This is a genomic window from Sulfitobacter sp. (assembly GCF_039977885.1).
Lineage (GTDB): Bacteria > Pseudomonadota > Alphaproteobacteria > Rhodobacterales > Rhodobacteraceae > Sulfitobacter.
Genome location: NZ_JBDWCI010000007.1, coordinates 164,804 through 222,474, shown reverse-complemented (window position 1 = coordinate 222,474; position 57,671 = coordinate 164,804). Strand labels below are relative to the sequence as shown.

Genomic DNA, 57,671 nt, shown 5'->3' with positions numbered 1-57,671 from the left:
AGGGCGCAAGCCTTTATCGGTAAGAAAATGGTCCAAATGTGCAGTTATTCTTGTTCGCCAATTTTTCGGAGCAGGTCAGGGGCTTCTACTACCCGTTCAAGTTCTATGGTTTTGGTCTGATGCTTGCTTTCCAGCGCCTACACGGCGCGCGCGGGTGCTGGAGTGTGTGCAGATATGTCGGCTGCGTCATAGGCTGCTTGCACCAGCCGCCTCAAAGGTAAAGCGCTGCTAGGCATTGTGCGAGAAGTTAGGGATTCGGATGTGGTGGCCATCAAAGCAGAGCAGAGTCGTTGCGCGCGAGGTCAAGCGGACGACCTTTCCGGTGTGCTCTTTAAACTGTTATGCGGCAGGGTTGAGGTGCTGCACCGCATCGATTGTCGTTGTGGCTTCGTTTTCGATTGCCACGACACCCTCGACGCGACTGCCCAATTCACCGAGCTATTCGCCGATGGTAACGTCGTCGTAGCTCTCCGGTTGCGTTAAGATAACGCGGAGCCGTGTGGCGATATCTTTATCCTGTGTTGCGTTGCCGGCAATGGTGTTTGCGGGCTGTTCTGGGGTTTGTGCCTGCGTGCTGAATGGCAGCAGGCCCAAAAAATACCTTGAAGGCCCTAGCTGCAATCAAGCAAGATAGCCCCAGTTCGTTGGCCTGCCAGCACCGCATCATGCGCTTTTGCGCAGTCGGCCAACGGATAGACCTGCACGACAGGGCATTTGAGCGCTCCTGCGGCAAAAGCGTCATGCAGGCGAGTGATCCGTTCGTGCCGTTCAAGCAGGGGCAGGAGGTAGATCAGGATAATGTCGATTGTTGCGGCTTTGAATAACAGCGGTCCAAAGGGCAGGGTAGGGGTCATGTCAATTTGCGATCCGTAGGCGGCGATCGTGCCATAGGGTTTGATGATGTCGGCATTGGTGCCGATGTTCACGCCAAATTCGACCTCCAGAATACGGTCCACGGGAGCCCCGTCATTCGCTGTAATGATGTCATCGGCCAGCGTATCTGAGCGGTAGTCGAACACGTGATGCGCACCGGCCGCGCTGACGCGGTCCATGTCGCGGGGACTACAGGTGGCAATCACCTTGGCACCTGCCCAGACGGCCAGTTGCACGGCCAGAAACCCGACTGTGCCACCGCCGCCCGAGATCATCAGCGTCTGGCCGGACACATCCCCCGCACCAAAAACGGCCTCGGCGGCGGTTAGGCCGGGGATGCCAAGAATGGCACCGGTCTCAAAGCTCATGGAGGCAGGCATTCTTACAGCTTGCTCCGCGGGCAGGGTAATATGGGTGGCCGCGGTGCCAAAGGCGCGCTGCCATTGACCGTTCCAGATCCAGACGCGCTCTCCGATCCGGGCGGGGTCCACATTCGCGCCGACCGCTTCGATCACGCCTGCACCATCGCTGTGGGGGATCACATGGGGGAAGGCGGGTTTGAGCACCCCCGGTCTGCTGCCTGCGCGGGCCTTGATGTCAGAGGGGTTCACGCCCGAGACGGCAAGGCGCACAGTGACCTCACCCTGCTGAGGGGCGGGAGCGGGGATGTTGCCAAGGGTCAGTACTTTGGCAGCGGGGCCAAAGTGATCGTAATAAACGCAAGTCATGGGAATATCCTTTGGATCAGCTGTTATGAGGCAGCATGATCTAACGGGCATTCAGGTGCAATCAATCAAACACTTCCGACGTTTTCACGCCCCAAAGCCGCGCCTTGGGGGCCCAGCCCTTAAAGCCGCCCGAACGTAGCAGGCACCATTCCTCATTGCATTCGCTGACACGTGCAACCACGCCCAACTCCAGCGCGGCGGTCACAGGTGCATCCGTTTGGGGGCGCGAATGCAGTCTCAGCATATCTTTTTCGACCAGCACAGTCCGAGTGCCGGACAGAAGCGAGTAATGCACCCATCCGCCCATGCCGTCGCGGTCTTCGACGCGGCGCCAATGGCCGTGCTCTGCGGTGATGCGCAGCGGCATATCGCGGCGCTTGAATACCCAGTCAATGCGGTGGGACAGAGAAGGACCGCGGCGTACGTTGCCCTCGGCGGCCTTTAGCGAAACGAAGCGCGGGATGGGCCTGTTGGTGACCTTGCCGACTTCCTCTGCCCCCGCAGCAAACGCGGATGTGGCAAAGCTGGTGGTAACGATCATGGCGCAAACGCCAAGGAAACAGGCACCCCAAAGGCGCAATTTCGATTTGTTCATGATGTGCTGCCTGCACTGATTATTATTTTCTATTGCTCTGGAGCAGCGCGTGGTTCTTGTGACTCGTCGCTGCTTGGGTCACCATGCCAGCAATCGATGGATCACGCCAAGTACGGAGATTGAAATATGCCGAAACAACAGCTGAGTGTTGTAGTCACGCGACGGTTGCCCGAGGCAGTCGAGACGCGGATGGCAGAACTTTTTGACGTGCGGTTGCGCGATTCGGATGCGCCGATGACCCGTGGCGAGCTGCAAGAAGCCATAAAAACATGTGATGTCCTTGTGCCGACAATCACGGACACGATTGACAATGCACTGATCTCTCAGGCGGGGGACAAGCTAAAGCTGATCGCAAATTATGGCGCTGGCGTTGATCACATTGATGTGTCTACCGCGCGGCAGCAGGGTGTGCTCGTTTCTAATACGCCCGGTGTGCTGACGGATGACACGGCGGACATGACGATGGCGCTGATGTTGGCGGTCACGCGCCGGATGCCCGAAGGCATGGCCAAGATGCAAAAGGGCGAATGGGACGGTTGGGCACCGACCGCGCTTTTGGGTGGGCGCATTGCAGGGCGGCGTTTGGGTATCCTCGGCATGGGTCAGATCGGTCAGGCCGTGGCGCGGCGCGCACAGGCTTTTGGAATGCAAATCCATTATCACAACCGCCGCCGCCTGCGTCCCGAGATAGAGGAGGCATTGCAGGCCACCTATTGGGAAAGTCTTGATCAGATGGTGGCGCGGATGGATGTGGTATCGGTTAACTGTCCACATACGCCATCCACATTCCATTTGATGAATGCGCGGCGCCTCAAGCTGATGAAGCCCGACGCGGTAATCGTGAACACCTCCCGCGGTGAAGTGATCGACGGGAATGCGCTGACACGGATGCTGCGCGCCGGAGAACTCAAAGGCGCGGGCCTTGATGTTTACGAGAACGGGGTCGAGATCAATCCGCGGTTGCGCGAACTCGATAGCGTTGTTTTGTTACCCCATATGGGATCGGCGACGTTGGAAGGGCGGATCGAGATGGGAGAGAAAGTTCTCATCAATATCAAGACATTTCAGGATGGGCATCGGCCACCGGATCAGGTGGTCCCGGCGATGCTGTAACGCGGGTTGCGGATTTGGACGATGCCAAGGGTGAATACAACAAAGATGGAGCAAGTAATGCGTGCAGTTTTGACAGGGTTTCTTTTGGTCACATGCGGTGCCGCGGCGGCTCAGCAGGCGGCGGATGCTGTCGCCCCCGAAGCGGCGAGTGCAGGTGTATTCGAGGTACTGTCCCCCGAGGCTTCGGTCGCCATGGCGGCCAAGGATGCTGGCACGGCCGTTGAAGCGCAAAACTGGATGGTTGCTGCGGCCAATCCCCATGCTGTGCAAGCGGGTGCAGACGTGCTTGCAGCAGGGGGTACGGCCGCTGATGCGCTGGTCGCGGTCCAAACAATGCTGGGATTGGTAGAACCACAAAGTTCGGGCCTTGGCGGTGGTGCGTTTCTGGTCTGGTATGACGCCGCAAGCGGGCAATTGACCACGTTTGACGGCCGCGAAACTGCGCCTTTGGCCGTTACTCCGCAACTGTTTCAGGACGAATCGGGCGAGCCGTTGCAGTTCTTTGATGCCGTTGTGGGTGGGCGTTCCGTCGGGACGCCGGGTACACCTGCATTGCTGGCCGAAGTGCACAAACGTTATGGCACGCAGGACTGGGCCAGCTTGCTGACCCCCGCGATGAAACTGGCAGGGCAGGGTTTTACCGTCAGCCCGCGCTTGGCACAGCTTGTTGCTGAGGATGCCGAACGGCTGTCCAGCTCCGAAATCACGGCGAATTATTTTCTGCCCGGTGGCAAGCCTATCGAGGCAGGGGATAAGCTGGTGAATATGCCCTACGCCCAAACGCTCAAGACCCTCGGCGAGGAAGGCGTTGGTGCCTTTTATGCTGGCGATCTGGCCAAGACGATTGTGGCAACAGTGCAGGGTGCAAAGGGCAATCCGGGCGTGCTTTCGGAGGTTGATCTGGCAATCTACCGTGTGAAAGAGCGCCCTACCGTTTGCGCCTCTTACCGCGGGCATGAGGTCTGTGGCATGGGGCCGCCTTCTTCGGGTGCTATTGCGGTGGGCCAGATGCTGGGCATGCTGGAAGGCTATGATCTGAGCGCGGGGCCAGAGGATATCAACGTGCGCAGGCTCATCGGTGATGCCAGCCGGCTGGCCTTTGCCGACCGTGGCCGGTACGTGGCCGATAGCGACTATGTGCCGGTGCCGGTGGAGGGGTTGTTGGATCCTGCCTATCTGGCAGAACGTGGCGAACTGTTGGCAGGGGAGGTTGCGTTGCCCGAGGTGACAGCGGGCAATCCTGCGTTTGACCATGCGCTCAACTGGGCTGATGATATCGCGATCGAGCTGCCTTCGACCTCGCATATCTCGATTGTGGACGGCGCGGGCAATGTCGCCTCGATGACCACAACCATCGAAAACAGCTTTGGCAGTCGTTTGATGGTTGGTGGCTTTTTGCTCAATAACGAGCTGACCGATTTTTCCTTCCGCAGCCACACGGACGGCGTGCCGATTGCCAACCGCGTCGAGCCCGGCAAGCGGCCGCGGTCGTCTATGGCACCGACAATTGTGACGAAAGACGGCGCGCCGGTGATCGTTGCAGGCTCCCCCGGTGGCAGCCGGATTATTGGCTACACGGCGCAAGCTATCATTGCGATGATCGACTGGGGTATGGATCCGCAACAGGCCGCTGCCTTGCCCCATGCTGTCAACCGGTTCGGCACCTATGATCTGGAGGCAGGCACCTCCACCGAGGCGTTGGGAAGCGGTCTTTCAGCTCTTGGATATGAGACAAATGCGCGTGCGTTGACCTCGGGTCTGCATCTGATCGCCATCGGGGATACCCTGCGTGGCGGTGCGGATCCGCGCCGCGAAGGCATCGCATTGGGAGAGTAGAAGATGGCACAACCAGAGGCGCTGACGCGCAACGAAGACGGAATTGCAGCGGCGCTGGGCGTTCTGAAACAACAATTCGGGGAGCGGTTCAGCACCGGTGCCTCGATCTGTGAGCAGCACGCGCATACCACCACATGGATACCCAACCAGCCGCCCGATGGCGTGGTGTTTGCCCATAGCGCCCAAGAGGTTGCGGATGTTGTGAAGGTCTGCGCGGCCCATAAGGTGCCGGTCATCCCCTTTGGCACGGGCACGTCGCTGGAGGGGCACACGAACGCCCCCGCAGGCGGCATCAGCATAGACGTAAGCCACATGGATAAGGTTGTCGAAGTCAACGCAAGCGATCTGGATTGCCGTGTGCAGCCGGGCGTGACGCGTATGGCGTTGAACACCCATCTGCGTGATCAGGGGTTGTTCTTTCCGATTGATCCGGGAGCCGATGCAAGCATCGGTGGCATGGCCGCCACGCGCGCTTCGGGCACCAATGCGGTGCGCTATGGCACGATGAAAGACAACGTGATCAGCGTCGAGGTCGTTACGGCCAATGGCGAGATCATCCGCACAGCCAGCCGTGCGCGCAAATCCTCTGCCGGATATGATTTGACGCGGCTCATGGTCGGCTCCGAGGGAACGCTGGGCATCATCACCGAGGTCACCCTGCGCTTGCAAGGCATCCCCGAGGCGATCTCGGCGGCGAGCTGTTCCTTCCCGACCATCGAGGCCGCCTGCGAGACAGTCATGGCGGTGATCCAATATGGCCTGCCTGTGGCGCGGATCGAATTGCTGGACGCGCTGGTGGTCAAGGCGGTGAATGGCTATTCCAAGCTAACATTGCCCGAGACACCCTTGCTGCTGCTGGAATTTCACGGCTCTGATGCCGGTGTGGTCGAGCAGGCCGAGACCTTTGGCGCGCTGGCTGAAGAATTCGGCGGCACAGGTTATGCGGCCACCACTACCGCAGAAGAACGTACGAAGCTGTGGCAGGCGCGCCATGATGCCTATTGGGCAATGCTCGCGCTGCGACCGGGGTGCAAAGCCGTTGCAACGGATGTCTGTGTTCCGATTTCGAAGCTGGCCGAGGCAGTGGGCGCCGCTGCGGCCAAAGCGCTCGAGATGGATTTGATCGCGCCAATCGTGGGGCATGCGGGGGATGGCAATTTCCACGCATCGGTTTTGGTGGACATGCAGGATGTGGCAGAAGTCGCGCGGGCAGAGGCCTTTGTAAGCTGGCTGAACGATATGGCAATTGCGCTGGGCGGGACGTGCACGGGCGAGCACGGTATCGGGCAGGGCAAACGGCCCTATCTGCGGCGTGAGCTTGGCGGTGCTGTTGATATGATGATGGCGGTCAAGCAGGCACTGGACCCCGACGGCATTTTGAATCCCGGCAAAATCTTTATCTAAATATAGCGGAACAGGCGAGAGGTCGGTTTTCTACCCTGTCCGGTCGCGGTCTGTCGTGGCGATTTATGCTGTGTGCGTAAAACAAACCCAAAGCGAATAAAGGGAATCGAGACATGAAAACGCAAGTCAAAGCATTGGTTGTCGGTGGCGGCGCGGTCGGCACCTCGATTGCCTATCATCTGGCGCGTGCGGGCTGGGATGATGTTGTCCTGCTTGAGCGGGACGAGCTGACGTCCGGCTCTACATGGCACGCGGCAGGTTTGCTGCCTTATTTCAACATGTCCTATGCGACCACGCACATCCATGATTATTCGATCAAGTTCTATAAAACGCTTGAAGAAGAGACGGGATTGAACGCGGGTTTTGCGGTGGTTGGTAACCTGCGCATGGCCCAGACGGATGAGCGGATGGAAGAGTATATGCTCTATGCTTCCACCGCCGAGACCTGCGGCGTGCCCTATGAGTGGATGACGCCGGATGAGATCAAAGCCAAATGGCCACTGATCCGCACCGACGACCTGAAAGGTGCAATTTACCACCAGACGGATGGCTATATTAACCCCGCGGACGTGACCATGGCCATGGCCAAAGGCGCGCGGCAGCGCGGCGTCGTGATCGAGCGTAAATGGCAGGCTGATGCGTTCCATTGGAACGGGGAGGCTTGGGAAGTTACCGTGACCAAGATGGTCGAGAAGGGGGGCAACCTTGTCCCCTCTGACGAGCAGGTTGTGATCACCGCCGAGCATGTTGTGACGGCCTCGGGCAACCACGCACAGCGCACGGCACAAATGCTGGGCATCAAAATGCCTGCCATCCCTGTTGAACATACATTCATCGTGATGGATCAAGACCCCGAACTGGTCAAATGGCGTGCAGAGGGCAATCCTGAACATCCAGTTATCCGCGATGCGGATAATGAATCCTACGCCCGCGAAGAACGCGGTGGCTGGATTTTGGGCATTTATGAACGCGGCGCTCCTGCGCGGTTTGAGCATGGTGTGCCGGACAGTTTCCGCGCCGATCTCTTCCCGCTCGATCTGGACCGTATCGCAGAGCAGTATATGGCGATGACAGAACGCGTGCCGTCCTGTGCGGATTCCGGTCTCAAGGATGATTTCAACGGGCCGATCTGTTACACGCCTGACGGCAACCCGCTGGTGGGACCAGCGCCCGGCCTGCGCAACATGTGGCTGGCCGAGGGCTTTAGCTTTGGCATCACGGCGGCGGGTGGCACCGGCTATTACCTTGCCCAGATGATGGTAGATGGCGAGGCCGAGATCGACATGGCATCGCTTGATCCCAAACGCTATGGCGACTGGATGACCACCGAATTTGCAGCGCGCAAAAACGAAGAGGCGTATGAGCACGTCTACATCACCCACCACCCAGACGAAGAACGCCCCGCCTGCCGTCCGCTGCGCACATCCCCCGCCTATGACCGCCAAGCGGCACGCGGCGCGCAATTCGGTTGGGTGAACGGGTGGGAGCGCCCTAACTACTACGCGCCAATGGGGTTTAGCGACCACGATAGCCGCTCCTTCCGCCGAGGTGCTTGGTGGCAATATGCGGTCGAGGAAGCCAAAGCCATTCGCGAAGGTGTCGGCCTGATCGACGCGACAGCCTTTACCAAACATGTGGTCAAAGGACCGGGCGCGACAGCTTTCCTTGATTGGTTCACCTGTAACAAACTGCCCAGCGTCGGCCGTATCAACCTGACCTATGCGCTTACGGGCGCAGGCACCACGCGCACGGAATATACCATCGTGCGTATCGCGCAGGACGAATATTATCTGGTGAGTGCGGGCGCTTGGACAGCTTACGACAGCGATTACCTGCGCAAGGCGATCGAGGATAAAGCACCTGAATTCGGCTATATCGAATGCCATGATGTGACCACGCAATGGGGTGTCTTTGCCATCGCGGGCCCCAAATCGCGCGATGTGCTGAATGAGGTGATCAAAGACGCCAATCCAGACACGGCGCTCAGCAACAAGCGCTTCCCATGGTTGACCATGCGCAACATCGAGCTGGGCATGGTTCCTGTGCGCGCCATCCGCGTGGCCTATACTGGTGAGCTGGGTTGGGAATTGCACCACCCCATCGAGATGCAGAACCATCTGTTTGATCTGCTGGAGAAAGCCGGTGAGAAACACGGGATGAAGCTGGTGGGCGCACGTGCGCAAAACTGGCTGCGTCAGGAAAAATCCTATCGCGCCTTCGGCACCGAGCTGGGCCGCGATGCGACCCCGCTTGAAGCCGACCTGCCGCGCTTTGTGGATATGAACAAGGACTTTCACGGCAAACAGGCCATGGCGGATCACGGGATCAACGTGAAATGTGTGACGCTGCTGATTGACGGGCCAGAGGACGCTGACCCATGGGGCCGCGAGGTGCTGTATCACGGGGATACCCGTGTGGGGCGTCTGACCTCGGGTGGATATTCGGTCGCTTTCGGGAAATCCATCGGCATGGGCTATGTCACCCCTGACGTGGCTGTGGTCGGCACGAAACTGAAGGTCAAAATGTTTGACCAGCTGTGGGATGCCGAGATTGTCGAAGACAGCCCTTATGATCCGAAAAACACCACCATTCGTGTGGATGGCTAAAAGCGCAAAAGACCATCGCGGCGTGATCTGCCGCGGTGGTCTGGCTGGCTGTTGCAGTTGATTAGCGGTGGCTGCGTGTGTTTAACCAAACCGACCATTCCGCCGCGCTACCATTGAAGGTGTTCAGGTCTACTTCCCCCGCGATCCCGTCAATCAGACCGGTCATGGAATATTGCCAGAACCGCCAGCTTTGGCGCGGATAGGCCTCACGCGGGGATTTGGCGGTGGTGCGCAGCCAGTATTCATAACCTCTGAAACCCGCCAACTCGTTTTCCTTGTAGAACCGCGGCGTGGTATAGATGATGGGGCGTTGGCCATAATGCGCCTCGACGATACGCAGCCAGCGGCGCATTTCATCTTGGACCACCCGTGCGTCGGGGCGGCGGTGCGCGCAGGTGGGCGAAAAGGGGTTCCATTCCATATCAAGCACAGGCGGCATCATACCCTTGGTACGCGGTACGTTTTTGATGAACCAACGGGCCTGATCTTCGGGTGAGGTGCAGAAATAATAGAAATGATAAGCCCCGCGTGCGACGCCTGCATGGCCCGCGCCGCGCCAGTGATCTTTGAATGACGGATCCAGCAGGTCACCGCCTTCGGTGGCCTTGATAAAGGCAAAGTTCACACCGCTATTGCGGGCTTGTTTCCAGTTGATGCTGGTCTGGAACCGCGCGGCATCAATACCGTGCACGGGAAAACGCGCGGGGCGCTCGGCCTTGAAAGCGACCGGATCGGTATCGCGGAAATTGGCTGGAACAGCTTGGCCGACAGGGACCGTTCTGCCGTCCCCCCCGCCACAGGCCGCAAGCAAGGCGATCAATATGGCGCATAGGGGGGAGGCAAATTTCATATTCAATCCCGTCTGGCGATAAAGGCGATGTTATTGGCTGGCATGGCCTCTACCGTAACGCTCAGGCCGCATCCTGTCAGTACATCATTTACCCATTGGTCGTCCTTGTAGCCGATATCAGGGTCCGCTTCGCGCAGTTGTGCATCAAAACGGGCGTCGCCCTCGGATGTCAGCACGCCGCAACGCATGAAGGGGCCATAGAATATGGCAGTGCCAGAAGGGGCCAGAGCCTGGGCCGTTTCCGTCAGAATAGTTTGTGCGGCGCCCAGCGGGATTAGGTGCAACAGATTGCCAAGATAGATTAGATCAAAGGGGGAATTCTGCGCTGCCCAACCGCTCTGTGCTGCGTCAAGCATCTGTGCCGGCTGTAAATTCGGAACCGATGCCTCGGTGGCATAGGCGTCAATACTCGCAATGCGCTCGGATGAAATTTCGGTGGGAAACCAGTCGATGTTCGGAAAGGTTTTGGCAAGAGCCGTGACATGTTGCCCCGTGCCGGAAGCGATCTCAAGCGCGCGGCCTTGCGCGGGTGCATGGGACTGCATCAGCTCAAGGATAACAGGCAGATTGCGCAGGGCCGAGGGCGCCGAAAGCTTGGCCCCTTCAACGGGGGTGGCGACGCTGGCACTGGTGGGGAGCTTGCTCATACTTGTAACCTTTCGGGGCGCAGGGCGTTCACGGTCTCTGCGTCCAATGCGGGCCTGCGCCCGTTTGCGAGATCCGCCAGTAGCGCAGAGGCAGCGGGCGATGTTTGAAAACCATAGCCGCCTTGGCCCGCGCACCAGATGAATTCGGGCGTATGAGCATCACGGCCCAGCACAAGCGTGCGGTCGGGGGCAAAGCTGCGCAAACCGCCCCATGTGGCGATCGGGCGGGTGACCTGTTCGGTCACCATCTGCTGATATCTATCAAGCCCCTCGGCTAGCACCATATCATCGGCAAAAGCATCGTGAGGATAGGTCGCGGCTTCTTCTGCGGGAGAGACCAGCAGCGCGCCTGCGTCAGGCTTGGCGTACCAGCTTTCATTTGTGCCGAAAAACATAGGCCAGTTGCGAGTGTCGTGGTCCCCAGGAGCAGCAAGCCGCGCCATGGAGCGGCGGTGCGGCACGATGCCCAGCGGCGTGACACCGGCGATGCCAGCGATAAGATCGGCCCATGCGCCGGCGGCATTCACCAGCGTCGGAGCGCTATAATCGGCACCGGCACTGATGTGCCAGCCGTGGACGTCCTGCCGGATGGCTGTGACGGTGGCATCGGTGATCACCTGCCCACCATTGTCGCGCAGCGTCCGAACAAAATCCTGCATCAGCCGGTCTGTATCAATGTCAAAAGCTTCGGCGTGGTATCCGGCAAAGCCGACCTTGGCAGGGTCGAGGATGGGCACATGGCCGCAGGCCTCGCTTGGGGAAATCTCAGCGACCCCCATATGGTCTAGATCCGCGCGAAAGGCGTCTTCGTCATCGCCTGTGGCCACGATCATCAGGCCGCGCTGGCTCAGGTAGTTGCCCTCCTGAAAATACGCCATACTTGCGCGGTTGAGGGCTTGGACCGATGGTGCGCCATAGTTTTCCTCGATGAGGGCGGCAGAGCGGCCGGAGGCGTGATAGCCTGTGGCACTTTCCATTTCGAGGACGGTTACCTTTGCATCTGCCGACAGGCGTGCCGCAGCAGAAAGGCCAGCGATGCCGCCACCGATGACAATGATATCGGTCATGCTTCCTCCGCGCGATCTGTGGCGGGGGGCGGGGCAGGGACCAATGCGGCGATTTCGTTATAAAGCGCGGGTACCATTTTATAATCCATTGCTGCCAGAGAAGGGGTGAGCTGCGCGGCAGAGCGTGCAGAGATGATCGGCATTGGCGCCGTTGCATGGGCCGCAGCCCAAGCCACAGCGAGCGTCGCGGGATGCACGCCTTCGCGCTCTGCGATCTTGGGGAGCTCTTTGGCGGCATTGTGCATATGGGCAAAGTTATAGCGCGCGGCATAGCGGTCATCTTCGGTCAACCGTCCCTCACCGCTGCTGGCGTATTTGCCGGTCAACAATCCGCCGCCAAGCGGTGAATAGGGGGCGCAGTTCATTCCCAAATCCTGTGCCATTGGCAGGATCTCGACCTCTGCCTGCCGTTTGACCAAACTATACATCGGTTGGATCAATGTGATGGGAAGGTCGAATGTCGCGGCGATGCCGGTTGCTTTTACAGCCTGCCAAGCCGCAAAGTTCGAGATGCCGACATACCGGATGATGCCCTGATCGCGCAGCGCTGCCAGTGCCTCGAAACTCTCGTGCATATCGGTGTCGGGATCAAAACGGTGCAGGTATAGCACGTCCAATATATCCAGCCCCATCCGCTGACGGGATGTCTCTGCCGAGGCAAGGATATTGGCGCGGCCTGCACCGCCCGTATAGGCCGCTTTGGTGGCGATGATCAGCCGGTCCCGTTGTGTTTTGACCATACTGCCCAGCAGCGTCTCAGAGGCACCCCCCGTATAGACATGAGCCGTGTCAAAATGGGTGATGCCAGCGTCAATCGCTGCATCAAACATCGCTTGGGAGGCTGCGGCATCGGCATTGCCGCCAAATTGCATGGTGCCAAAGGCAAGGCGGCTGGCAGCGGTGCCATCAAGGCTGGTGAGTGCGTGTTTCATCCGCTTTTGGTGACATTGTTGCGCAGCTTGATCAATGGGCGCTGTGTTTTGAATGGAGTCTTTTTGCGTGCTGGCGTGAAGGCAATAGACCGACGCCGCGAAGCTGCACCATAAAAAAGGCCCCGCCAGATGGCAGGGCCTCTCAAAGTTTAAGATTGCGCAGGCTTATTGCGGGATTTCACCCTCAATGCCTTCGACATAGAAGTTCATGCCAGCCAATGTGCCGTCGTCGGCTGTTTCGCCTTCGGCCAGAAACACAGAGCCGTCCTGCTTGTTCAGTGGGCCGGTAAAGGCATGGTAGGAACCGTCTGCCAGCGACGCCTTGAGCGCCAGTGCTTCTTCTTTCACGTCCGCAGGCACAGCGTCAGAGATCTCGCCGATGCCGACCATGCCAGCACCGATGCCGTCCCATGTGTCCGTGCTTTCCCATGTGCCGTCCATCACGGCCTTCGTGCGCGCGATGTAGTAAGGTGCCCAGTCATCAATGATGGATGAGACGCGTGGCATGGGGCCGTATTGCGCCATGTCAGAGGCTTGGCCAAAGGTGATCACATTGCCCGCTTCCTGTGCTGCCGCTTGCGGAGCTGTGGAATCGGTATGTTGCAGAACGACATCCGCGCCTTGGTCGATCAGGGTTTTGGCGGCGTCTGCTTCCTTGGCCGGATCAAACCATGTGTAGGCCCAGATGATTTTGAACTCGACGTCCGGGTTCACTTTCTTGGCGTGAATATAGGCCGAGTTGATGCCACGGATGACTTCGGGGATCGGGTAGGACGCGATATAGCCGATGATGTTGGATTTGGTCATCTTGCCCGCGATGTGGCCCTGAATGGCACGGCCTTCATAGAAGCGCGCGGAATAGGTCGAGACGTTGTCGGCCCGTTTGTAGCCTGTCGCGTGCTCAAACTTTACGTTCGGGAACTTGGAGGCGACACTGATGGTCGGGTCCATATAACCAAAGGAGGTGGTGAAAATCAGATCGGCACCGTCCAGCGCCATCTGGGTCATTACACGCTCGGAATCGGGGCCCTCGGCCACGCTTTCGACGAATACGGTTTCGACCTTATCGCCGAATTCCGCTTCAACCGCTTCGCGGCCTTTGTTGTGCTCATAGGTCCAGCCGCCGTCGCCGATCGGGCCTACGTAGACAAATCCTACTTTGGTTTTCTCGTGGTCGTCAGCGGCAGCGCCGGTGGCAAGGCCCGCTGCCAGTGCAGCGCCGGCCAACAGTTTTGTAACGGCCCGTTTGGTGAATGTCATATCAGGTTTCTCCCAGTTGGTCTTTTTTCCGCTTTTGCGGTGTGGCCTCATGATGAGGCATGGAAAATGCGCCCTAGTGATCCTGGTGCGGCGGTTTTTGAGCGCGACAACAGGACAAGGACGACGATGGTGATAACGTAAGGCGACATTGCCAGATATTCGACAGGAATGGCAACGCCCGCGCCTTGCAGATTGAGCTGCAATTGCACAAGGCCGCCAAAAAGATAGGCACCCAGCAAAACGCGCAATGGCCGCCACGAGGCGAATACCACAAGGGCAAGTGCGATCCAGCCGACACCGGCGGTCATGCCTTCGGTCCATTGGGGCACGCGGATGAGCGATATGTAAGCACCGCCCACTCCCGCACAGGCACCGCCAAACAAAATGGCAAACATGCGCACGCGCTTGACCTTGAAACCCAATGCATGGGCGGCATCGTGGTTTTCCCCAACAGCGCGCAGCACCAGACCGGTACGGGTGAATTTCAAGGTTGCCCAAACAGCGACCACCAAGGCAAGGCCAAGGTAGACGATGATGTCATGGCTCAGGAAAACGGGGCCGATGACGGGAATATCGGCCAAGGGGCCAAAATTGACATCCCCAAGGCGGGGCGGTTTGACCCCGACATAGCTTTGGCCGAGCAGGGCAGAGAACCCAAGCCCGAAGAGCGTCAGCGCCAACCCCGAGGCGACCTGATTGGCCAGCATGACCTGCGTGAGAAAGGCAAACAGCAGGCTCAGCGCGGCACCGCCCAAGGCTGCGGCCACAAACCCCAGCAGGGGAGAGCCGGTTTCGACGGCGGTTGCAAAGCCGCAGATGGCTCCGATGATCATCATGCCTTCCACACCAAGGTTCAGAACGCCTGTGCGTTCGACCACCAGCTCGCCGATAGCGGCAAAGATCAGCGGGGTCGCGGCGACAAAGAAGCCCGCGATGAAGAGGATGGGATTGATGGCAGATAAATCCATTACGCGACCTCCGTCCGGCCAAATTGCAGCCGGTAATTTGTGAACAAGTCAAAGGCCAGCAAGAAGAACAGCAACATGCCTTGGAACACCTGAATGGCCGCTGCGGGCAGGCCCAGTTTGGATTGCGCAATATCGCCGCCAATATAGGTGAGCGCCATTAATCCGCCCGCCAGCAGAATACCGACAGGATGCAACCGGCCCAGAAATGCCACGATAATCGCGGTGAACCCGTAACCGACGTTGAAATCAATGGTGACCTGTCCCGCGGGGCCGGTGACCTCGAACATGCCAGCAAGCCCTGCAAGCATGCCGGAAAGGCCCAGACAAAACAGCACCAGCCGTGCGGGGTTTACACCTGAAAATGCTGCTGCACGCGGGGCATTGCCAGTGACCCGAATGGCAAACCCAAGCCGGTGACGCGCGAGAAGGACATAGGCAAAAATCACGGCGATGAATGCTGCGACAACCCCCCAATGCATACCAGATCCGGCGATTAGCTCTGCGTTATGGGCCGCCGGGTATTGTTGCAGATTGCGGCTCCCCGGAAATCCGAAGCCTTCGGGGTTTTTCAGCAGACCCAAAGACATAGAGGCGAGGAACTGTTCGGCCACATAGACCAGCATGAGCGAGACAAGAATTTCATTGGTGCCGAATTTTACCCGCAGCACTGCGGGGATCATGGCCCAAATCCAGCCGCCAAAGGCTCCAGCCAATACCATCAACGGGAAGATCAGCGCGCTCTCTGTCGGGTAAAATGCCAGTCCCGTACCCGCGCCAAACAATGCACCCATGATATACTGACCCTCAGCACCAATGTTCCAGATACCTGCCTTGAACCCGAGGCTAAGGCCGATGGCGATCAACACCAAAGGCGCACCTTTGATCAAAAGCTGGGGGCGATAGAAAAAGGCGAATTCACCAAAAAGCGGCTCCCAGAAAATCGTGCGGATGGCCTCAAACGGGTCTTTGCCCAGCAAGGCAAACAGCAGCCCGCCAAAAAACATAGTCGCCAGGACGGCCAGCAAGGGTGTCGCAAGCGAAAAGGCACGGCTCGGCTCGGGACGTTTTACAAGGGCGATCATTTTCGGTCCCACATCAATAGTACAATCATAAACTCGAAGGACGGAAGGTCACGCATGCGCCACCTCCATGCCGTGGGCACCGCCCATCATCAGACCGATTTCTTCGACTGTAATGCCCAAGGCGGGGCGTGGCTCAGTCAGGCGGCCTTCGTTGAGCGCGGCAAAACGGTCGGAGATCTCCATCAGCTCGTCCAGATCCTGACTGATCACAATCAGGGCAGCGCCGGCTTGGGAAAGGTCCAGCAGCGCCTGACGGATCGCCGCCGCAGCAGAGGCATCCACACCCCATGTGGGTTGGTTGACGACAAATACCTCGGGCTGTTGCATTACTTCGCGGCCGATCACGAATTTCTGCAAATTCCCGCCCGACAAAGATCGCGCAGCGGCCTGTGGCCCCGGTGTGCGCACGTCAAATCGTTCGATGATCGCATGTGCAAATTGTGTCGCCGCAGGCCAGCTTAGAAAACCGTGCTGCTCTAGCCCTTGGCGCTGGGCACCGGTAAGCATCGCGTTTTCCACAAGTGACATATCAGGCGCAGCGGCATGGCCCATGCGCTCTTCGGGGGCGGCAAGTACGCCGCGCATCCGTCGTGCCGTCGGAGAAAGCGGGCCGATGTCCTCTCCCTTATATTCAATCATACCGCGCGGCACGGGGCGTTCACCTGAAAGGGCGGCCAATAGTTCGTCCTGCCCGTTGCCCGCAACTCCACCAATCCCAAGCACCTCACCCGCCCGCAGATCAAGGCTGATACCTTTGAGCGCTATACCAAAGGCATTGGGGGCAGGTGCCTTTAGTTCGGTCAGGCGCAAAATAACCTCACCAGCGGTTTGGGGGGCGCGTGTGGGGGTCTGCAATAACTTGCCCACCATCATTTCTGCCATGTCGCGCGCGGTCGTCTCGCGCGGGGTGCAATGGCCCACAACCTTGCCCAGCCGTAGAATTGTAGCGCTGTCACATAGGCTGCGAATTTCTTCGAGCTTATGTGAGATATACAGGATCGCGGTGCCCTCTGCGCTGAGTTTGCGCAGGGTTTTAAACAGGATTTCAACCTCTTGCGGCGTCAGCACCGAGGTCGGTTCATCCATGATGAGCAGCTTGGGGTCTTGTAGCAGGCAACGGATGATCTCGACCCGTTGCCGCTCACCAGCAGAGAGGTTACCCACGATCCGGTCGGGAGAGAGCGGTAGGCCGTAGGCTTCGGAGACGGCGGTGATTTTATCGCTAAGCAAGCTAAGCTTGGGGGCGTCCTCCATGCCAAGGGCGATGTTTTCCGCAACGCTCATCGCATCAAAAAGCGAGAAATGCTGGAACACCATGCCGACACCTGCGGCCCGTGCGGCGCGCGGTTCGGACGGGGTAAAGGGGGTGCCGTTGATTTCCATCTGGCCGCTGTCCGGCTTTACCAACCCGTAGATCATTTTGACCAACGTCGATTTGCCCGCACCGTTTTCGCCCAGCAATGCGTGGACCTCACCGGGGGCAATGCTTAGCGATACGTCGTCGTTGGCGACAACGCCGGGGTAGGCTTTGGTCAAAGCGCTGAGGGACAGCAGTGGTTGGGTCATAGAAGGGCCTCGATTTGCGTATCCGACAGTAGTGCGCGCACCACCCCTTGTGCAATCCGGTCGGGGTGTTTGCCAAGGGATTTATCCCCGATGGGGCAGGTGATCGGCGCAGGATCAAGGCCCATGGCGCGCAGACGTTTGGAAAACCGCGCCCATTTCGTGTCTGACCCGATGACGCCGATGCTGGCTGCGCCGCGCTTCAGCAATGCAGCGCAAAGGGCCAGATCAATCTCGTGGGAGTAGGTAAAGATCAGATGATGCGCATAATCCGGCGCGCGTGTTGCCAGCAGGGGCATGTCGGTCGCAGGGGTTTGGGTGACGTGGCTTGGGATGCGCGCAGGAAAGCGATCGGTGGCATCGTCTACCCATGTGATCTTGAACGCTTGGGGTGGCGCGGCTGTGACGACTGCGCGGCCGAGGTGCCCCGCCCCCCAAAGCCAAAGGTGTTTGGGATGTGGGGGTTTCGTGATGATCCGGTGGACGGTAAACTGATCCAGCTCGCGCGCGAAAACAGGAGGCGTGTAGGTATAGCGCAGCGTGACCGCGCCACCACAACACTGTCCAAGGCTTGGACCAAGGGGGATCGTCTCGCTGTACTCTTCACTGCCTTGCGCAAGGATTTTGCGGGCCGTTTTGATCGCCCGAAGCTCAAGGGCGCCGCCACCGATGGTCTGCTTTGTGGTCTGCGCGCCTACGATCATCACCGTGCCGGTATCACGCGGTGTAGAGCCGCGTGTGCCGGTGATCTCGACATAAATAAGGGCTTGTCGGTCATCCATCGCTTTTGGCTCGTGTAACCGCAGTAAGTACCGCTTCTGCCGTTGCGGGGGCCTGTAGGTCTGCATAGGTCGATCCGCAAGCCTGTACAGCATCGGCCAATGCGCTCCACGCTGAAATGCCCAACATGAACGGCGGCTCACCCACTGCCTTGGAGCGATAGACCGTGCGTGCAGGGTTGGGTTGGTCCCATAACGCTACATTGAAGATATCAGGTCGATCTGAGCAGGCAGGAATTTTATAGGTCGCAGGCGCGTGGGTCTTGAGCGCGCCGCGCTCGTCCCACACCAGCTCTTCGGTGGTGAGCCAACCCGCGCCCTGCACATAGCCCCCTTCAATCTGGCCGATATCCAGCGCCGGGTTCAGCGATTGGCCAGCGTCATGCAGGATATCCGCGCGTAGAATGCGGTTTTCGCCGGTAAGCGTATCAATGACCACTTCGGTGACCGCCGCGCCATAAGCAAAGTAGAAAAACGGGCGGCCCTTGCCTGCGATCCGGTCCCATTTGATGTCGGGGGTTTTGTAAAACCCCGTGGCCGAGAGGCTGATCCGCGCTTCATAGCTGCTTTGGGCCGCTTGGGCGAAGGTGCGGCTGGTTGTGCCGGCGATGACCTGCCCGTCCTTGAACCTTATGTCGCTTTCATCAATTCCTGAAAGGCCGGCGATATGCGTTGCCATACGGCTGCGTATTGTTCGGCATGCATCCAATACCGCCATCCCGTTCAGATCTGTGCCAGAGCTTGCAGCAGTGGCAGAGGTGTTGGGCACTTTTGCGGTGTCCGTGGCTGTGATCTTGACCTGTGCCAAAGGCACGCCAAACTCCGCTGCGGCGATCTGTGCGACCTTCTGAAAAAGACCCTGTCCCATCTCGGTTCCGCCGTGGTTCAGATGGATCGAGCCGTCCTGATAGACATGCACCAGCGCGCCAGCCTGATTGAGGTGGGTCAGCGTAAAGGAAATCCCGAATTTGACAGGGGTGAGGGCGATACCCCGTTTGAGGACAGGCTGGGTTGCGTTCCAATCGGCAATTGTCTGGCGGCGGGCGGTGTATTCCGCGCTTTCCTCAAGCCGGTCCACCAATGCGTGAATGATGCAATCCTCAACGGGTTGGTCATAGGGGGTCGTTTGTACTGCGGTCGCTTTGAGACTGTCGCGGTACAGATTGGCGCGGCGCACGGCCAGCGGGTCAAGACCCAGATGCGCAGCGATATGGTCCATCACCCGCTCAATCCCCACGATGCCTTGCGGGCCGCCGAACCCCCGAAAGGCGGTAGCGCTTTGGGTGTTTGTCCTCAGGCGGTGCGAAGTGATGCGCACATGCTCAAGGTTATAGGCATTGTCAGCATGCAGCATGGCACGGTCTGCGACAGGCAGGCTTAGATCCATGGCCCATCCGCAGCGCGCATAATGGGTAAAGTCGATCGCCGTCAGCAGCCCGTCCTTTTCGAACCCGACCGTATATTCGATGCGGAAATCATGCCGTTTGCCGGTGATGATCATATCGTCGTCACGGTCATAGCGCATCTTGCAAGGGTGCCCCGTGGCGCGTGCGGCAATGGCACAGGCCACGGCAAGCGCGTTTCCCTGACTTTCCTTACCGCCGAACCCGCCGCCCATGCGCCGTGTTTCGACCCGCACGGCGTGCATGGGCAGGCCAATGGCCTCGGCCACTTTGTGCTGTATTTCGGTGGGGTGCTGGGTTGAGCTGTGAACCAGCATGTCGCCATCTTCCCCCGGTAGGGCAAGGGCGCATTGCCCTTCGAGATAGAAATGCTCCTGCCCGCCGATTTCGATCTTTCCGCTTAGGCTATGAGTTGCACCGGTCAGCGCCTTGGCGGCATCGCCTTTTGCATAGATGCGCGGGCCTTCCTCGAAGCGGCTATTGGCGGCGAGAGCCTGGTCTATTGTAAGAATAGGGGGCTGTTCTTTGACCGCTACATTGGCCAAGCGCGCCGCCTTGCGGGCGGCGAGGTGACTGGTGGCAACAACCAGAAACAAGGGCTGGCCAAGATAATGGATCGTCTCGTCCGACAGCAACGGCTCATCGTGGTTGGAGGGAGACACATCATTGGCAAAGGGCAGATCATCGGCGGTCAGCACAGCGATAACATCAGGGGCGGATCGCACCGCCTCAAGGTCCATCGCGGTGATTGTGCCGCAGGCTTGGCTGCTTAGGCCAAAGGCGAGGTGCAAAGTACCGGCAGGGGTCGGGATATCATCCACATAGCGTGCAGTGCCCGCGACATGCAGCGCGGCCGCGTCATGGGGGAGGGGCTTTGCGGTGCTCATGGCTGCACCGCGTGCAGGTCGGTCTGCGTACCAGTGATGTCGAGATAGGCGCGCAGCAGCATATTCTGCGCGGCCTTCATACGGTAGCTGGCAGAGGCCCGCATATCTGACATGGGGTCAAAGTCTTGGGCAAGTGCTGCAATTGCCGCGTCGATTGTTGCACGGGAAACACTTTGCCCGTTCAGCGCCGCTTCGGCTTTGGGTGCGCGGGCCGGGGTGCCGGCCATGCCTCCAAACGCCAATCGGGTGCAGTGAAATTTCCCGTCCAGTACGGGCAGATTCAAGCAGCCACACACGGCAGAGATGTCCTGATCAAATCGTTTGGACAGCTTGTAGCAGTGTAATGTATCTGCCTGCGCGGGGATTGAGATCGCTTCGACAAATTCACCCACGCGGCGGTCCTGTTTGCCGTAAGAGACAAAGAAATCCTCAACCGGCATCATGCGGCGCGTATCACCGCAGCGCAGATGCAGCGTGGCACCAAGCGCGATCATCGCGGGGCTGCCATCTCCGATAGGCGAACCATTGGCGATATTACCGCCCAACGTGGCCACCGCCCGTACCTGAGCAGAGCCATAGCGGCGCAGCATTCGCCCAAGGCTCGGGAAATGCGGCGCGAGGCTGTGTTCAACTTGGGCAATCGTGGTCATTGCGCCAATGCGCCAGCCCTCGGCGTTGTGCGTGATGCCGCGCAGATCGGCGCAGGCGTTAAGAAAAATCACCTTGTCCAAAGCGCGCAGTTGTTTGGTGATCCAAAGTCCCACATCCGTTGCCCCCGCGATTAAGGTCGCGTCGGGATGAGCAGTATACAACGCGGCCAACGCATCAGCGTTTGGGGGCTGAAAACTTTCCTGAGGGGATGCTTGGGGCAAGGGCAGGGATTTCAGGTGGGCGGGGACAGCTGCATTTCGCGCGGCTTTTGCTGCGCGGATGATCGGTGCATAGCCGGTGCAACGGCACAGATTACCTGCAAGGGCCGTGTCATGGTCTGTCTCACCGTTCAGATGGGCGGTGGCCATGCTCATCACAAAGCCGGGGGTGCAGAAACCGCATTGGCTGCCGTGGTGTGTCACCATCGCCTGCTGCACGGGGTGCAGTTCCCCGTCGCCAGAGGCCAAACCTTCCACAGTGGTCACGTGCTTGCCGTTGATCTGGGGCAGCAGCAGGATGCAAGCATTCAGCGGCTTGCTGCCGTCCCTATCGCTGACCATGACGGTGCAAGCCCCGCAGTCGCCTTCATTGCAGCCTTCTTTTGTGCCGCATAGACCACGTTCTTCGCGTAGCCAATCCAAAAGGGTCGTTGTCAGGGGCGCGTCTGTCAGAGTGACAGGCGTGTGGTTGAGCATAAAAGAGATGTGCATGGGGAAAACCCCGCCGCGGTACCAATATCCTGCAAGACCCTGTTCGATGCGGCGTAGAACACGGGGGCAGCGTTAGGCTACGGTGGAGCCGGATGCTTTTGCAAGTCCTTTGGCGGGGTGACGTGGCGCTGCGAGGCCAGAGCGGAATTTCTTTGCACATCGGAACGGGCCGCGACGTTTTCACGCTAGAGGCCATGGGCGAGAAGGACTAAGCTTGCGGCATGAGCAATTCCCCCCGATTCATTCACCTGCGCACCCATTCCGAATACTCACTTTTGGAAGGGGCGATGCGGCTAAAAAAGCTGCCGGATTTCTGTAAGCAGGCTGGTATGCCCGCACTGGCGCTGACCGATACGAACAATATGTTCGCCGCGCTGGAATTTTCGGTGGCAATGTCCGGGGCAGGTGTGCAGCCCATTGTCGGCTGTCAGGTTGATCTTGAGTACGTAAAAGCAGGCCCCGGTGAGAAACCGCGTGCGCCTGCGCCCGTTGTGCTGCTGGCACAAAGCGAGCGGGGCTATGAAAACCTGATGAAGCTCAATTCATGCCTGTATCTGGATAAAGGCGGGGCACTGCCGCAGGTCACGATGGAAGAGTTGGCGACCAATGCCTCTGATGTGATCTGCCTTACGGGGGGGGCCATGGGGCCGGTGGGAATGTTGCTGCAAAATGGGCAACGCCCAGCCGCTCAGGCCTTGATGGATACGCTCAAAGAAGCCTTTGGCGACCGCCTTTATGTGGAGCTTCAGCGCCATCCGGGCGAGAATGGTGCGCCAGAGCCTGAGCGCCTGACAGAACGCGGTTTTGTTGAGATGGCCTATGCGATGGAGCTGCCGTTGGTGGCGACCAATGACGTCTATTTTCCCAAGGCAGATATGTATGAAGCCCATGATGCGCTGATTTGTATTTCTGAGGGGGCCTATGTCGATCAGCAAGACGGCCGTCGCCGGTTGACCACGCAGCATTACTTCAAGTCGCAGGCCGAGATGATCACCCTGTTTGCGGATCTGCCGGAAGCGATCGAAAACACGGTTGAAATCGCCAAGCGCTGCGCCTTTCAGGCTTATCGCCGCGACCCGATCTTGCCGAAATTTGCCGACGACGAGGTGGCCGAGCTGCGCCGTCAGGCACAAGAGGGGCTCAAGGCGCGATTGGCCATTATCCCCCATGCCGCGGAAGTGTCAGAATATGAGGAGCGGCTCGAGTTCGAGCTGGGGATCATTGAGGGCATGGGGTTCCCCGGCTATTTTCTGATCGTTGCCGATTTTATCAAATGGTCCAAGGATATGGGTATCCCCGTGGGGCCGGGGCGTGGGTCTGGTGCGGGTAGCCTTGTGGCTTATGCGCTGTTGATCACGGATCTTGACCCGCTACGCTATTCCTTGCTGTTCGAGCGGTTCCTGAACCCCGAACGGGTTTCCATGCCCGACTTTGACATCGACTTTTGCATGGACCGCCGCGAAGAGGTCATCCGTTATGTGCAAGAGAAGTACGGCCGCGACCGTGTGGGCCAGATCATTACCTTTGGTGCGCTGCTGTCCAAGGCTGCTGTGCGCGATATTGGCCGCGTGCTGCAGATGCCTTACGGGCAGGTGGACCGCCTGTCCAAGATGATCCCTGTGGAGGGGGTGAAACCCGTCTCTATTGAAAAAGCGCTGGCGGATGAACCGCGGTTGCGCGAAGAGGCAAAGAACGAAGAGGTTGTCGCGCGCTTGCTTGACTACGGCCAGCAGGTCGAAGGGCTGTTGCGCAATGCCTCGACCCACGCGGCGGGTGTTGTGATCGGAGACCGCCCGCTGGATGCGCTGGTCCCGCTCTATCAGGATCCGCGATCGGATATGCCAGCGACCCAGTTCAATATGAAATGGGTGGAACAGGCGGGGCTGGTCAAATTCGACTTTTTGGGCCTGAAAACCCTGACCGTAATCCAGAACGCGGTGGACCAGATTAAATCATCGGGCCGCCATCTGCACCAAAGCGCCGATGGCGCGCAATTATTCGAGCCGCCGCAGGGGTTGCTGGATGATATTTCGACCATCCCGCTGGACGACGAGGTATCCTACAAACTGTATGCCTCGGCTAAAACCGTGGCGGTGTTTCAGGTGGAAAGCTCGGGCATGATGGATGCGCTCAAGCGCATGAAACCCACCTGTATTGAGGACATCGTGGCGCTTGTGGCTTTGTACCGTCCCGGCCCGATGGAAAACATTCCGACCTATTGTGAAGTCAAAAACGGGATGAAAGAGCGCGAATCCGTGCACCCGTCTATTGATCATATTCTGGAAGAAACCCAAGGTATTATTGTTTACCAAGAACAGGTTATGCAGATTGCGCAGGTCATGGCGGGCTACAGCCTTGGCGGTGCTGACCTGCTGCGCCGTGCGATGGGTAAAAAGATCGCCGAAGAAATGGCCAAGGAACGGCCCAAATTCGAAAAGGGCGCCATGGCCAATGGCGTCGACAAGAAGAAAGCCAGTGAGGTTTTTGACCTTCTGGAGAAATTCGCCAACTACGGCTTCAACAAATCCCACGCCGCCGCCTATGCAGTGGTGAGCTATCAGACGGCATGGCTCAAGGCGAACCATCCGGTCGAATTTATGGCCGGTGTGATGAACTGCGATATCCACCTGACCGATAAGCTGGCCGTGTATTTCGAAGAAGTGCGCAAGCGGTTGGAGCTGCCTTGGGTGCCGCCCTGCGTGAACCGCTCGGATGCGACGTTCAAAGTGGTGGATGGCGCGCTGGTTTATGCGCTGGGCGCGCTGAAAAACGTAGGCGTCGAAGCGATGAAGCTCATCACCGAAGGCCGCAAGGTTGAGGGTGTGGATAAGCCTTTTGCCACGTTGTTTGACCTTGCACGCCGCGTCGACCTCAAGCGCGTGGGTAAACGTCCGCTTGAAATGTTGGCCCGTTCGGGGGCGTTTGACGTATTGGATTCCAACCGCCGTCGTGTGTTTGGCGCGTTAGACCCGTTGGTGGCCTATTCCGCGGCGATCCACGAACAAAAAGCCTCTAATCAGGTGTCGTTGTTTGGCGAAGCAGGTGATGACCTGCCCGAGCCGCGCATGGTGCCTTGTGATGACTGGGAAGCACCCGAACGCCTGACCGAAGAGTTCAAGGCCGTTGGCTTCTACCTGTCGGGCCATCCGTTGGATGACTATATGGGGCCGCTGAAACGCAAATGGGGTAATGACCGTGGCGTGCCTTTCCTGACGCTGGACGAGCTGACAGAGAAAGTGGCCGACCGTGGCGCGATGAATGCGCGTTTGGCTGGTGTCGTCGCTGGACGGCAGGAGCGAAAATCTGCACGCGGCAACCGCTTTGCATTTGCACAGCTGTCTGATCCGGCGGGGGGATATGAGGTCACGCTGTTCTCGGATACGCTTGAGGCGTGTCGCGACCATCTTGAGACGGGATCGAAGGTGGTGCTGACCGTCGAGGCCACAATGGAGAGCGACCAGCTCAAGCTGTTGGGGCGCAGTGTGGTCCCTATCGAGATGGCTGTGGCGGATGTCGGCGGTATGGGGTTGCGCATTTTTGTGGAAAACCCCTCAGCGATTGCAGCGGTTTCCGAGGTGCTTGAAGGTGCGCGTGCGGCAGCAAGGGCGGCAGGTAAGGGGCCGGTGCATCTATGTTTGATGGATCCCGCACTGCCCGGTGAGGTCGAGGTCGATCTGGGGGCCGAATTCCCTGTGACGCCACAGATCAAAGGTGCCATTCGTTCACTGGGTGGTGTGGTCGAAGTCGAAGAGATCTAGTCGAAAAACCGCCCAAAGAGATCGTCTTACTGGACGCTATGGCCCTGCGACGTTAATACAATGTTAGGATTGTCGTGGGGGGAACACAGTGCGTCTTGTACCAGTTTTATCGGTTGTTGTTTTGCTTGGCGCTTGTGGTGATCCGCTTGCCGGTGTCGGGCGGGTGAGTGAGGCTGATATTGTCGATACCGATCCTGCCGCCGCTGCTTTGGCAACAGCAGATGAGGTCGAGCGTGAAGCTTTTTTCGGGACTGACGCAGCCAAGGCAGGGCCGCAGGTCACAGCCGCTCCGGCCCCTGCTACAGAACCAGTTGGCTTTTTGCGCAAACTCGCGCGCCGCGCCGCCGAGGCAAACCCCGAAGCTGTCGCCGCAGCGCAGGCGCAATCCGAACCAGTGATCATTGAAACGCGACCCACTGTGTCAGCATCGGTCGAATACGCCGCGCTGCCCGCCGCAGAGGCAGAGCCGCGTGAGCAACATAAAGCGCGTGGTTTTGGCCTATTCGGTCTTGGCGGTTCAGGGGCGAAAAAAGACGCGCCGCGCAACGGCCCTGATGCTGCTGACGTCCCTTACGGTACCGTTCTTGCCTTTGGGCAGATCGCGCGGGTCTGTGAAGCCAAGGGGAAATCTCTTGGGACCGAGGTTGCAGGCTCTGGCAAGCGGGGCTTTTCGCTGTATGACAGCAGCGTGGGCACGCGAGACAAACGCACCTTTTATATTACCGGCTTTGCCGACGATTGCCCGCGTCAATTCACGGCGGCCAATGCGTTGCTGGGCGCGCCGACATTCTACGAGGAAATCCGGTTTGGCCCCACGGGGCAGTTTATGACCCTTGCCGCAACGGATACAGCCTATGACGGGATAAAATCCAAAGTCTGCCGCGTGTCCAAAAATAAACCCTGCGGCGCGCAGATCGACAAGTTGGACAAATCAACCGTTTTCGTGAGCGCATATGAATTCAGCGAAGAAAACAGCGAGTGGAAAGAATTCCTTGTCCACGATGGCGAGGTTTTGGCCAGCGCGCTGAAGTAGCCGTTAATAGTGGGGCGGTCGTTCGTCGCCGACCACGACACCACCGCCGCCTGCGGCCTCTCGCTCGCCTTCGCGGCGCATCAACATCTCGACGCGGCGGTTGAGGCGGTCAATTTCGCCCTGCTGGTGGGCCACGATATCTGACAGGTCGTCAACGGTGCGCAGCAGATGGGCAAGTTGTTCTTCGAGTTTTTCCATATCTGTTCCCTATGCGCCTTTGTCAGTTTGCGCAATGGGTCGACCGCGCGCCTGCTTGCTCCTCGGGCCGCCATCCGGTAGAGCCGAGGCAAGATTTTGTCCTTGCAGAGGTACGTCATGGCCAAGCCCAAAAAGACCCCGCGCCCCAAGGCGGAAACGCCACGGGGGTTTCGCGATTATTTCGGCGCAGAGGTAACGCAACGCGCTGAAATGCTGTCGAAAATTGCTGCGGTCTATCATCGTTACGGCTTTGACGCATTGGAAAGTGCCGCGGTCGAGAAGGTCGAGGCATTGGGTAAGTTCCTGCCGGATGTGGACCGCCCCAACGAGGGTGTATTTGCGTGGCAAGAAGATGCTGAGTCGGAAAAGCCGGGCGATTGGCTTGCGTTGCGCTATGACCTGACGGCGCCATTGGCGCGTGTTTATGCGCAGCACCGTAATGATCTGCCGACGCCTTACCGCCGCTATGCGATGGGGCCTGTGTGGCGTAATGAAAAGCCCGGGCCGGGGCGGTTTCGTCAGTTTTATCAATGTGATGCGGATACAGTCGGTGCCGGATCAGTTGCGGCGGACGCCGAGATTTGCGCGATGCTGGCTGATTGTCTTGAGGAAGTCGGCATTGATCGCGGCGATTACATTGTGCGTGTGAACAACCGCAAAGTGCTCAACGGTGTGCTCGAAGTGGCTGGCCTGTCGGGCGACGACAAAGAAGCCGCACGCGGTATCGTGTTGCGCGCGATCGACAAGCTGGACCGCCTTGGGCCGGACGGCGTGCGTGCGTTGCTGGGCGAGGGACGCAAAGACGACAGTGGTGATTTCACCGAGGGCGCGGGGCTGGATGATGCCAGCGCCGATGTGGTGATGGGCTTTATGCAGGCCAAGCGCGATAGTGGTGCGGCGACATGTGCCCGCCTGCGCGAATTGGTTGGCGATAGTGTTGTCGGCCTTGAGGGTGTGGCCGAGCTTGAAACCATCGCTGATCTGTTGGCGGCGGGCGGCTATAGCTCTGACCGGATCGAGATTGATCCATCAGTGGTGCGCGGTTTGGGGTATTATACCGGTCCCGTATATGAGGCCGAGCTGACATTCGAGATCACGGATGAGAAAGGGCGCGCGCGCAACTTTGGTTCGGTCGCGGGCGGCGGGCGCTATGACGATTTGGTCAAGCGCTTCACCGGACAGGAAGTGCCTGCCACGGGGGTTTCTATCGGGGTCGACCGGCTGTTGGCTGCGCTTCAGGCCAAAGGGCGTGTGGATACGACAGCCCAGGGTCCGGTTGTGGTCACCGTGATGGATAAAGACCGCATGGCTGATTACCAGCAAATGGTCGCAGAGCTGCGTCAGGCAGGCATTCGCGCCGAGGTCTATCTGGGGAACCCCAAGAACTTTGGCAACCAGCTTAAGTATGCAGACAAACGCGGTAGCCCCTTGGCGGTAATCGAGGGCGGCGAAGAGCATGAAAACGGCGTTATCCAGATCAAAGATCTGGTGCTGGGGGCCAAGCTGGCCGAAAATGCGACTCTGGAAGAATGGAAAGAACGCCCCAGCCAATATGAAGTACCACGGGCCGATCTGGTGGCCAAAGTACGCGAAATTCTGGAGCTATACCGCTGATGCCGACACGTGCACAAACCAATGCAAAAGCCGCAGCTTTGCGTGCTGTGTTCGAAGGTCTCGGCGCACAACCCGTCGAACCACCGATTTTGCAACCTGCCGAGACTTTGTTGGACCTTTACGGCGAAGACATCCGCGCCCGCGCCTATGTGACGTCGGATGCGCTGCGCGGAGAGCAGATGCTGCGACCGGATTACACCGTGCCTGTGGTGCAGATGCACATGACGCAGGGGGCCGAGCCTGCGCGTTATACCTATGCGGGCGAGGTGTTTCGCCGTCAGGAAGTTTATGCAGACCGCGCTAATGAATATGTGCAGGTCGGATATGAGGTGTTTGAGCGCGCTGACCCCGCGGAGAGCGATGCTGAAGTTTTCGCGACGATTGCGGGAGCCTTGGGGGATTTGCCCGTGCGCGCTGTGACCGGTGATATCGGTGTGCTGATGGCAGTGGTGAACGGGCTGAAGACAACCGAGGTGCGCAAAGCCGCGTTGATGCGCCATATCTGGCGGCCGCGCCGTTTTCGCGCATTGCTGGAACAATTCGCAGGGCGAAAGCCCGTCTCAGCCGTGCGTAAGGCGCTGTTGGCAGGCGAGATCACGAGTGATGCGCCGATGGTCGGGGCCCGCCGTCAGCATGAAATTGATGCCCGAATTGCGATCCTGCGCGATGATGCCAACCAGCCTCCGATTATCGCACGCGATGTCGAGATGATCGAGGCTGTGCTCGATATTTCTGCGGCTATGCCGGACGCGTTGGAGCGATTGCATGACCTGTCCGTGGATATGCCCACGATCATTCCGGCTGTGGCCCGTGTGGATGCTCGCAAGACTGCGCTGGCAGCGCGGGGCGTAGATGTCGATACTTTGCTGTTTGACGCCAGTTACGGGCGCTCGTCGATGGAATATTACGACGGCTTTGTCTTTGGCTTCCGCGCGGAGGGCCGCAATGACCTACCGCATTTGGCGACGGGGGGGCGCTATGACGCGCTGACCCGCCGTTTGGGCGGCGGGCGTGAAATACCGGCCGTGGGTGGTGTTATGCGCCCCGGTGCCATTTTGCAGTTGGAGGGCGTGGCATGACGATCAAGCTTGGCGTGCCGTCCAAGGGGCGGTTGATGGAAAAGACATTCGAATGGTTCGGTGCGCGCGGGATCACCCTGGCGCGCAGTGGATCCGACCGTGAATATGCAGGCGTTGTCGAGGGCATTGATAACGTGTCACTGGTGCTGTTGTCGGCGGGGGAAATCCCGCGGGAACTGGCAGCGGGCCGGATTCATCTGGGGGTGACGGGTACGGATCTGGTGCATGAAAAGCTGCCTCTATGGGACAGCGAAGTAGAAAGCCTGTCCGAGCTTGGTTTTGGTCACGCGGACCTGATCATTGCGGTGCCGCAAGGCTGGATCGATGTCGATACGCTGCATGATCTGGATGCCGTCGCCGCAGGCTTTCGCACAGCGCATGGAATGCGGTTGCGCATAGCGACGAAATATCACCGGCTGGTGCGTGAGTTTTTGCGAGGGGCGGGTGTGGCAGATTATGCTTTGGTCGACAGCCAGGGCGCGACAGAAGGCACTGTAGCCAACGAGACAGCCGAGGCGATCGCCGACATCACATCAACAGGTGATACCCTGCGGGCCAACCACCTCAAGATCCTGTCGGATGGTTTGATCCTGCGCAGCCAGGCCACGTTGTGGAAATCGCGGATTGCGGAGACAACCGCGGCCGAAAAGGCAACGCTTAACGAATTGATCGCGCGGCTGGACTAAAGCACGCCAATATCGGCAAGCGCGCGGCTGAGATCGACGGGCAGCGCCTCTTCGGTTGCGCGGCCTTTGGTCAGGTCGGCGGGCGCGTCTTCCGGCGCAAGATAGCGCCATCCCTGAAAGGGGCGTTTGAGTGCAGTCACAGTGGGGACCACCTCGGGATCCAGCACGATGCCGCAGCGGCGGATACCATCAGCACCGGTTTTTTCATCAAGCCGGATGATGCGCTGCCGCGCCGAAATCTCTCCCTTGATCACCCAGTAGATCGAGCCGCCATTGATCAGCTCGGCCTCGCGTTTTGGCCACATACGGGTCTGGTGCCAATATAACCCATCTTTCGCCTGCGCGGCGCGATGGCGTTGCCATGCTTCGAGCTGCTCGATGTTTTCAGTGCCGACTGAAAGCTTGACGAGATGCACAAATTTATTGCTCACAGAGTTACCCACCACTTTATCCACAGACTCACCCATGAGCCACATCATAAGGTATGGCAATGTGTCAAATATGCAAACTGTTGTGGTATGTCGCCGCCGATCCGGTTGAACGGTGATGGCAATTTCTGCGCAATTAGGTATGTTGATGCTCCGCTTTCAATCATGCCAAGGAATCGCCATGACCCGCTTTGCTGCCCCAATCGCCGAACAAATCTGGGACATGAAATACCGCTTTAAGGCCGCCGATGGCACTGCCCATGATGTCACAGTCGAAGACACATGGCGCCGTATTGCGCGTGACCTTGCACAGGTGGAAGACGACAAGGAAAGCTGGGAAGAAACCTTTTTCGAGGCACTGGAAGATTTCAAATACCTGCCTGCGGGCCGTATCACCGCAGGGGCAGGGACCGCGCGGCGTGTGACGTTGTTCAACTGCTTTGTGATGGGCACCGTACCCGACAGTATGGCAGGCATCTTTGACATGCTCAAAGAGGCCGCGCTGACCATGCAGCAGGGCGGCGGGATCGGCTATGACTTTAGCACAATCCGGCCCAAGGGCGCGGATGTGCTGGGTGTCTCGGCGGATGCGTCCGGCCCGTTGTCCTTCATGGATGTGTGGGATGCGATGTGCCGCACGATTATGTCTGCGGGCTCGCGCCGCGGGGCGATGATGGCGACAATGCGGTGCGACCATCCTGATGTAGAGGCCTTTATCACAGCCAAGTCCGACGCCGCGCGTCTGCGGATGTTCAACATGTCCGTTTTGATCACCGATCCGTTTATGGAAGCTGTGAAAGCGGACAAGCAATGGGACCTCAAATTCGACGGCAAAACCTATAAAACGGTTCAGGCGCTTGATCTGTGGAATGCGATCATGAAGGCGACCTATGACTTCGCCGAGCCGGGTGTGATCTTTATCGACCGGATCAACGAGGCCAATAACCTCAGCTATTGTGAGAGCATTGCCGCCACAAATCCCTGCGGTGAGCAACCTTTGCCGCCTTATGGTGCTTGCCTGCTGGGCTCGATCAACCTTGCGCGGCTGGTCGCAGATCCTTTTGAAGATGGGGCGCAGCTTGATGTAGATGCGCTCAACCGACTGGTCGCCACATCCGTCCGGATGATGGATAACGTTGTTGATGTCTCGCAATTCCCGCTCGAGGCACAACAGCTGGAAGCCAAGAACAAGCGCCGTATCGGGCTTGGCGTGACTGGGCTTGCCGATGCGCTTTTGATGCTTGGTCTGCGCTATGGTTCAGATGAGGCGGCGCGTCAAACCGAACAATGGCTGCACGCGATCGCCCGCGCCGCGTATCTGGCCTCGGTGGAATTGGCAAAGGAGAAGGGCGCATTCCCGCTGTTTGATGCCGAGGAATACCTGTCGTCCGGTACAATGCGCGCCATGGATGAAGACGTCCGCGAAGCAATCCGCACCTATGGCATTAGAAACGCGCTGCTGACCTCCATCGCACCGACGGGCACGATCAGTCTTTATGCAGGCAACGTCAGCTCTGGCATCGAACCGGTATTCGCCTATGCATACACGCGCAAAGTCTTGCAAAAAGATGGCAGCCGTACGGAAGAAGAGGTTGTTGATTATGCTGTGCAAATGTGGCGTGACAAATTCGGGGATCGCGAGTTGCCCGAGTATTTTGTGAACGCTCAAACGCTCGCACCGCTTGAGCACGTCAAGATGCAGGCCGCTGCGCAAAAATGGGTCGACAGCTCGATCTCGAAAACCATCAACTGCCCTGAAGATATCTCCTTTGACACCTTCAAGGAGGTCTACATGGAGGCGTGGGATACGGGCTGCAAAGGCTGCACGACTTACCGCCCGAATGATGTAACTGGGTCTGTTCTGTCAGTATCTGAGGATAAAAAAGCGGCCCCCGAGGTCATCAGCCATAACGGCGAAGAGCCGCAAGAACCGCATGGCGACGTTGTCTACATGACAGAGCCGCTTGATCGCCCGGAGGAGCTTGAAGGCTCGACCTATAAAATCAAATGGCCAGACAGCGAACACGCGCTCTATATTACAATCAACGATCTGGTTGTTGGTGGCCATCGCCGCCCATTCGAGGTTTTCATCAACTCCAAGAACATGGAGCATTTCGCATGGACTGTGGCGCTCACGCGGATGGTGTCGGCTGTATTCCGTCGTGGCGGTGACGTGTCGTTTGTCGTTGAAGAGCTCAAGGCTGTGTTCGACCCCCGTGGCGGGGCATGGATGGGGGGGAAATACATTCCCTCAATCCTTGCCGCAATCGGCGGCGTGATCGAACAGCACATGATCGCCACAGGCTTCATCGCGGGCGAGGGGATGGGGCTGAAATCTGACCCAAAGGCAAAAATCGTAGGACTGGACCAGCCCCGCGGCAAAGCATGCGCAAGTTGCGGTCAGTATGAGCTGAGAATGGTCGAAGGCTGCATGACATGTGGCAGCTGTGGTCACAGCAAATGCGGCTGATGCAGGCGCTTTGAGGTTTCTGTTGTGGCGCGTCATGCGACATGACCTAAACGTCTCAAAAGGTCATTTCGGCTGAGAAGATGGAGAAACGGCCTCGGGGATTACCCGAGGCCGTTTGCATGTTTGGCTGTGGCGATGTTTGGTGGAGCAATTCAAAATCAGCGCGAATATTTGGTGAGCCGATCTTCGCCATGCACCTCGTGCTGGTCTGAACGATGGGAGGCATAGCGTGTTGCTAGGTCCATCCGATCTTAGTTCGTTGGGCACTACCGGCCCATTGCCGCCGTTGCCCGACGGGTCACACGCTGCGCTGCAGCTTCCGCAAAACTGCCGTTCGACACCTGACGCAGCAAAATTGACAGCTCAAGGTCCGCTGTGCGGACAAAGCGGACTTCGGTTTTTGCATTTTTCAATGGCTGGTTTGGGAAGCATCGCAGGAAATCAAAGCTAACTCGCAATAGATTGGCCTGTGGGCGTTCATCATGTATTGAGTGCCTCAAATAGCTGGAGACGCCTTCGATGCTCGACCTTTCGCATGTTCGCACTGTTCTAACAGATCATTATGATCTCACGCCGTCGCCCGAATGCGCAGAAGAACTGCGAGATACCTATGCGCTCATGTCTCGTGTCGTTTCACCACCTGATTGGGTGGTCTATGCCCCCTATGTCAAAGCGATCACCGCTTTAAAGAAGAAGCGCAACGCGGTTATTCTTGGGCACAATTATATGACGCCTGAGATTTTTCATGGGGTGTCTGACTTCGTTGGTGATAGTTTGCAGCTTGCGATCAAGGCCAGTGATGTTGATGCGGATGTGATTGTTCAAGCCGGTGTTCACTTCATGGCTGAAACATCAAAAATCCTAAGCCCGAAAAAGACAATTTTGATGCCAGACATGGAAGCCGGGTGTTCATTGGCCGAAAGCATCACGGCGGAAGGCATCGATGAGATGCGCGCCAAATATCCGGGTGCGCCTGTTGTGACCTATGTGAACACCACCGCTGAGGTGAAGGCTGCATCCGACATATGCTGTACGTCATCCAATGCGCTACAAATCGTGAACGCGTTAGATAGCGACACGGTGATTATGACCCCAGATAAATACCTTGCCCAAAACGTAGCGAACCAAAGCCACAAGAATATCGTGTATTGGCCCGGTTCATGTATCGTTCATGAGCAATACACTGCAAAAGATCTACGCGAATTCCGTGAGTGGAACCCGGGAACGCGCCTGATTGCACACCCAGAATGTCCACCAGACGTTGTGGCAGAGGCTGATTTCTCTGGTTCGACCAGCGGCATTCTTAAGTATGTCACGGACGAAAAACCGGAAAAGGCAATGTTAATTACCGAATGTTCAATGGCGTCCAATATTGCGGACGAATTGCCTGAGGTCGATTTTGTTGGTCCATGCAATATGTGCCCTTACATGAAAAAAATCTCGCTTGAGAAAATTTTGTGGGTTCTGCACAGCGGCGAGAACGAAGTTCATGTCGATCCAACCGTTGCCGAAAAGGCCCGCCATTCAGTGCAAGCGATGATCGATTTGTCGCGCAAGCTGGGCATTTAAACCCGATGGAATCCATTCAAACTGATCGTATCGTCATTGTGGGCGCAGGGCTTGGCGCGCTTTATGCTGCACTCAAACTCGCGCCGCGTCCTGTTGTGATGATATCGCCGGAGCGGCTGGGTGAAGGGGCCAGTTCGGCTTGGGCGCAAGGCGGTGTCGCCGCCGCAATGGACGCCTCAGACAGTGCCCAAAGTCATGCCGCTGATACGGTCAAGGCTGGGGATGGTACTGTTGACCCAAACGTTGCCGATTTAGTCACGCAAGAAGCCCGTGCGCATATCCTCGATTTAACAGCACTTGGGGCACCCTTTGATCGTGATGCAAACGGTGATTACGTGATGTCGCGTGAAGCCGCACATAGTTTCGCGCGTGTCGTCCGTGTCAAAGGCGACCAAGCCGGTTCCGAGATCATGGGGGCACTGATCGAAGCAGTCCGAAAGACCCCGTCAATTCAGGTGTTAGAAGGTACCATTGCGCTTGATCTAGAAGTTTTGGATGGGCAAGTTACTGGCATCGCCATTCAGTCATCAGATGACGAGCGGTCTGCCCCGATACTGCTGCGGGGCAGTGCTGTTTTGCTTGCTGGTGGCGGTTCTGGTGGGCTGTATGCTGTGACGACAAATCCGCCCCGCATTCGCGGTCAGGTGATTGGTATGGCTGCCCGTGCGGGTGCGATGCTTGCAGATCCAGAGTTCGTTCAATTCCACCCAACCGCGATGGATGTCGGCGACGATCCCGCGCCCTTGGCAACCGAAGCCCTTCGCGGCGAAGGTGCTATCCTGATCAACAACCAAGGTGAACGGTTCATGGAAACCGTGCACCCTGATGCTGAACTTGCGCCGCGTGACGTTGTCGCGCGTGCCATATATGGGCAAACTCAGGCGGGACGGCGTCCAATGCTCGACACTCGTGATGCTTTGGGTGAAGCAATCAAGACAGACTATCCTGCTGTTGCAGATGCGTGCGCGCGCCACGGCATTGATCCGTCGAAAGAACCCATTCCGGTGGCTGCAGCAGCGCATTACCACATGGGTGGGATCGCGACAGACACCAATGGTTGCGCATCATTAGGTAATCTTTGGGTTTGCGGGGAAGCGTCTTCGACTGGATTGCACGGGGCAAACCGTCTGGCCTCAAATGGATTGCTTGAAGCATTGGTCTACGCGCGTATTTGCGCCGAAGGTATTGCAGCAATCGTCTCTGAAGGAACAGCACCAGAGATCGACATCACATTCGAAACTGGCGGTGCGTCACCTGATCAAACGGCAGTGGCAGAGCTGCGCCAAACAATGACGACTCTTGTTGGCGTCGTGCGAGATGCAAAGGGCCTCAAGGCAGCCTTGCGCAAGATCGCAGAACTTGAGGCTGCATTTGGCAGTAGCGTTGCATTTCTAAATATGACGGCAACAGCGACGCTGATTGCAGCCGCGGCTCTTACCCGTGAAGAGAGCCGCGGCGCGCATGAGCGATCCGACTTTCCCGATACTCTTTCAGGCGATGGCAAACGATCACGGCTAACGTTGTTTGATGCCATGACGATACGGTCCCAAATTTGCGAGGAAGCAATATGAGCTTTTCCAATGTTCCAGACATGATCCTAGAACCGATGATACGTAACGCCCTCATTGAAGATCTGGGAAGCTATGGCGACGTCACAACACGCGCTGTGATCCCGTCCGAAACGACATATACTGCGCGACTGAACGCACGGACCGACGCTATCGTGTCGGGTATGCAGGTTGCGCGTATTGCCTTTCATTTGGTCGATGCGACGCTTGAGATCGAAACCCATATCAGCGATGGTCAACCTTGTAAGGCTGGTGAAACCCTGATGACGATAACGGGAAGTGCAGCCTCAATTTTGTCTGGTGAACGGGTGGCCTTGAACTTTGCGGGGCGTTTGACGGGTATCGCGACCAAGACGGCTGCATTTGTTGCTGAAACCAAGGGCACGAACGCTCGCGTGACCTGCACACGTAAAACGACCCCGAGCCTACGGTTGGTTGAGAAATTGGCGGTGCTGCATGGCGGCGGGTTTAATCACCGCTTTTCATTGTCAGACGCAATCTTAATCAAAGATAACCACATCGCAGCGGCGGGTGGTGTGCGGAATGTGCTGGAAGCCACCAAAGCACATGCAAGTCACATGATGGCGGTTGAGATTGAAGTTGATCGTCTAGATCAACTGGTGGAGGTTCTCGAAGTTGGTGGGGCGTCTGTCGTTTTGTTGGACAATATGGACAACGCAATGCTTAGCAAAGCAGTTGCACTTGTGGATGGGTGCATGAAGACGGAAGCCAGCGGGAACGTAACACGCGACCGTATTGCGTCAATCGCGGCGACAGGCGTGGATTACATTTCGTCAGGCGCATTGACGCATTCGGCAGGTTCAGTTGATCTGGGTTTGGATTTTTGAGGCATATTTCCCGCGCGCAGTTAACAATGTAGGGGCGGACCCAAGTGAAGCTCATATGTAAATTACAGATCTTCGCTGCGATGCAGAAAAAGGGCAATTTGGGATGATTTTTTGAAAAACTCCACCACCGCAAAATCATATTCAAGAACCAGAACATGGCTCTCGAAACGCACGCCATGGCAAACATAGTTTACTAATGGGGCTTCAGCGGAAAGGTGTTCTGCAAAATCGATCTGCTCCGGGCAGATACCGAGTTTTTTCAACACAATCAGCCCGATCCGATCTCGAGATCTCAACCTGTTGGAAAAATAGCTGCATTTATCACATCAACGCGATCCAAGGTCAAATTGGGGTCGCGTGTAAGTGGCTGGCCACTATTCGTTGCGTAATTTGTGTTCATGTAGTCGCTGGAAAATAGTTTTGCGGAGTGGGCATACTATGTGATTAAGATGAGAAGTGGTCGCCGGAATTCAGACCAGTGGCTAAGGTGGATCGCATGACGAAAGAAGTGATCCAAAATGAAGAAACGAAAGAACAGAGTTTAAGGTAAAGGTCGCGCTTGAAGCCATCCGTGAAGAGATGACGCTGGCGGAGCTGTCCAAGAAGTATGGCGTTCACCTATTACCGGCAACACATGCAAAGCATGTGTGAGAGGCGACGCAGATCGGCACATGGAAGCGCGCTGCGATAGAGAGCATGGCGACCGCCTTCGCGCTCAAAGATTCAACGCCCAAGCCGGTAAGTACCGCTGACGTCAGGCCCCCTCTCGGGATCATGCTTCACATGACCCTCTTGGGCAGCGATTAAATTCCTGCCGTTTTCATGTCGTCACCTGCGCCGGGTGGATCTTGTGCTTTGCTGCAATCTCTTGTGCCGTATTGTCTCCGCGAAGCGCCTCGAGCGCGACCGCAGCCTTAAACTTATCTGAAAAACTGCGTCTCTTCGTCATTTCTGTATCCTGTCTTCAAGGTTGGATACATCTTAGCACGCTGTCCAGTTTTGCCGGACAACTTCAAACCAGCCGTCCCGTTGCCCAGGAGGCGAAACGCAGTTTCGATGGGAGGGGTGAACGGTGCGATTGTAGCTCTCGACGTAGACGCTCTGTTGCAGCTCTCCCCGCTGGACATATTCCAGCCGAAAATTCCGCTTCCCGGCCCACTCCAGCAGCTTTCCATTAATATATTCCGGGCCATTGCCCACACGAAGAACCGTCCAAAGCTCACTCTCGAAAAACTGTGCCCTAGTTTTCTGGTGAAATAGTCATGCTATGTTGGCGGGACGGGTCCTTGGTTCCCAATTTTGATCCAACATGAATGCATTGTGTTGTGCATGTTTCAGCGACAACTTTTTTTGCTCCTTGTTGGAAGGAATGTAGGCCGCCGAAGTCCATTTAAAGTTTGCGTTCTTCAGTTCGGGGAACAGCGTATAAACTTCGAGACGCGCATGCCAGTCCAACACCTGTATGGCCTGTTGCCCCAGATATAGACTTTCTGCCGGTGCACCCTCTGCGAAAATGACCTCGTGCCGATCGAAAAGAATGTGGAAATATTCAGTTTTTTCGACTTGGTAATCAACAGAAATGCCAGCCAGTTCTGTGAGCTTAATGGCTGCGACAAGTGAGGTGGTCCGCCCGATTATACCCTTGGTAATCCGTGAAGATGACAGCATACGGTGCTGCCTGGAGACCAACAAATCACGATGTGGTAGATTGTTCCCCATGCTTCCTTGGCTGATACGGACGGGCAGCAGCTTCGGGTTTTTCTCAAGCTGCGTGTAATCAACCCGCTTTCGCCCGATCCATCGTATGGGTTGCGGACCGTGCTCCAAAGTCTCAACCAAATCTCCAACATTGAGATCTTCAACCGAGCAGTTGCCAGATGGGACGGTTATCTGCGTGCCTGCACAAAAACAAACGATGTTCGAGTCGTCAGGCGATCGCGGGCCGGAAACGTTATTACCAGCGGAATCAAATTGAACCGACTGGCCACCTCCAACACGGGGCGCATTCGTTGTCAGCGCCCCGTCTGCGGCACCTCCGGATAACGTTGTTGCAGTATTTGTCCCGATACCGATGGCATCGGCGACAACGTTGGTTGCTATATTTGTCAGGGCAATAAAATTCGCCTCGTCACTAACTTGCGACGTTCCAGCATTGACCAACTCATGGACGGAACTGGTGCCCGTGACCGTATAGATTGTGTAGCCGGGGTTTTCGGGATCAGGAACACCGACAAGGTCGCTCAGCGTGACTTGGCCGTCAGTAACACCGGTCGCCTCAATATTGTCGGTGGCACCATCCATAAGGACACCGTCATTGCCGTAAAAAGACAGCACAAAATCGGCGGGGTCCTCACCCGGTGCCAAAGTGATTTCCACGTACTCGTGTGTTGCGCTGTCGGATACAACTACATCACTGGTGCGATAGTGTATCTCAGAAATAAACGCCATTTTACTACAATCCAGTTTAGATTTCTTACCTACTACTCTCAAATTCCGATTTTTTTTGGGCTGCAATGTGTTGAGGTTTGCACAATTATTAGGCTGATGTTTTGAGGAATGGACCTGTCACGCTTTAGTGCCGCCCCAAGTGCTTGTTTAAGCCACCTTTTGTTCGAAAGCGACAGGGCTTTTCCAGCCTAATGTTGAGTGGCGGCGTCGTGGATTGTAGAACCCATTGATGTATTCGAAGATGGCCATCTCAGCCTGCCTGCGGGTTTCCCATGTGTCTCGCCAGATTAGCTCTGCTTTGATCGTTTTGAAGAACGTCTCAACGGCCGCATTATCATAGCAATTTCCCTTTCCGCTCATGGACACTCTGAAGCCGTGCTGTCGCAGGATTTTCTGATAGTCGTGCGAACAATATTGCGACCCGCGATCCGTGTGATGGATGCAGCCTTTTGGCGGCGCTCGGAAGGCGATGGCCATGCTCAATGCCCGGATCGCCAGGTCCCGCTTCATCCTGTTGCTCACCGCCCAACCGATCACGCGCCTTGAATGCAGGTCCAGTATTACAGCGAGATACAGCCACCCTTCGCGCGTCCAAATATAAGTGATGTCACCGGCCCATTTCTGGTTTGGTTGATCCGCCGTGAAGTTACGATCCAGCAGATTGGGCGCAATGTTGAACTTATGATTGCTGTCCGTTGTCGCCTTGTGTTTGCGCGTTCTAACTGAGGTGCCCCTAGTTTTCTAGACACCTGCCTCGTTCATTTTCTGCTGTTTCATTTCATAGTCAACCGGCGACAGCATACCGTTGTTGGTGTGCTTGCGTGTTGGGTTGTAAAACATCTCGATGTAGTTGAACACGTCCTGCCTTGCAGCGTCGCGTGTCAGGTATGTCCGTCGCCGGATCCTTTCTCGTTTTAGGAGCTGGAAAAAGCTCTCGGCCACAGCGTTGTCATGACAATTCCCTCGTCTGCTCATGCTGGCATTCAGATTGTGTTTACCAAGGAACGATTGCCACTCTGTGCTGGTAAACTGGGAGCCTTGGTCGGAGTGGATCATGACTTTAGTCTTCGGTTTACGCCGCCACACGGCGCTCAGCAGAGCCTGCAAAGCAAGGTCGGTTGTCATGCGTGACTGCATGGACCACCCGACAACCCGTCTTGAGAACAGATCGATCACGACGGCCAGATAAGACCAACCTTCGTGCGTCCGTATGTAGGTAATATCAGTCAGCCAAATCCTGTCAGGTGCTTCAACCTCGAACTGCCGATCCAGTGTGTTGTCCGCGACGACAGCAGGCTTGCCGCCATAGCGACCAGGACGGCGCTTATAGCCGATCTGTGCTGCGATGCCTGCGATACTGGCCATCCGCGCAACACGGTTCTCAGAACAGGTCTCGCCAGCATCACGCAGATCATCCGTCAATTTGCGATAGCCATAGACCTTGCCGCTCTCAGTCCACGCCTGTTGGATCAGCTCCGTCTGGCGCGCATCCTCAAGCGCACGGGGGCTTAACGGTTCTTTAAGCCATGCATAGAATCCGCTGAAATGCACCATCAGCACCCGGCACATCGACCGCACCGAAAACTCCGCACGGTGGGCCTCTATAAACGCATACTTCACTGAGATTCGCGCGCGAAGTATGCGGTCGCCTTTTTTAAGATGGTGCGCTCCTCGGTCACGCGGGCCAGCTCTCGCTTCAACCACCTAATCTCGGCAGCCTGTTCCGTAACCTCTGATCTGACGCTCGGCGACTTCGCAAACTGCGCCTTCCAAGTGTACAGCGACTTGGTACTGATCCCCAGCCGCTCCGCCACCTCGCTGACCGCGTAGCCACGCTCAACAACCTGCGCCACAGCGTCCTGCTTAAACTCGTCCGTAAATCGAATGCCCTTGCTCATATCCGTCTCTCCTTGGTTCCAAAATTACCAAGCAAACCGTCTACAAATCTAGGGGCACCTCACTCCTTTAAAAGCTCAACCTCAAGATGGTGTGCAGCGGTTTTACTGAAGTGGTCTCGGTCAGATTGGTTAAGAGCATAGAGCATATTTCTTATGCTGGGCATCATTCGAAGCAGCAACGGTGACGTGAAAATGAACTCCCCCAGTTGCACAAGCGGTTGTAGGTAACCATTTCCCGAACGATTGAACATACCATGCTTCTCACTTGCCACCAAGAAGTCTAGCACTAACACTATTTGATCTGGGGTCAGTCCCGTTAATCTACATAAGAATGAAACCAACCAACTGCGCTTGAAAGTCGGTGCAATGCAATCGACAACCCTCCACTGCCACTGAGCTCGATTATCTTCATGACCAGCAGACATTTCATAGAATGCCGACAAGGCAAAAAGCAGATCTGACAATGACCATAGGGCTGCCCTGACCTTCTCGAATGCGTCTCTACTAAATCCAAAAGATTCCGAGAACGCATCATCAGGAATGTAAGTTGGTTCCAAGAAGGAGGACCGATGCAGTCCGTAATTTACGGCTGCTCCTTTGATATACGCTGATAGATCTTTGTGAGGGTGTTGGCGTGATATGTTGGAAAGTAACGTCACAGGGATTGTTTCAGGCTCTTTAGTATCAAACCCGAGGCAAAGCTCAGTCAAGATGACGTCCTTGACCTCGCTCTTAGCGAAAGCGTCGGATTTGTGCGAAAAGTATAAATTCCTATCCTGTAATTTAACGTCATAATACTGTTGCCTAAACTGCGGCATGATTTCGCAAAAGTGGGCATACATTAGGGCCTCTTGAATTTCCGGGCCATCGCTTGTCTCAAAAGTCTCCATAGCTTCTTGGCTATTTTTGAGCAGTTTTCGCGAGCAATTGCTCAGGTAAGGAGCCAGATATGATAACCGTGCGAGGATCCTTTCAGCTTTGTATTGATCGCGTTCGATTTTGCTTCCGAAACGCCCACCAAATGTCAGGCTGTCCGCCATCATTATGTATCCGGTCAAGATGCTACGCAGTGGCTTTTCCCAAAGGCTAAGTTTGCCAATTGCTTTATCGCATGACTCCTCAAAGCGCTCGACTTCATTCAATTTCTTAAACCCTGTTCTATCTGCAGCATATTTCCATGCAGACTGTGCCGGTTTTGACTCCAAGCACAACGCAAGATTGAAAGGAGCCCGTCAGTTTTCTTAAAGGTCGGGACAAGTCATGCGGAATCTGCTGGTGTACGGTGCGACCGCTCCCCGCCCAGTGAGATAAGTCGCGATGTTGGTTTTGGGTTGGGAGCCGTCATTAGGCGCGTTTCGCACGAACGGCAGCTTTGGGCCGATCGTGTCGGTTGATGGCTGCCGCTGAATTGACGATGATCGAGCCTTGCGAGATACCATTTTAAGCGTGCACAAGTTAACTTAGGACACATAGGGGCGGCGCGGTTGGGGAAGAGCTAGGTCTGCCACAAAGGTCATTCTTTATGAAATTTTGTTTCAAATGGATGCGCCAATGGGAACGAGTCGCATTGAAAAGAAACGATTTTTGAGATGTTGATAGGTAATGTTAGATGGCGCGCCACATCTGTTGTGGCGTGCCACGCGACATGACCTAAACGTCTCAAAAGGTCATTTCGGCTGAGAAGATGGAGAAACGGCCTTGGGGAGTACCCAAGGCCGTTTGCTTGTTTGCAGCGGGGAAGCCTAATGGTGAAACTCCAGATTAGCGCCAATATTCGGTGAGCCGATCTTCGCCATGCACTGCGTGCTGCTCTGAACGACGGGAGGCGTCGCATATTGCTATGCCTCCACGTCCATCCGATCTTAATTCGCCGGGCTGCCGCGTCAAAATGGCCGATGTTGGTTGGGATAGGAATGCGGCATCAGGTGGATCAGCGCGTAGCGCATTCAATCCGTAAAGGAACGTAAGATGGTTTGGCATTGGGCTAATCTGTTCCCCCTCATCTTTTTGCCCTTCAAGCTTATCGTGCTGGGGGTAGGCATGTTTTTTGCTATTAAATGGCATCACGACCAAGATGATTTCAAGATGAAATGGCGTGACGAAAATAAAACAGAAACGGACAAACCGCCGGCTGAAAAGGAATGATCCAAGGGTAAAGGCAAAGCTGTTGCGCCTTGTCGCGCTATAAATAGCAACGCGATTTTTTTACGGCTATTTGGCGTGCTTTGGCCTGACAAAATAGCAGGAACGCCTGTTGGCACGAAAAATGCCGGACGCAAATGACAAAGCGCCCGGCATTTAATATCGTCCCTAAAGTAAGGGTTATTTCGTTTCGTTTCGCTCGTCCCGGAGGCCTTTGAAGATACAATAGCACATCACCAACAGGACGATGGTAAACAGCAAGCCTGTGGAGATGACCATTGACTGCAAGGCTGCCAGTCCGCCGCCGAGCAGCAAGGCAATCGCAACAGCACCCTCAAAAATGCACCAGAAAACGCGCTGGGGTGCAGGGGCGTCGACCTTGCCGCCAGCGGTGATTGTATCAATCACCAATGATCCGGAATCCGAAGAAGTGACAAAGAACACGATGACCAGAATGATACCGATGAACGAGGTGATTGATGCCAAAGGCAACTGTCCAAGCATCTGGAACAATTGGCGCGGAAGCTCTGCGGATTGTGCGCCTGCGAAGCCGTCAAAGATGACCTGATGGATTGCTGTGCCGCCGAAAATTGACATCCACGCGACGCAGACCAGTGAGGGGATCAACAGGACGCAGGTGATGAATTCACGTACTGACCGGCCGCGGCTGACGCGGGCGATGAACATGCCGACAAAAGGTGACCAGCTGATCCACCACGCCCAATAAAAGGCGGTCCAGCCTTGGCTGAAATTGACATCTTCACGGCCAAAGGGATTGGCCAGTGCGGGCAGGTATTCGACATAGGCCTTCAGGCTGTCCCAGAAGAACGCGAAAAGAAATGCGGTAGGCCCCACGATGAGGGTAAACAGGGCCAGCAAGCCGGCAAGACCCATATTTATTTCGGATAGAACCTTAACGCCGCCATCAAGACCACGCAAAACTGATATTAACGCGACGGCGGTGATCGCCGAGATCAATATGACTTCTGTCGTGTTTCCAACGGGAATACCGAACAATTCGTTCAGGCCGGCATTCGCTTGCGTCGCACCAAAGCCAAGTGAGGTTGCCAGACCAAACAGCGTGGCGAAGACGGCGAGGATGTCGATCAAATGGCCGGGCCACCCCCAAACGCGTTCTCCGAAGATCGGGTAAAACGCAGAGCGGATCGTCAAAGGCAGACCTTTGTTATATGTAAACAACGCCAAGGCGAGGCCAACAATGGAATAGATCGCCCAAGGGTGTAGGCCCCAGTGATAGATCGTGGCTGCCATGCCAAGGCGGATGGCTTCGCTTTGATTATCGAGCGCGCCGGCAAGCGGTGCCCAATCGCTGCGCAGGCCGTTTTCAGATACCGAGCCTCCGATGGAGGAGGAAAAATGCGAAAGCGGCTCGGACACGCCGTAGAACATCAGGCCGATGCCCATGCCGGCAGCAAACAACATGGAAAACCAGCCGATGTATGTGTAATCCGGCGTGGCCTTTGATCCACCCAGCCGGACCTTTCCAAAAGGTGAGACAATCAGGAACAGCGCGAAAAGCACGACAATATCCGCCGATCCGATCAGGAACCAATCGAAGTTTTTGGTGGTAAAGTCGAACATGCTTTTGAAAAGCCCACCTGCAAGTTCTGGCAGGGCCAAGGTGAAGAAAACAAAAGCTACAATCGCAGCCCCTGAAATTGCGAAGACCGGATTGTGAATATCAAAACCGAAAGGTCCTACAGCTCCATCGACGTTATCTTGGCCGATTTCGTATTCTGTATCAATGACATCCGCGGCGCCCTGTGGTTCGGGTATTCCGTGGTTGTTCGTTTCATCAGACAATTCATGTCTCCTCATAATTCGCATTGGGGTAAATTGCTTTTCAGCAAAATTTACACGGGCATCGAGTGAATAGCGTAGCGAGTGATGGCAAAGCCCTTCACTATTGAGCGACGAGTAAGCGCCGGTATCATCGATCCTTGGCGCTTGAATTAGCGTGGCTATATTTGGAAACAATGGGCTAACATCAATTGCACAGGCGTTGCAACCGATTGGAGCAGGGGCGCTGCCGCTGCCCGCTCTGATTGATCAGGGGCGCGTTCGGGGTGGCGATGGGCGCATAGTAGGTTTCGCGCAAGCATTGTTTGAAAACACGCTGCGCGAGCAGAGGTGAATGGCTTGGCCGGCAAATAACATAAAGGGTGCCGCGCCTTTTGGGTTCGGTTGCTTCAGATGTGGATAGCCTGCGCGAGCTTATGTGGCATTTCGCGTTTCCAAATGCGGACAGCTTTTCGGTTTTCTAAAAATACGCGGGCAGGGTGCCCATAGGGCGGTGTTATATGCCTGCTTTTCTGAAGGGTGCCTAGCTGGGGGAACAGAGTTATCAGCTCCGAACGGGCAGCACAGCTCAATGCGCCCAATGCGAGGGGGCCGGGATAGAAGCTTTCGCTCGGGATGCCTTCGGAAAATATGATCTGGTGGGATTCAAACATCAGATGAATATAGGTCACCTGTCTTTTACCCCAAGCGATGCGGATGCCCGGGGTCCCCTCTGTCAAATGTACTGCCCGTGCAAGATGATCCTGCCCCAGCAGCATGCCGTGCTGCCGCGAGACCAGAAGATCGCGGGCATTGCCCAAAGCGCCCTTTTTTATGAGTATCGGGTAAAGCCTGTGGTTTCCTAAAAGCTGTTGATGTGTGATCTGACGCCTCCCGATCCATGTGATGGGTTGCGGGCCGTTGTCGGCTGTGATGACCTGATCGCCAACTTTCAGGTCGTCGATCAGAGCATCGCCATAGGGCGTACGGATTGCGGTGCCTGATGTGAAACAAACGACGCCGGTGTTCTCGGACGTAAAACTGCTGCTATCAGCAGAAGCACCTGTGAATGTGATGCCTTCGCCGGGGCCAAATTGGTCATTGTTGCTGTAATCGACTGCGTCGGGTCCGGTCGTATTGGATTGGTTCAGGACGCCGTCATCTGCCTGATCCGCGTGAAGCTCGAAAATGTTGTCATAAAATCCCGATAAATCAATCGAGTCATTGTTGGTCGGATCGCCGTCATTCAAAGAACCGCTGTTGCCGGTATTGAAGTCGGCAATCGTGTCATTGCCGTCGCCAGCGTTATAGGTGAACGTATCGTTACCCGAACCGCCTATGAGGCTATCATTCCCGGTCCCCCCTTCGATGGCATCGTTGCCCGAACCGCCGTCGACAGTATCATTGCCACTGTCACCGCCGATGGCATCATCTCCGGTACCGCCTAGAACGACATCACTGCCAACACCGCCGCCAATACTATCGTTGCCATCGCCGCCATCGATGGTGTCATTGCCATCATCGCCACCGATCCCGTCATTGCCGCCTTCACCAAATAAAAGATCGTCGCCGTCCCCCCCGCCAAAACCGTCGTTGCCTTCGCCCGCATAGATGGTGTCATTGCCGCCATCGCCCCCGATGCCATCATCACCGTCTCCGCCAAAGATCAGATCGTTGCCACCGCCACCGCCGATCCCGTCATTGCCGCCATCGCCAAAGATCAGGTCGTCCCCATTGCCCCCGCCGATACTATCATTGCCGTCCCCACCGGACAGGGTATCTTGCCCGCCGCCGCCGCCTGCTGCATTTCCATTGGCGTCGCCGACATAGATGACGTCGCCAGCAGAGCCGGAGGCGACTGTTTCACCATTCGGTAAAATGAACTGTTCAATCTGGGAAAAAGTGGCAACATCGCCATTGCTGCTCGAAATCGTGCCCTGTTCATCGCCGGTAAAGGCCACGGTCGTCTGACCGGTCAGCGCACTGAGGTCGATCGTGTCGCTATCGCTGCCCCCTTCGCCGCCAATGATGGTGTCGTCACCAAAGTCATCTTCGAGGATGAAGGTGTCTGCGTCGTCGCCGCCATCCAGTAGGTCTTCGCGAATGCCGCCGGCGATCGTATCGTTGCCGCCCTCGCCAAAGATCGTATCATCGGACAAGGCGCCGCCCATGTCGGTGATCACATCATTGCCGGCGCCCCCGGACAGGACGTCAGAGTTATTGCCCCCTTCGATGGTGTCGTCTCCGGCCCCGCCCGAGATTGTATCCCGCCCATCGCCGCCGTCGATCGCATCGGCATCATTTCCGCCGTCGATAACATCCTGCCCGCCGCCACCGGCAATCGTGTCGTTCCCATCGCCCCCAAACACCGTATCATCGCCGCCATAAGCGTTCATTTGGGTTCCGTCGGCGTCAATGTAGCTTTCGTCGATATTATCGTCGCCGGACGTTCCGTCGACAGTGCCATCAATGAACAAGTCTTCATCCAGATCGTCGCGTAGGCCTGCGGCAGTGTCGATGTTCACTGAATCGATCTGAATTGATTCAATGGGTTGCGCGCCCAGCGGGGTGTTATCGGCATTCCCGACGTTCCAGGAAGTGACAAAGGTGCGTCCGGTGACGTCTTGAACGATGACCAGATGGGCCGGAGCGGTCGTGCCGTCGATATAGGTGAGGGTAACATTATAGGTCTGGACTGAATCCATGACCTCCGAGACACCTTGATACTCAAGCTCCTCGCCGGTTTGCGGGGCATCATTTGTGCGCACTGCGCCGTCGTTATCCGCGTCGTTGAAACTTAGGCTTTCTATGCGCTCATATAGAGGATCATTTGCACCGCCAAAGACCTGCCCGACCAATGCGCCGGCGTTTTCTGATTGGAAGTTGCTATCGTTGGTGTCCAGATCCGGACGAATGCCGAGGTAAAAGGTTTCGATTGTCTGGCTTGCCATGGTTCCCTCACGAACGGATGTAATTCCTGCGTTGGTTTCAAACGCTAGAATGCAATGCTCGGGAAATTAGCTACGCCAGGTAAAGAATGGGTATAGTTGCCAGGCGCCCGTAATTCTTGATGAATCAAAGGTTACGAGCGCCGACATCATGCCGCTCTCGGGGCAAGCGCGCCTAGGAGTAGGCCCCCGCGGAATAGGTGAGCTCATAGCTGTGGCTGTACAGCTCGAAGATCACACCAAAGGGATCTTCAACATAGACCATGCGATAGGGTTTCTCGTTTGGAAAATACTCGCGGACCGGCATCCGCTGCTTGCCACCTGCGGCAATGATTTTCTCCAGAAGTTCCTCAAGGTTCGGGTCCTGAATTGCGAAATGGAATGTCCCGTGGCGGCGGTAGGCAAAATTGTCGTCCGGTGCCTCGTTGCCTTTGAATTCGAACAACTCGATGCCGATACCGTCTGCGGTCGATAAATGTGCGATTCGTAGGCTGTCCCAGCCGGGGCCAAAGACGTCAGTGCACATAGCGCCGATCGAGCTTTCGTCTTCGGTCACTTTGCTGGGCTGCATAATGACGTAAAAGCCCATGGTTTCAGAGTAAAATTTTACGGCTGCATCGAGGTCGGGGACCGAAATGCCGATATGCGAGAAACTACGAGGTGTCGGAAGCATAGGGGTATCCTTTTCTGTGTTGCTTGGTGAAAGGATAGTTGGGCTTGGGTAATACGTGAAATTATGATCTATAATTAAGTTAATAATTTTAGGTAATGATTTATGCTGAACGCAACGTGGCTGGAAACTTTTACGACCCTGTCCGAAACGGGCCATTTTACCCGTACAGCGGAAAAGTTGCATATGACCCAACCGGGCGTTTCCCAGCATTTGCGCAAACTTGAACAGCAGGTCGGGCAAAAACTGATCACGCAGGAGGGTAAAAGTTTTGCTTTGACCGCCGCAGGTGAGATGGTGCGCGACCTTGGGCTATCGCGGCGGGCCGAGGAAAAGAGCTTGCGGAATGTGATCATGGCGGATGATCCGGCGGTGGGCGAGGTGCGGATCGCCTGTTCGGGCAGCTTTGCACAATTGCTCTACCCTCGTCTTTTGGCGGCCATGCAAGCTGCGCCACAGTTGATGATCCACCTCGAAGCGGCACCACAAGATACCGTTGTCTCCGGCGTGTTGGACGGGCGCTTTGATCTTGGTGTTGTGGGGCATGACAAAAGCCACCCGCGCCTTGATGCGCGCCATATCGGGCGCGAGGAGTTATGCCTGATCCTGCCTGCGGATGGTGTGGACGAGGTGATCACATTTGAAGGCCTCGAACAACGGGGCTTTATCGCGCATCCGGACGGTTTTGCTTATGCGGATGATTTGTTTTCTTTGAATTTCCCTGATCAGTTCGAAGGGGCAGACCGGCTGAACCTGCGTAGCTTTGTAAACCAGATTGGTCAGATACCGGCACCTGTGGCAGAGGGGATCGGCTATACCCTGCTGCCGCGCAGCGGGGTTGAGGCTTTTGCGGGGCGCAGTCAGTTGAAAATCGCTGCTTTGCCCCAGCGCCGTTACCACGAATTATGGTCGATTACCCGTCGCGTGCCACATCGGACGGCGCGGTTATGTGCGGTTATGCAGATCGTACAAAATGTCGCCAACGAGATCGGATGACACCTAAGGCCAGCGTCGAAAATCAATAGTGCAAGGCGCGCAAAGGTGTAGCCGCGATCATCGCTGATGTGTGATGTTGCCTAAAGCGTGCTTGTCCCGTGCAAGGGTGCGGGTTTCGGCCTGTGTGAGGGTTCTGAGCACGTCTTCGACTTCGAGCCCGCGCTGACGCGCACGGCTCCAGATGCGTCTGGCTGATGCGGGCGACCATGGCAAAGCAGCCTGCGCAAGCCACTGTCGCAAAGGCGCGGGGAGCGTATCATAGGTTTTCATGGGGTGCGTATGTCGGCGACGACCGGTAAGGCTTGTTTGACCGAGGTTGCGGGAATTACGATTTTGCACCAGTTTGATCCCAATAGTCGCGAATTGACGTTACGCAACTATCGCAGTTACTAGATGCACGCAACAGGGTAAGTTACATGATGGCTATTCTTCCGGATATCGTGCTTTGAAACGCAATTCCCGTCTCTCTCTTGCATTACACACGCTCGGCCATATGGCCGGAGAGCCCCAGCGCGTGCGAACGTCTTCTGATATCGCGGCGCATGCCGGCACCAATCCTGTTGTTGTGAGGCGTGTTTTGGGACGCCTCAAAGATGCAGGGCTATTGCTATCTGAAAAGGGTCATGCGGGCGGTTGGCGATTGGCCCGCCCACCGGAAAGCATCACGCTGGCGGATGTATACCTGGCGCTCGACGAAAGCCTTGTGGCACCTGCAACTGAAACTGAGGTGCCTGCATGTTCAGTGGAACATGCCCTGCACCGGCGCGTGGCCGGCGTTCTGGAGGATGTTGAAAAAAGTCTTATCCGCCGGTTGAGCGAGACAACGATCGTGGAAGTGCGCGAAAGCTGAGGCCCAACCGGCAGGGATAGGCCGTGTCAGGTCGGAATAATCTTTGCCGTCAGGGCAATGCCGCGATTGATAACATCGAACAGCAGATCGATATTGGGGTGGGCACCGGGGCGTTGTTTGGCATCTGCTGTATGCTCGGCGAAAACGGCAATCCCGTGCTCGGCTGCCCGTGTGTCAATGGTTCCGAACGTCTGGTGCAGGTATTGATAGACGGTAAGAGACCCCTGTTTTCCGGGTTGGTTTTCGATAGACGCCAGAACCGATCCGTCTGCTTGGATAAGATCGATACGGGCAATGCCGTCAATTGATGGGAGAAGTTGCAGATTGTCTTTAAAAGAGGCTCCGGGTGTGATCATCGTGACATCCTTTCTCGGGCAGCTGTGATTTGCTCGCGACCCGTATGCGAAAACCAACCGAGAAGGAAGCCGGCGCGGGCTCCTTTGTCGGTGGCTTTGAGGGCGATTGCAGGTTATCTAAATCTGCATGCGCCGCCATTTTCCCACAGTATTTTTGCTTTTTCTTGCTCTGAACACGGGGTGGTTTGTGGTGTATTCCGGCCAGCTGGGGCTGAGGGCGCTGTTGTCGGATGTGCCGGGCGATGTGTCTCGGGTTTTTCAGGGTAGTGGCGGTTTAACTAATCTGGCCCTTGCCCTGCACATGATTGCGGGGGCTGTTCTGGCAATCGGTGCGCCGCTTCAGGCTATGCCGATTGTTCGGCGGCGTTGGCCGGTGCTGCACCGCCGCTTTGGGTATGTTTTATTTGTGCTTGCCATTGTGACGGGACTTGGCGGGTTGGCCTATATTGCGTTGCAGGGCACGATCGGGGGCTGGTGGATGAGCGTGTGGTTTACGCTGTATGGCGTCGCGCTGCTCTGGGCTGCGGTCAATACGGTCTACTATGCGCTGGCCAAGGATTTGGGGCGGCATTTCGACTGGGCTGTGTACTTTGTTATCCTTGCGGTGGGTTCGTGGATCTACCGGATGCATTACGTCATCTGGTTTGCCTTCACCGGTGGCGTTGCCTCGAATGAAACGCTGACGGGGGTGTTTGACCGGCTTCAGGTTGTAGGCTTTTTCGTACCTTATCTTTTGATCGCGCAGATCCTTTTGCGCCGCCGTAAAGCGCGGCGCAGGAGGAGGGCGAGTTGATAAGGCGCAACGCCTTGAACACAGAGCTACGACAGCTTTAGGTCCGAGCTCAGTAAACGTCGCGCTGATATCGGTGGGTCGCAACAAGCGTGTCGATATATATATCCGCAGCATCTGCGTCGCGGTCGCCGTAGGTCATGACAATATCGCGCAATGCCTGATCTACATCACTGGCCATCCGGCTTGCATCGCCACAAATATAAATGGCCGCCCCCTTTTCGAGCCATGCAAAAACCTCGGCACCCTTCGCCTTGAGCAAGGTCTGCACATAGACTTTTTCGACGCTGTCGCGTGACCATGCAAGGTCGGTGTGGGTAAGCAATCCGCTTTGTTGCCATGCGGTAATTTGCTCTTGATACAGGTAATCGCAAGACTGGTGCTGATCACCGAAGAACAGCCAGTTTTCGCCGGTGGCCCCACGTGCTTCCCGCTCTTCCAGAAAGGCGCGGAAGGGGGCGATCCCTGTGCCGGGGCCGATCAGGATCAACGGCTGGCTGTCATCATCGGGGATGTGGAAATGCGCCGATTTTTGCACGTAAACGCCAACGGCTGCTCCTTCGGCCAAACGCTCGCCCAGATAGGTCGATGTGACGCCTTTGCGCGCGGTCTGGTGTAGGTCATAGCGCACCTCGCCGGCAGTTAGATGAACCTCGCCGGGGTGCATATTGGGGCTGGACGAGATCGAATAAAGCCTTGGCTGCAGGGCGCGCAAGCCATCCACCAAGGTTTGCGGGGTAAGACCCAGATCACCAGAGGACAGGATGTCGATGATCTGATCGTCATCCTCGGCCGTTTCCACGCCCCAAGTCTCGAGCGTCTTTGGCGTCACGGTCGTCAGGTCAAGCCGCGTCAATAGAGCCGGGCGCAGCCGCACGGGGCCGGTCTTCAGCTCGATGGTTTCTTTGCCGGAAAATCCGCAGGTTTTCAGGATCGCTGCGACCTCATCAGCGCAATTAACCGGCCAGACCCCAAGCGCATCGCCGACCTGATATTCGAGGTCCTCACCACCGCCAGCCAGCGACAATTCGATGTGGTTCACAGATTTAGCCGAAGCCTCTCCGCTCAAGCGTTCTCTGGTCAGTAGGGTCGCCATAAAGGGGTGGTTTTTGTCAAAGCCTGCGGGGGCTGCCGCGGGCTCGGGGGCCGAGGCAGCGCCGGCGGCCGATTTGAAGGGCTCGCTGTCAAAGGCTGCGGTTTTCCATGCTGCATAATCGTCGTCAAAATCTACGTCGCAAGCAACCATTGGTGCCGCGCGTGACGCCCCCAGTTCGGACAGGCGTGTATCAATATCGCGCGCGGATTTGTTGAACTCGGCATAGCTGGCATCCCCCAGCCCGCACACGCTGTAGGTCAGGGTTGCAGGAAGGGTAGGCGCGTCCTCGGCCATCAGGGCCGCGTAGAATTTCGCGGCATTGTCTGTGGGCTCTCCCTCGCCGAAGGTGGCGGCGATAATCAACACATGCGACATAGCGGCAAGATCGGACAGCTGTATGTCATCCAGCGCGGCAACCGTCGGCTCAAACCCTTGGGTCTTGGAGAATTTTCGCAGGTCCTTGGACAGCGCTTCGGCATTCCCTGATTGCGATCCATACAGAACAGTCAGTGCGGTGCCGACTTGGGGTTCATCTTCGGCTGCGGCAGAGGCGGCAATTGCGTGTAGCCCGCTCAACAAGCCGTTGAGCCAGTGGCGCTGGGCTTCGTCAAAGGGGGCATCAGCAGGGATAAAGCTTGCCGGGGCGCCGCCGTGGGTTTGGCCAATCGCGGTCGCGAGGTTTTCGAGCATTTTGGGATCTTGTGCGGTCATGATGTCTGTTTCTCCGGGAGAATATATAGATCAACTGGCGGCGGAAAATTCGGTCGGCACCAAAGTGGGGAGGGCGTCGTCAGGCAAGCCGCGCACATAGTCCAAAAAGGTCTGGCCGGGACTGCGGGCATCCAGATAGTGGCTGACGACATTTTCCAAAATGCCGTTCACCTTGGCCGCGGGCACAGGACCACACAGCGGGCGTGCGAGGGATTGATCCTGATCAGAACCGCCGCCCAGCACGATGTTATAGCCTTCGCCGCCACCGGGGGCGGTGCTGCCAACCAGCCCGATATCGCCAATGTAATGTTGTGCGCAGGAGTTAGGGCAGCCGGTCAGGTGGATGTTGATCGGGCTGTCGAGGGTGAACCGTTCTTCGAGGTGCCGCACAATCCCGAGCGCGTCCTGTTTGGTATAAGCCAGACCCAGCTTGCAGGCCCATTTGCCTGTGCAAGCCACGGCACCGGCAGCAAAGGCATTGGCGCGCGTGGTAAGCTCAAGGGCTGCGATTTCCATCTCGACAGCGGCAACGTTGTCATCGGGCACGCCGACGATCAGCGGGTTTTGCCAGACGGTGAGCCGGATATCATTGCCTCCGAAATCTGCAGCGATCCGGCCCAGACCGATCATCTGTTCGGCGGACATACGGCCAAGCTCCAGTGCAACGCCGATATAATTCAGGCCGGCCTGCTTTTGTTTGTGAACACCGATATGGCCTTGTCGATCAATGGCGGCGCGGGGGGATTCGACACCTGCGGGCAGGGGACGCAGTTCGGCACCGGTGCCAAAGCTTTCAAGCACCTCGCGTGCGCGGTCGCAGAACCAGTCGTGCCCTTCGCGGTCCAGCAAATACTTCAATCTGGCCTTGCCACGGTTGGTGCGGTCCCCATGTGCCACAAAGACGCGCAGCATGGCTTCGGCTATGTCTACGGCTTCCTCGGGCTTGCAGACCAATCCGGTGTCGCGGGCAAAATCCTGATGGCCCGTAATCCCGCCAAGGCCGATGCGGCACCAGATGCCGGGCTCCAGCCCGTGATCATTCGGCCCCAGCTCCATCGCCTGAAAATAGATGTCGTTGGTATCGGACACACATGAAATCACCCCGCCACCATCGAAGGAGATGTTGAATTTGCGGGGGATGCCTTGAAGTTCTTTGGTGCGCAGGATGCGGGTACTAAGGCGTTTGGCCATGGGGCGCATGTCGATCAGTTCGGCGGGGTCGAAACCGGCGGTGGGGGCACAGGTCAGATTGCGGGCGGAATCGGCACCGGTGCCTTGCGAGGTTAGCCCGACCTCTTGCAGGGCTTCGACAATAGGAATGACATTTCCGGGCTGTATCTCGCGCAGTTGCAGGCTCCCGCGTGTGGTGACATGGGAGTAACCGCCCGCAAAGGTTTGCGCGACATGGCCCAGCGTTTGCAATTGATCGCCGCGCAGGACACATGCGGGGCAACGCAGCCGCATCATATATCCCGGGCTGGCTGGCTCCACGTTGAAAAAACCCAGATGCCGTAGCAGGAACTGGTCCAGACCGACGGCCAAATGGCCTGCTGCTTCCCATTCTTCTACCTGCCGCCACATGTCGACAGGATGCATTTTATGCTTGGCGACTTCTTCCTTGCACAGATCTTCCATTGGAACACCGTATACGGTCTCTGGTGGGGCTTCAGACGCGCTACCACCTCGAGAGAGCGCTTTGTGCAGGTTCAGCCCTGACAACACATTCACCAGATATTCTTGCTGTTCTTGATTAAAGCCGTGGCTGGACGCGCCCATGTGGTAATCTCCTGCAATGAAATGCGGCACGCGGCACGAATGCCGGACGCTGCGCATGTTCTGTGTGTCGGATGATGAGCCACGTTGCCCGTCGTGTGTCGCGGATAGACCTATCTGCGTCGCTCGCCGTTGAGCGTTTTATTCAGAAAATTCGGTTAGGGGGCAAATGTCAAACTTCAAGCAAGAAAGCTTGGATGAATTGAGCTTGGTTGCTGTCGGATTGCTGTGATTTTAGGCGAATGTACCAAGCGGCTGTCACCTTTTGAGTGTCTTCCCTGTGGTGGCGCCGGTTTTTCGGATGGGCTCATTCAGCTTACCCAGACGGCGCACGACTCGCCCTGACAGTGGCATGTGGGGCGTGGCCGGGGTTGGAGAATGTGGGCCGGATTCGACAGGAGCGGCTATTCAGAAGGCTCTGGATGGGCAGTTTTGTATCCAAATTGATTACTTTTGAGCCGTAAGCCGCATTTTTTCGCATAAAATTCGACCTTAACGAAAACATCGGCAATTTTTTGGCTGCAGCGGTCACGCAAAGGTAGAAATGTATCCCCAAGCCACTACCCAGAAATAGCGGATCGAACCACAATGGCGTGGACATCCCTTACTGGCAACGATGCTATCCTCGACAACCCGACCCCTCCGAGGGGCAGGAACAGGTGGCATTTGTCATGATGAAAACACGTCCCTCAAAGTTTCAATTATCTATGACGGCGCTGTGCTCAGTGAGGGTGGTATCAGGCTGTGCCACCGGGAGATTCTCCCGTGTAAGAGGGCCGGACATTCTGCTGGGCGGATCGTGATCGCGCCTTTTTCGATCAGGAAACACAGCATCGCTGCCCTGTTTGATTTCTAAACCGTCACTCACTTCAACAAAGGAACTGTAAATATGTCATACGTAATACCTTCCGAATTCGCGGAGAAAATGATCGACGCTGGTGAAGCAAAAGTCTTGATGTCGACCAAAGACACTTTGATCCGGTCATTCATGGCCGGTGCCATTCTGGCGCTTGCTGCCGCCTTTGCGGTGACCATTGCCGTGAATACCGGCAATTTTCTGGTCGCGTCTTTGCTGTTTCCTGTTGGTTTTTGTATGCTCTATCTGCTCGGGTTTGACCTGCTGACCGGCGTGTTCACATTGTGCCCGCTGGCCGTGATTGCCAAGCGACCCGGCATTACGTGGAACGGTGTTTTCCGTAACTGGGGCCTTGTGTTTTGCGGCAACTTTGCGGGCGCTTTAACCACTGCGGTCTTTATGGCGGTTATCTTTACCACAGGGTTCTCGACCGAGCCTAACGCCGTAGGGCAGCGCATCGGCGTGATCGGCGAAGCGCGTACCGTAGGCTATGCGGCGGCTGGTGCTTCGGGTTTCCTGACTGTGTTTATCCGCGCTGTGATGTGTAACTGGATGGTGTCCACAGGTGTTGTTGCCGCGATGATGTCGACAACTGTATCGGGCAAGATCATGGCGATGTGGATGCCGATCCTCGTGTTCTTCTACCTTGGTTTCGAGCACTCCATCGTAAACATGTTCCTGTTCCCATCGGGCATCATGCTGGGCGGTGAATTCACATGGGGTGATTACCTGCTGTACAACGAATTCCCCGTTATCGTCGGCAACCTCGTTGGTGGTCTGACCTTTGTTGGCGGCATGATCTATTCCACCCACTATAAAACATCGCCCAAGCGCAGTGTTTCAGGTGCTGTCGGTACACCTGCAGAATAATCAAAACCTCCCCGGCCTGCTCTCGGGCCGGGGAATTTGACCGAAAGGTTGCGCTTGAACAAGCATCATTTGGATATTGACCAGCTTTCGGTCTCAATCGGGCAGGCGTCCAGCAAGGGCCGCAAGGCCGTGAACCAAGACGCCCATGGCGCTCGTGTTCCTATTGGTCAGCAGGTCTTGTTGAAGGGGATCACCTTTGCTGTGTCAGACGGGATTTCCACATCAGACGTTAGCCATATCGCGGCTGAAACCGCCGTTAAAT

General features: G+C 56.7%; 46 protein-coding genes and 3 pseudogenes (1 of these 49 cut by a window edge). 19 read left to right on the top strand and 30 right to left on the bottom strand.

Annotated elements, in window-relative coordinates; genetic code table 11:
* Nucleotides 1-228 precede the first annotated feature (228 nt).
* The 3 genes and pseudogenes from ABJM03_RS04535 to ABJM03_RS04525 all read right to left on the bottom strand — a co-directional run.
* A pseudogene (locus ABJM03_RS04535) lies at nt 229-327 on the bottom strand (hypothetical protein); the annotation flags it as partial.
* Nucleotides 328-611: 284 nt separating this feature from the next.
* Nucleotides 612-1,601 carry an NADPH:quinone reductase gene (locus ABJM03_RS04530; protein ID WP_348415948.1) on the bottom strand — a complete coding sequence of 330 codons (990 nt, stop codon included), beginning with the start codon at nt 1,599-1,601 and terminating at the stop codon, nt 612-614.
* A 61-nt stretch (nt 1,602-1,662) separates the two neighbouring features.
* Complete coding sequence (locus tag ABJM03_RS04525) at nt 1,663-2,142, bottom strand: SH3 domain-containing protein (protein WP_348415983.1); 480 nt, start codon at nt 2,140-2,142, stop codon at nt 1,663-1,665.
* A 180-nt stretch (nt 2,143-2,322) separates the two neighbouring features.
* Here ABJM03_RS04525 and ABJM03_RS04520 point away from each other — a divergent pair, with 180 nt between their 5' ends.
* The 4 genes from ABJM03_RS04520 (at nt 2,323) to ABJM03_RS04505 (ending at nt 9,155) form a co-directional block, all read left to right on the top strand.
* Nucleotides 2,323-3,309 carry a D-glycerate dehydrogenase gene (locus ABJM03_RS04520; RefSeq protein ID WP_348415946.1) on the top strand — a complete coding sequence of 329 codons (987 nt, stop codon included), beginning with the start codon at nt 2,323-2,325 and terminating at the stop codon, nt 3,307-3,309.
* Between the two features lie 57 nt (nt 3,310-3,366).
* Nucleotides 3,367-5,145, top strand: a complete 1,779-nt coding sequence (gene ggt / locus ABJM03_RS04515; protein WP_348415944.1) for a gamma-glutamyltransferase — start codon at nt 3,367-3,369, stop codon at nt 5,143-5,145.
* A gap of 3 nt (nt 5,146-5,148) precedes the next feature.
* Nucleotides 5,149-6,549 carry an FAD-linked oxidase C-terminal domain-containing protein gene (locus ABJM03_RS04510; RefSeq protein WP_348415942.1) on the top strand — a complete coding sequence of 467 codons (1,401 nt, stop codon included), beginning with the start codon at nt 5,149-5,151 and terminating at the stop codon, nt 6,547-6,549.
* Between the two features lie 113 nt (nt 6,550-6,662).
* Nucleotides 6,663-9,155: an FAD-dependent oxidoreductase gene (locus ABJM03_RS04505; protein ID WP_348415940.1), complete on the top strand. Its 2,493-nt coding sequence runs from the start codon at nt 6,663-6,665 to the stop codon at nt 9,153-9,155.
* Between the two features lie 61 nt (nt 9,156-9,216).
* On the opposite strand, the gene ABJM03_RS04500 is transcribed toward ABJM03_RS04505, so the two are convergent.
* The 11 genes from ABJM03_RS04500 to xdhA all read right to left on the bottom strand — a co-directional run bounded on the left by ABJM03_RS04500 (nt 9,217) and on the right by xdhA (nt 21,954).
* Nucleotides 9,217-10,005, bottom strand: a complete 789-nt coding sequence (locus ABJM03_RS04500; RefSeq protein ID WP_348415938.1) for a GH25 family lysozyme — start codon at nt 10,003-10,005, stop codon at nt 9,217-9,219.
* Nucleotides 10,006-10,007: 2 nt separating this feature from the next.
* Entirely contained in the window at nt 10,008-10,652 is a 645-nt protein-coding gene (locus ABJM03_RS04495; RefSeq protein ID WP_348415936.1) for a DUF938 domain-containing protein, read from the bottom strand.
* Nucleotides 10,649-11,719, bottom strand: a complete 1,071-nt coding sequence (locus ABJM03_RS04490; protein ID WP_348415934.1) for an FAD-dependent oxidoreductase — start codon at nt 11,717-11,719, stop codon at nt 10,649-10,651. The genes ABJM03_RS04495 and ABJM03_RS04490 overlap by 4 nt, the downstream gene beginning before the upstream one ends.
* On the bottom strand, nt 11,716-12,651 hold the full coding sequence (locus ABJM03_RS04485; RefSeq protein ID WP_348415932.1) for an aldo/keto reductase: 936 nt from the start codon (nt 12,649-12,651) through the stop codon (nt 11,716-11,718). Before ABJM03_RS04485 ends, ABJM03_RS04490 begins: the two co-directional genes overlap by 4 nt.
* A gap of 165 nt (nt 12,652-12,816) precedes the next feature.
* On the bottom strand, nt 12,817-13,911 hold the full coding sequence (locus ABJM03_RS04480; RefSeq protein ID WP_348415930.1) for a BMP family ABC transporter substrate-binding protein: 1,095 nt from the start codon (nt 13,909-13,911) through the stop codon (nt 12,817-12,819).
* Between the two features lie 47 nt (nt 13,912-13,958).
* Nucleotides 13,959-14,879 carry an ABC transporter permease gene (locus tag ABJM03_RS04475; RefSeq protein WP_348415928.1) on the bottom strand — a complete coding sequence of 307 codons (921 nt, stop codon included), beginning with the start codon at nt 14,877-14,879 and terminating at the stop codon, nt 13,959-13,961.
* Entirely contained in the window at nt 14,879-15,961 is a 1,083-nt protein-coding gene (locus tag ABJM03_RS04470) for an ABC transporter permease (protein ID WP_348415927.1), read from the bottom strand. The genes ABJM03_RS04475 and ABJM03_RS04470 overlap by 1 nt, the downstream gene beginning before the upstream one ends.
* 48 nt (nt 15,962-16,009) lie before the next feature.
* A complete protein-coding gene (locus tag ABJM03_RS04465; protein ID WP_348415925.1) occupies nt 16,010-17,527 on the bottom strand; it encodes an ABC transporter ATP-binding protein in 1,518 nt (505 codons plus the stop codon).
* On the bottom strand, nt 17,524-18,306 hold the full coding sequence (gene xdhC / locus ABJM03_RS04460) for a xanthine dehydrogenase accessory protein XdhC (protein WP_348415923.1): 783 nt from the start codon (nt 18,304-18,306) through the stop codon (nt 17,524-17,526). The genes ABJM03_RS04465 and xdhC overlap by 4 nt, the downstream gene beginning before the upstream one ends.
* A complete protein-coding gene (gene xdhB / locus ABJM03_RS04455) occupies nt 18,299-20,593 on the bottom strand; it encodes a xanthine dehydrogenase molybdopterin binding subunit (RefSeq protein ID WP_348415921.1) in 2,295 nt (764 codons plus the stop codon). The genes xdhC and xdhB overlap by 8 nt, the downstream gene beginning before the upstream one ends.
* Nucleotides 20,590-21,954 (bottom strand): xanthine dehydrogenase small subunit, encoded by a 1,365-nt coding sequence (gene xdhA / locus ABJM03_RS04450; RefSeq protein ID WP_348415919.1) that lies wholly within the window; start codon nt 21,952-21,954, stop codon nt 20,590-20,592. Before xdhA ends, xdhB begins: the two co-directional genes overlap by 4 nt.
* A gap of 221 nt (nt 21,955-22,175) precedes the next feature.
* Here xdhA and dnaE point away from each other — a divergent pair, with 221 nt between their 5' ends.
* Nucleotides 22,176-25,712, top strand: a complete 3,537-nt coding sequence (gene dnaE / locus ABJM03_RS04445) for a DNA polymerase III subunit alpha (protein ID WP_348415917.1) — start codon at nt 22,176-22,178, stop codon at nt 25,710-25,712.
* 88 nt (nt 25,713-25,800) lie between these two features.
* A complete protein-coding gene (locus ABJM03_RS04440) occupies nt 25,801-26,745 on the top strand; it encodes a hypothetical protein (protein WP_348415916.1) in 945 nt (314 codons plus the stop codon).
* A gap of 3 nt (nt 26,746-26,748) precedes the next feature.
* On the opposite strand, the gene ABJM03_RS04435 is transcribed toward ABJM03_RS04440, so the two are convergent.
* Entirely contained in the window at nt 26,749-26,943 is a 195-nt protein-coding gene (locus ABJM03_RS04435) for a SlyX family protein (RefSeq protein WP_348415915.1), read from the bottom strand.
* 117 nt (nt 26,944-27,060) lie between these two features.
* Between ABJM03_RS04435 and hisS the strand changes: the two genes are divergently transcribed.
* Genes hisS through hisG form a run of 3 tightly spaced genes read left to right on the top strand, consistent with a single transcriptional unit; the run spans nt 27,061 to nt 30,322 of the window.
* A complete protein-coding gene (gene hisS / locus ABJM03_RS04430) occupies nt 27,061-28,557 on the top strand; it encodes a histidine--tRNA ligase (RefSeq protein WP_348415913.1) in 1,497 nt (498 codons plus the stop codon).
* Nucleotides 28,557-29,636, top strand: a complete 1,080-nt coding sequence (locus tag ABJM03_RS04425) for an ATP phosphoribosyltransferase regulatory subunit (RefSeq protein WP_348415912.1) — start codon at nt 28,557-28,559, stop codon at nt 29,634-29,636. Before hisS ends, ABJM03_RS04425 begins: the two co-directional genes overlap by 1 nt.
* Complete coding sequence (gene hisG, locus ABJM03_RS04420) at nt 29,633-30,322, top strand: ATP phosphoribosyltransferase (RefSeq protein WP_348415910.1); 690 nt, start codon at nt 29,633-29,635, stop codon at nt 30,320-30,322. The genes ABJM03_RS04425 and hisG overlap by 4 nt, the downstream gene beginning before the upstream one ends.
* On the opposite strand, the gene ABJM03_RS04415 is transcribed toward hisG, so the two are convergent.
* Nucleotides 30,319-30,789 carry a DUF1489 domain-containing protein gene (locus tag ABJM03_RS04415; protein WP_348415908.1) on the bottom strand — a complete coding sequence of 157 codons (471 nt, stop codon included), beginning with the start codon at nt 30,787-30,789 and terminating at the stop codon, nt 30,319-30,321. The two genes, hisG and ABJM03_RS04415, sit on opposite strands and share 4 nt — an antisense overlap.
* Before the next feature lie 142 nt (nt 30,790-30,931).
* Between ABJM03_RS04415 and ABJM03_RS04410 the strand changes: the two genes are divergently transcribed.
* The 4 genes from ABJM03_RS04410 (at nt 30,932) to nadC (ending at nt 37,205) form a co-directional block, all read left to right on the top strand.
* Nucleotides 30,932-33,220 carry an adenosylcobalamin-dependent ribonucleoside-diphosphate reductase gene (locus ABJM03_RS04410; RefSeq protein WP_348415906.1) on the top strand — a complete coding sequence of 763 codons (2,289 nt, stop codon included), beginning with the start codon at nt 30,932-30,934 and terminating at the stop codon, nt 33,218-33,220.
* A 519-nt stretch (nt 33,221-33,739) separates the two neighbouring features.
* The gene (gene nadA / locus ABJM03_RS04405; RefSeq protein WP_348415904.1) at nt 33,740-34,789 is read left to right on the top strand and encodes a quinolinate synthase NadA; all 1,050 of its coding nucleotides are present in this window, start codon (nt 33,740-33,742) and stop codon (nt 34,787-34,789) included.
* A 5-nt stretch (nt 34,790-34,794) separates the two neighbouring features.
* Nucleotides 34,795-36,360 (top strand): L-aspartate oxidase, encoded by a 1,566-nt coding sequence (locus ABJM03_RS04400; RefSeq protein WP_348415902.1) that lies wholly within the window; start codon nt 34,795-34,797, stop codon nt 36,358-36,360.
* Entirely contained in the window at nt 36,357-37,205 is an 849-nt protein-coding gene (gene nadC / locus ABJM03_RS04395; RefSeq protein WP_348415900.1) for a carboxylating nicotinate-nucleotide diphosphorylase, read from the top strand. The genes ABJM03_RS04400 and nadC overlap by 4 nt, the downstream gene beginning before the upstream one ends.
* A 62-nt stretch (nt 37,206-37,267) precedes the next feature.
* Here nadC and ABJM03_RS04390 read toward each other — a convergent pair whose 3' ends face one another.
* The 7 genes and pseudogenes from ABJM03_RS04390 to ABJM03_RS04360 all read right to left on the bottom strand — a co-directional run bounded on the left by ABJM03_RS04390 (nt 37,268) and on the right by ABJM03_RS04360 (nt 42,693).
* Nucleotides 37,268-37,468 carry a hypothetical protein gene (locus tag ABJM03_RS04390; RefSeq protein ID WP_348415899.1) on the bottom strand — a complete coding sequence of 67 codons (201 nt, stop codon included), beginning with the start codon at nt 37,466-37,468 and terminating at the stop codon, nt 37,268-37,270.
* Between the two features lie 557 nt (nt 37,469-38,025).
* On the bottom strand, nt 38,026-38,154 hold the full coding sequence (locus tag ABJM03_RS04385; RefSeq protein WP_348415897.1) for a transposase: 129 nt from the start codon (nt 38,152-38,154) through the stop codon (nt 38,026-38,028).
* 119 nt (nt 38,155-38,273) lie between these two features.
* Nucleotides 38,274-38,408: pseudogene (locus ABJM03_RS04380) on the bottom strand (IS3 family transposase); the annotation flags it as partial.
* Nucleotides 38,409-38,465: 57 nt separating this feature from the next.
* Nucleotides 38,466-39,653, bottom strand: a complete 1,188-nt coding sequence (locus ABJM03_RS04375; RefSeq protein ID WP_348415895.1) for a Hint domain-containing protein — start codon at nt 39,651-39,653, stop codon at nt 38,466-38,468.
* Between the two features lie 147 nt (nt 39,654-39,800).
* Nucleotides 39,801-40,379 (bottom strand): annotated as a pseudogene (locus ABJM03_RS04370) (IS3 family transposase); the annotation flags it as partial.
* A gap of 15 nt (nt 40,380-40,394) precedes the next feature.
* A protein-coding gene (locus tag ABJM03_RS04365; protein WP_348415894.1) for an IS3 family transposase occupies nt 40,395-41,551 on the bottom strand; the annotation gives its coding sequence in 2 pieces (ribosomal slippage) (nt 40,395-41,305 and nt 41,305-41,551; 1,158 coding nt in all).
* 59 nt (nt 41,552-41,610) lie between these two features.
* The gene (locus ABJM03_RS04360; protein ID WP_348415892.1) at nt 41,611-42,693 is read right to left on the bottom strand and encodes a hypothetical protein; all 1,083 of its coding nucleotides are present in this window, start codon (nt 42,691-42,693) and stop codon (nt 41,611-41,613) included.
* Nucleotides 42,694-43,519: 826 nt separating this feature from the next.
* On the opposite strand from ABJM03_RS04360, the gene ABJM03_RS04355 reads away from it, so the two are divergent.
* Nucleotides 43,520-43,696: a hypothetical protein gene (locus ABJM03_RS04355; protein ID WP_348415890.1), complete on the top strand. Its 177-nt coding sequence runs from the start codon at nt 43,520-43,522 to the stop codon at nt 43,694-43,696.
* 177 nt (nt 43,697-43,873) lie between these two features.
* Here the strand turns inward: ABJM03_RS04355 and ABJM03_RS04350 are convergent, their stop codons facing one another.
* The 3 genes from ABJM03_RS04350 to ABJM03_RS04340 all read right to left on the bottom strand — a co-directional run bounded on the left by ABJM03_RS04350 (nt 43,874) and on the right by ABJM03_RS04340 (nt 49,114).
* Complete coding sequence (locus ABJM03_RS04350; protein ID WP_348415889.1) at nt 43,874-45,517, bottom strand: BCCT family transporter; 1,644 nt, start codon at nt 45,515-45,517, stop codon at nt 43,874-43,876.
* Nucleotides 45,518-45,903: 386 nt separating this feature from the next.
* Nucleotides 45,904-48,444 (bottom strand): Hint domain-containing protein, encoded by a 2,541-nt coding sequence (locus ABJM03_RS04345; RefSeq protein WP_348415887.1) that lies wholly within the window; start codon nt 48,442-48,444, stop codon nt 45,904-45,906.
* A 172-nt stretch (nt 48,445-48,616) separates the two neighbouring features.
* Nucleotides 48,617-49,114: a lactoylglutathione lyase family protein gene (locus ABJM03_RS04340; protein WP_348415885.1), complete on the bottom strand. Its 498-nt coding sequence runs from the start codon at nt 49,112-49,114 to the stop codon at nt 48,617-48,619.
* A 102-nt stretch (nt 49,115-49,216) separates the two neighbouring features.
* Between ABJM03_RS04340 and ABJM03_RS04335 the strand changes: the two genes are divergently transcribed.
* Nucleotides 49,217-50,107: a LysR family transcriptional regulator gene (locus ABJM03_RS04335; RefSeq protein ID WP_348415883.1), complete on the top strand. Its 891-nt coding sequence runs from the start codon at nt 49,217-49,219 to the stop codon at nt 50,105-50,107.
* Between the two features lie 57 nt (nt 50,108-50,164).
* Here the strand turns inward: ABJM03_RS04335 and ABJM03_RS04330 are convergent, their stop codons facing one another.
* Complete coding sequence (locus ABJM03_RS04330; RefSeq protein WP_348415881.1) at nt 50,165-50,446, bottom strand: DUF6525 family protein; 282 nt, start codon at nt 50,444-50,446, stop codon at nt 50,165-50,167.
* A 106-nt stretch (nt 50,447-50,552) separates the two neighbouring features.
* On the opposite strand from ABJM03_RS04330, the gene ABJM03_RS04325 reads away from it, so the two are divergent.
* Nucleotides 50,553-50,957 carry an Rrf2 family transcriptional regulator gene (locus tag ABJM03_RS04325; protein ID WP_348415879.1) on the top strand — a complete coding sequence of 135 codons (405 nt, stop codon included), beginning with the start codon at nt 50,553-50,555 and terminating at the stop codon, nt 50,955-50,957.
* Nucleotides 50,958-50,983: 26 nt separating this feature from the next.
* Here ABJM03_RS04325 and ABJM03_RS04320 read toward each other — a convergent pair whose 3' ends face one another.
* Nucleotides 50,984-51,313, bottom strand: a complete 330-nt coding sequence (locus ABJM03_RS04320) for a DUF2322 family protein (protein WP_348415877.1) — start codon at nt 51,311-51,313, stop codon at nt 50,984-50,986.
* Nucleotides 51,314-51,440: 127 nt separating this feature from the next.
* Here ABJM03_RS04320 and ABJM03_RS04315 point away from each other — a divergent pair, with 127 nt between their 5' ends.
* Nucleotides 51,441-52,106 carry a DUF2306 domain-containing protein gene (locus ABJM03_RS04315; protein ID WP_348415876.1) on the top strand — a complete coding sequence of 222 codons (666 nt, stop codon included), beginning with the start codon at nt 51,441-51,443 and terminating at the stop codon, nt 52,104-52,106.
* Nucleotides 52,107-52,155: 49 nt separating this feature from the next.
* On the opposite strand, the gene ABJM03_RS04310 is transcribed toward ABJM03_RS04315, so the two are convergent.
* On the bottom strand, nt 52,156-53,910 hold the full coding sequence (locus ABJM03_RS04310; RefSeq protein WP_348415874.1) for a flavodoxin domain-containing protein: 1,755 nt from the start codon (nt 53,908-53,910) through the stop codon (nt 52,156-52,158).
* 30 nt (nt 53,911-53,940) lie between these two features.
* Nucleotides 53,941-55,686: a NirA family protein gene (locus tag ABJM03_RS04305; RefSeq protein WP_348415872.1), complete on the bottom strand. Its 1,746-nt coding sequence runs from the start codon at nt 55,684-55,686 to the stop codon at nt 53,941-53,943.
* A gap of 886 nt (nt 55,687-56,572) precedes the next feature.
* Here ABJM03_RS04305 and ABJM03_RS04300 point away from each other — a divergent pair.
* Both ABJM03_RS04300 and ABJM03_RS04295 read left to right on the top strand, forming a co-directional pair.
* Nucleotides 56,573-57,409 (top strand): formate/nitrite transporter family protein, encoded by an 837-nt coding sequence (locus tag ABJM03_RS04300; protein WP_348415870.1) that lies wholly within the window; start codon nt 56,573-56,575, stop codon nt 57,407-57,409.
* Between the two features lie 54 nt (nt 57,410-57,463).
* Nucleotides 57,464-57,671, top strand: the start of a protein-coding gene (locus ABJM03_RS04295) for a bifunctional protein-serine/threonine kinase/phosphatase (protein WP_348415868.1). Its footprint extends 1,514 nt past the window's final position; only the first 208 of its 1,722 coding nucleotides appear in the window; its start codon is at nt 57,464-57,466; its stop codon lies beyond the right edge, outside the window.

Excerpts from the sequence above, each read along its gene's own strand:
- ABJM03_RS04530 (WP_348415948.1), bottom strand. The coding sequence starts at position 1,601 with ATGACTTGCGTTTATTACGATCACTTTGGCCCCGCTGCCAAAGTACTG.
- ABJM03_RS04525 (WP_348415983.1), bottom strand. The coding sequence starts at position 2,142 with ATGATCGTTACCACCAGCTTTGCCACATCCGCGTTTGCTGCGGGGGCA.
- ABJM03_RS04520 (WP_348415946.1), top strand. The coding sequence starts at position 2,323 with ATGCCGAAACAACAGCTGAGTGTTGTAGTCACGCGACGGTTGCCCGAG.
- ggt (WP_348415944.1), top strand. The coding sequence starts at position 3,367 with ATGCGTGCAGTTTTGACAGGGTTTCTTTTGGTCACATGCGGTGCCGCG.
- ABJM03_RS04510 (WP_348415942.1), top strand. The coding sequence starts at position 5,149 with ATGGCACAACCAGAGGCGCTGACGCGCAACGAAGACGGAATTGCAGCG.
- ABJM03_RS04505 (WP_348415940.1), top strand. The coding sequence starts at position 6,663 with ATGAAAACGCAAGTCAAAGCATTGGTTGTCGGTGGCGGCGCGGTCGGC.
- ABJM03_RS04500 (WP_348415938.1), bottom strand. The coding sequence starts at position 10,005 with ATGAAATTTGCCTCCCCCCTATGCGCCATATTGATCGCCTTGCTTGCG.
- ABJM03_RS04495 (WP_348415936.1), bottom strand. The coding sequence starts at position 10,652 with ATGAGCAAGCTCCCCACCAGTGCCAGCGTCGCCACCCCCGTTGAAGGG.
- ABJM03_RS04490 (WP_348415934.1), bottom strand. The coding sequence starts at position 11,719 with ATGACCGATATCATTGTCATCGGTGGCGGCATCGCTGGCCTTTCTGCT.
- ABJM03_RS04485 (WP_348415932.1), bottom strand. The coding sequence starts at position 12,651 with ATGAAACACGCACTCACCAGCCTTGATGGCACCGCTGCCAGCCGCCTT.
- ABJM03_RS04480 (WP_348415930.1), bottom strand. The coding sequence starts at position 13,911 with ATGACATTCACCAAACGGGCCGTTACAAAACTGTTGGCCGGCGCTGCA.
- ABJM03_RS04475 (WP_348415928.1), bottom strand. The coding sequence starts at position 14,879 with ATGGATTTATCTGCCATCAATCCCATCCTCTTCATCGCGGGCTTCTTT.
- ABJM03_RS04470 (WP_348415927.1), bottom strand. The coding sequence starts at position 15,961 with ATGATCGCCCTTGTAAAACGTCCCGAGCCGAGCCGTGCCTTTTCGCTT.
- ABJM03_RS04465 (WP_348415925.1), bottom strand. The coding sequence starts at position 17,527 with ATGACCCAACCACTGCTGTCCCTCAGCGCTTTGACCAAAGCCTACCCC.
- xdhC (WP_348415923.1), bottom strand. The coding sequence starts at position 18,306 with ATGGATGACCGACAAGCCCTTATTTATGTCGAGATCACCGGCACACGC.
- xdhB (WP_348415921.1), bottom strand. The coding sequence starts at position 20,593 with ATGAGCACCGCAAAGCCCCTCCCCCATGACGCGGCCGCGCTGCATGTC.
- xdhA (WP_348415919.1), bottom strand. The coding sequence starts at position 21,954 with ATGCACATCTCTTTTATGCTCAACCACACGCCTGTCACTCTGACAGAC.
- dnaE (WP_348415917.1), top strand. The coding sequence starts at position 22,176 with ATGAGCAATTCCCCCCGATTCATTCACCTGCGCACCCATTCCGAATAC.
- ABJM03_RS04435 (WP_348415915.1), bottom strand. The coding sequence starts at position 26,943 with ATGGAAAAACTCGAAGAACAACTTGCCCATCTGCTGCGCACCGTTGAC.
- hisS (WP_348415913.1), top strand. The coding sequence starts at position 27,061 with ATGGCCAAGCCCAAAAAGACCCCGCGCCCCAAGGCGGAAACGCCACGG.
- ABJM03_RS04425 (WP_348415912.1), top strand. The coding sequence starts at position 28,557 with ATGCCGACACGTGCACAAACCAATGCAAAAGCCGCAGCTTTGCGTGCT.
- hisG (WP_348415910.1), top strand. The coding sequence starts at position 29,633 with ATGACGATCAAGCTTGGCGTGCCGTCCAAGGGGCGGTTGATGGAAAAG.
- ABJM03_RS04415 (WP_348415908.1), bottom strand. The coding sequence starts at position 30,789 with ATGGGTGAGTCTGTGGATAAAGTGGTGGGTAACTCTGTGAGCAATAAA.
- ABJM03_RS04410 (WP_348415906.1), top strand. The coding sequence starts at position 30,932 with ATGACCCGCTTTGCTGCCCCAATCGCCGAACAAATCTGGGACATGAAA.
- nadA (WP_348415904.1), top strand. The coding sequence starts at position 33,740 with ATGCTCGACCTTTCGCATGTTCGCACTGTTCTAACAGATCATTATGAT.
- ABJM03_RS04400 (WP_348415902.1), top strand. The coding sequence starts at position 34,795 with ATGGAATCCATTCAAACTGATCGTATCGTCATTGTGGGCGCAGGGCTT.
- nadC (WP_348415900.1), top strand. The coding sequence starts at position 36,357 with ATGAGCTTTTCCAATGTTCCAGACATGATCCTAGAACCGATGATACGT.
- ABJM03_RS04385 (WP_348415897.1), bottom strand. The coding sequence starts at position 38,154 with ATGACGAAGAGACGCAGTTTTTCAGATAAGTTTAAGGCTGCGGTCGCG.
- ABJM03_RS04375 (WP_348415895.1), bottom strand. The coding sequence starts at position 39,653 with ATGGCGTTTATTTCTGAGATACACTATCGCACCAGTGATGTAGTTGTA.
- ABJM03_RS04355 (WP_348415890.1), top strand. The coding sequence starts at position 43,520 with ATGGTTTGGCATTGGGCTAATCTGTTCCCCCTCATCTTTTTGCCCTTC.
- ABJM03_RS04345 (WP_348415887.1), bottom strand. The coding sequence starts at position 48,444 with ATGGCAAGCCAGACAATCGAAACCTTTTACCTCGGCATTCGTCCGGAT.
- ABJM03_RS04340 (WP_348415885.1), bottom strand. The coding sequence starts at position 49,114 with ATGCTTCCGACACCTCGTAGTTTCTCGCATATCGGCATTTCGGTCCCC.
- ABJM03_RS04335 (WP_348415883.1), top strand. The coding sequence starts at position 49,217 with ATGCTGAACGCAACGTGGCTGGAAACTTTTACGACCCTGTCCGAAACG.
- ABJM03_RS04320 (WP_348415877.1), bottom strand. The coding sequence starts at position 51,313 with ATGATCACACCCGGAGCCTCTTTTAAAGACAATCTGCAACTTCTCCCA.
- ABJM03_RS04315 (WP_348415876.1), top strand. The coding sequence starts at position 51,441 with ATGCGCCGCCATTTTCCCACAGTATTTTTGCTTTTTCTTGCTCTGAAC.
- ABJM03_RS04310 (WP_348415874.1), bottom strand. The coding sequence starts at position 53,910 with ATGACCGCACAAGATCCCAAAATGCTCGAAAACCTCGCGACCGCGATT.
- ABJM03_RS04305 (WP_348415872.1), bottom strand. The coding sequence starts at position 55,686 with ATGGGCGCGTCCAGCCACGGCTTTAATCAAGAACAGCAAGAATATCTG.
- ABJM03_RS04300 (WP_348415870.1), top strand. The coding sequence starts at position 56,573 with ATGTCATACGTAATACCTTCCGAATTCGCGGAGAAAATGATCGACGCT.